Below are 57,077 nucleotides of genomic sequence, written 5' to 3' on the forward strand. Positions count from 1 at the left end.
CGCGCAGCGACGCGAGCCGCTGTCGCGCCTCGGTGAGCAGCGCGAAAATGTCGACCTGCATGCTGGAGAAGCGGAGCTGCATCTCCTCGGTGATGATCTTTCGCAAGGGGATGATCTCGCGCTGATAGTGGCTGGCGATGTCGTAGCCGGAGCGATAGATCCGGTAAGCATCGCGCGCCTCGGAGCGTACATTCACGGCGCGTTCGGTCAGCCGGTTGAAGGCGAAATTGTAGGTCTCCGCCGCCTGCCGCACCCGCACCTCGCCGCCGTCGAAGATGGGGATCTGAAACTGCACGTCGAAGCCGCGCTCGCGGAACGGCGCGCCTTCCGGATCCCGGGTGCGGCGGGAGATGCCGGCGAGATCGAGCAGTGTCACGAAGCGCGTCGCCTCGGTGAGGTTCAGCGACTTCGCCAGCGCCGTCAGCTCAAGCCGCGCGATCTGCAGGTCGATGCGATGGGCGACCGCGTCGGCTTCAATCGACGGCAAAGCCTGCGGCCGGCGCGGCAGCGGCGGCAGTTGATTGGGCAGCCGGAAGTCGAGGCCGCCGTCCCACAGCCCCATCAGGCGCGCCAGCTTTTCGCGCGCGCTCGTCGCCGTCTGTCGCGCGGTGGCGAGGTCGGCGGTGGTTTCGGCGTAAAACACCTGTTCACGGGCCTGATCGAGCTTGTTGATCGAGCCGGTTTCGCCGAGCTTGACCGCGAGCTGTGCGGTCGATTCCGCCGTCGCCTTCGCATCCGTCAGCAACGCCACCATCTCGTTGCCGCCAACGGCGCGCCAATAGACGCGGCGGACATCGGCGGCAAGCCGCAACGTCGCGAGGCTAGCTCGCAATTGCGCCTGGCGGAAACGGTCGCGGGCGATCTCCGAGCGGAACGGCAGGCTGGCGAGCGCGAGGATGTCGCCGACAATTTGACGTTCGATTTCGCTGGCGCCATTGCCCGAGATCCGCGAGACCGAGAACACGGGGTTGGGCGGCAGGCTCTGCTCGACGAGATCGGTCTCGGCCAGCGCGAGCTCGTTATAGGCGGCTTGAAGCCCCTTGTTGTTGAGCAGTGCGATCTGCACGGCGGTCTCGACGCTGAGTGTTCGGGACAGCAGCTGGCGAACGCGCGCGTCGACCGCGCCGGCTCCCTCGGCCGTTCGCACGAAGGCGACATCCTTGTTGATGGTCTGGCTCGTCAGCTCCGAGACGGCATTCATGCCGCTGTCGGGCGAGAAGGCCGCACAGCCCGACAAGCCGAGCGAGGCAAGAACGAGCAGGCTTGGCGCGAGACGGTGTGTCATGGCGCGCTCCTACCGGTCTTGTTTGGGTTGCGGCGCGACGCTCTCGTTGCGCTCGCGCCAGGGTGCCGGCGTCGCGGGCCGCAGGCTGGTGTAGGGCGCAATCGTCGAACGATAGCCGGCGCGCGCGACCTTGGCCGTGGGATCGGCAGGATCAGCGCCGGCGACTTGTGTCGTTGCCGGCATGCAGCCGGATACCGCCAATGCAGTCGCGGCCAGCAGCGGCCAATTGAATCGAAAGTGTCGTCCCCGCGCCGCGAATGCAGCGGCGGACTTCGCCCCGGAAAGCGTAAGCATGAGTCATCCCTGATCTGTCTGGAGACCACAGGCTCGCGCGCGCGGATGCGCGCTCGGCCTGACGTCGTCGCGTGTCAGATCAGGCGATGGGAGGGCGGTAGTGCAGGGGCGCCGCCGCGCTGTGCAGGCTGGCCACGATCTCGGGCGAGCAGGCGGAAACCGGCTGAAGCGGCTTTGCGACGCTGGGCAGGTCGGCCGGCAACGCGCTCACGCACATCATCGCGCAGCACGGTCCCGCCGTACCCTTGCCGCCGTGATGATGAGGGGCCGGGGGCGCGTCCTGCGCGGCGGCCTGGTGATGCGCATGCGGCCCGGCGTGGTCATGCGAGGCGCCGTCATGCGTGTGGCCGGCCTGCATCTGGTGATGCACCGGCACGCGGTCGGCGACAAGCGCATCGTCGAGGCACGGTGCTGGAGCGCTACCCCAGGCGAGGCTTGCGGCCGGCGCGAGCACGCAGAACAGATAGGCGAGGGCAATGAAGCGCCCCACCTTGATCCGCATCGATCGTGTCAATCGCAGCAACATTCCGCCGACATGCTCTCCGCGCCGCCATGTTGCATGCGCTCATTTGCAAAATAATGGCAAAACGCGCGTTCGCCAAGCTCCATCTTACCGCAGTGCACCGTGCATGCCCAATATCGCGCCACAATGGTTGACCCTGTGGTGATCCGCGGGCCATGGTCCCGCCCGTGCACGCGCCAAATCAATCAGGACAAACACCCGAAGCATTCACCCCTGATTCGCGTCAGGCCTGGGTGCGCCTCGTCATTGCGCTTCTGATCGGCTCGATCGGCGGCGTCGGCATGTGGGCGATCGTCGTCATGATTCCTGCGGTGCAGGCCGAATTCTCCGCGACGCGCGGTGCGGTGTCGCTGGCTTTCACCCTGATGATGTTCGGCTTCGGGCTTGGCGGCGTCATCGCCGGCAGGATCACCGACCGGTTCGGCATCGTGGCGGCGATGGCGATCAGCATCGCCTTCCTCGGGGTCGCCAATGTGCTGGCGGGTCTGTCCACCCAGCTCTGGCAGTTCGTGGCGGCGTATTTCCTGATCGGGCTCGGCACCTCCGCGACCTTCGCGCCGCTGATGGCGGAGGCCTCGCACTGGTTCGAGCGCTATCGCGGCCTGGCCGTGACCATCGTCGCGAGCGGCAATTATGTCGCCGGCACGATGTGGCCGCCGCTCGTGAGCACGGGCATGCAGACGATCGGCTGGCGCTTCACTCATATCGGCATCGGCCTCGTCTGCGTCAGCCTGATGACCATCCTGGTGCTGGTCCTGCGCGCGCAGATGGGCCACGACAAGGTCAACGATCATGCCAATGCAGCGCCGCCGCGGGTCGACCTCAAGCTCTCGACCAACACGCTGACGGTGCTGCTCTCGATCGCCAGCATTTCCTGTTGCGTCGCCATGGCAATGCCGCAAGTGCATATCGTCGCCTATTGCGGCGATCTCGGATATGGCGTGGCGCGCGGCGCCGAGATGCTGTCGCTGATGATGGCCTGCGGCATCGTCAGCCGGATCGGCTCGGGCTATCTCGCCGACAAGATCGGCGGCATCCCGACGCTTCTGATCGGTGCGCTGGCGCAGGGCTTCGCGCTCGTATTCTACCTGTTCTTTGACAGCCTGACCTCGCTCTATCTGATCTCCGCGATGTTCGGCCTGTTCCAGGGCGGCATCGTGCCGAGCTATGCCATCATCGTGCGCGAGGCGATGCCTGCAAGCGAGGCCGCAACCCGAGTCGGCATCGTGATCTTCGCGTCCGTGTTCGGCATGTCGTTCGGCGGCTGGGTCTCGGGCGTCATCTTCGACGCCACGGGCTCCTACGCAGCGGCGTTCACCAACGGCGTGGCGTGGAACGCACTCAATATCGGCATCGTGTTGACGCTGCTGATCCGCTCGCGGATGAATGCCGTCAGGACCGGCCCGGGTTTTGCGACCTAGACTGCCTGTCCCGCCTTCAGCAGCGAACAACCCGTGATCTTGTAGCTGCCGTCCGCCTGCTGCTCGAGCGTGTAGAGCGCTTCCCAGGCTTCGCCATTGGCATCGATGATATGGACGTGCTGGGCAATGCGGCTGCCCTCGCTCTTGCTGTCGCCAAATTCAAAGCTCTTGTGCCGATAGACCGACGGGTAGCCGTTTTGCACCATGGACATGAAGATGTCGGGCGCGGGGAAGATCTCCCGGATCGCCGGCGCGGCGTAGGAATAGGCCGCGCGCGCGTCGTCGCGGCCGAATGCCTGCTCCTGGGCGCGGATGATATCCTGTGCCGTCGCGACATCGTCGGCGCGTGCGGAGATGGGACCGAAGGCGACACTAAGAAAGGCCAGCAAGGCGGCGATGCGCATGACAGGCTCCGCGTTGAAATCCCGGCGCCGCCGATCCTAGCACATCTCGCCGGCTATCGGTTCCGCTTTGCAGCCGGCTTCGCGGGTTTTGCGGCCGCGCGGACCTTAGCCTTCACGACAGGCTGCACCCGCAAGCCGTCGACGAACACGTCGAGCATCCGCAGCACCGAGGATTGCCAGCCGGGCTGGTCGTGCATGTAGCACATGCCGAAGAACGCGCGCAGCAAGTCCTCGGGACTTATGTCTGCGCGCATCGCGCCGGCCGCGGCTGCGCGATCGAGCAGCGAGCCGATCGCCTTGGTCAGGCGCTCAAAGGAAAAGGCATGCAACTCCGACCCGCTCTGCACCGCCAGTGCCAAGGCTGCGACCATGCCCTTCTTGGTGGCAACGAACTCGACGCCTGAGTGCAGCCAGCGCCTGAGCGCATCGACCGGGTCCCCGTTCTTCAACTGCTCGGCGAGCTCGCTGAGCTGTTCGACCTCGCGCCGGTACACCGCCTCGAACAAATCCTCGCGCGTCGGGAAATGCCGATAGAGCGTGCCGATGCCGACGCCGGCACGTTTTGCCACCGCCTCCAGGCTCGCCTCGGGACCACCCGCGTTGAACACGGCCTTTGCCGCCTCAAGCACGCGCTCGCGATTGCGCACGGCATCGGCGCGGGGCTTCCGGGTCTGGTCGGTGGTGTGGTCGTCCATCCACGCAATGTAGATCACGAATTGGTTAGATTGAACCCTTACGGGGCTGCATCGCGTTGATGCGCACGGGCTTTTGACGAATTCCAAATATTTCCCGCCGGCCCTTGTTAAGCGGAGGCTGCCTCCGTATCTTCGCTGAAGTCGTTGCCGATGTTCGGAGCGCATGTCGACGGCGGCCACGGCGGTGGCGCGCTGCGCGATCACTCATGTCCATATCTGATCGGAGCCTTATATGAACCACTCCATCAGCCTCACCGTGAACGGTGCGCGGCGCGACTTCGTCCTCGACGATCCGCGCGTCACGCTGCTCGATCTCCTGCGTGAGCGCCTCCATCTGACCGGAACCAAGAAGGGATGCGACCGCGGCCAATGCGGCGCCTGCACCATTCTCGTCGACGGCAAGCGCATCAACTCCTGCCTCGCGCTCGCGATCAGTCATGACGGCGCCGACATCCTCACAATCGAAGGCATCGCGCGCGGCGACCAACTTCACCCCGTGCAGGCCGCCTTCATCGCCCATGACGGATTTCAGTGCGGCTTCTGCACGCCCGGCCAGATCATGAGCGCGATCGGCATGATGAGCGAGGCGCAGGCCGGCAACGATCCCGAGCGCATTCGCGAATGCATGAGCGGCAATCTGTGCCGCTGCGGCGCCTATGCCGGCATCGTCGATGCCGTGCTCGACGCGCAGGCCCGCATGGACGAATCCAACCAGAGGCGCTCCGCATGAAGCAGTTTGATTACGTCAGGCCGGCCACGGTCGCCGAGGCCGTCGCCGCCGCCGCGCAGCCGGGCGCCGCCTATCTCGCAGCCGGCACTAATCTGCTCGATCTGATGAAGGGCGGCGTCAGCCGTCCGGATCGTCTGGTTGACGTCACCCATCTCGACGGCCTCGATCGGATCGAGCGTCTCGCCGACGGTGGTATGCGTATCGGCGCACTGGTGAGCAACGCCGATCTTGCGCATGACGCCGACTTCGCAAAGTCCTATCCGGCCGTCGCCGAAGCGCTGCTCTCCGGCGCATCGGCGCAATTGCGCAATGCCGCGACCGTCGGCGGCAATTTGCTGCAACGGACCCGCTGCGCGTATTTCTATGACACCGCCAGCCGCTGCAACAAGCGCGAGGCCGGCAGCGGTTGCGACGCGCGTGACGGCGAGAACCGCACCCACGCCGTGCTCGGCTGGAGCGAAAACTGCATCGCAACGCACCCATCCGACTTCTGCGTACCCTTGGTCGCGCTTGACGCCATCGTCGAGATCGAAGGCAGGAGCGGGCGGCGCGAGATCGCGCTCGACGAACTTCATCGCTTGCCCGGAGATACGCCCGAGCGTGAATCGGCGCTTGAACCGGGGGATCTGATCGTGGCGGTGCGTCTGCCGCCCGCTGCGCGGGGCTTTGCCGCGCATGTGCGCTATCTCAAGGTCCGCGATCGAACGTCCTACGCGTTTGCTGTCGTCTCGGCTGCGGCCGCGCTGCGGATCGAGAACGGCAAGATCGCGGAGGCGCGGCTTGCGCTCGGCGGTGTCGCCGCAAAGCCCTGGCGCGCCCGCGCTGGGGAGGACGTGCTCAGAAACGTCGCGCCCACGGTGGACGCTTTCCAGGAAGCCGCCTCGCGCGCGCTCGCCGACGCAAAACCGTCCGGCGACAACGCCTTCAAGATCGAGCTCGCGCGCCGCATCATCGTGCGCGCGCTGAGCCTCGCTGCCGCCGGTACGCCCGTGCGCATCCCCGCGCTGCCGGCCTCTCCCGTTGCCTCGACGTCCGGAGCCATTCATGCCCGAACTTAATCTCACCAGCGCGCCCGCTCATCTGCGTCACGGCTCGAACATCGGCCAGCCGTTGACCCGCCGCGACGGGGTCCTCAAGGTCAAGGGCCAGGCGACCTATGCCGCCGACAATCATCCGCCCGGCATGCTGTTTGGGGTAATGGCCGTCGCCAGCATTTCGCGCGGCCGCGTGACCTCGCTCGATGTCAGCGCTGCCAAGCGCCACCCCGGCGTCGTCGATGTCATGACGTCAGACCACAAGCCTGAGCTCGCGATCGACCCCGAGATCAAGACCAATCCATTCGTATTCCGGATGGAGGTCCTGCAAAGCAACGAGGTCCGCTACGCCAACCAGCCGATCGCGGTCGTGATTGCCGAAACGCTCGAGGCGGCCACGGAAGGCGCCGCGCTGCTGGCGCCGCGCTACGAGACGCTGCCTGCGCTCATTGGGCTCGATGCGGGTGAAAGCTTCGTGCCGCCGGTCGTCGGCGTCGGCAACCCCACGGAAAATCATCGCGGCGATGTGGAGGCGGGACTTGCGTCGGCCGAGAAGCGTATCGACGCGGTCTACGAAACGCAGCCGCAGTATCACAATGCAATGGAGCCGCATGCGATCGTGGCTGCCTGGGATGGCGACAATCTGCAGATCGACATGCCGACGCAGGGTCTCATGCTGTCGCTGGCGCGTGTTGCCGAATTGTTCGGCATCGCGCACGACAAGATCCACATCCGCAGCCCGTTCCTCGGCGGCGGGTTTGGCTCGAAGGGACTCATGGCCGGCCCGCCGGTCCTCGGCATCATGGCGGCAAAGCTCGTCGGCAAACCGGTCAAGCTGGTGCTGCGCCGTGAGCAGATGTACGGCCCGGTCGGCCATCGCGCGCCGACGCGGCAGCGGCTGCGCATCGGCACCGATGGCGAGGGGCGCCTGACAGCGCTGGATCACCACGCGCGCACCGTGTCGAGCACGTTCGACGATTTCTACGAGCCCGCGGCCGATGCCTCGCACACGCTCTATGCGGCACCTGCGATCCGCACCTCGCATAATGCCGTGCGCGTCAACACGGGTACGCCTTTGTTCATGCGCGCGCCCGGCGAGGCGACCGGCTCGATCGCTCTGGAAAGCGCGATCGACGAGATGGCCTGGGCCTGCGGCCTCGATCCGCTCGCCTTTCGTCTGAAGAACTATGCCGAGGTCGAGCCCATCACCGGCAAACCGTTCTCGTCCAAGGCATTGCGCGCCTGCTACGAGCAGGGCGCGGCCCGCTTCGGCTGGTCGAAGCGACCGCTCCAGCCGCGGCAGATGCGCGACGATAATGGTCTTCTGGTCGGCTGGGGCATGGGTACCGCGACGTTCCCGGCGCTGATGTTCCAGGCCGAGGCCCGTGCGGTGCTTCGCCGCGACGGCTCCGGTGCCATGGAAATCGGCGCGCATGACATGGGGCAGGGCGCCTGGACGGCGCTTGCGCAGATTGCGGCCGACGAACTCGGGCTTGATATCGACCGCGTCGAGTTCAAGGCGGGGACGTCCGACCTGCCCGATGCCGGCATTGCCGGCGGCTCCGCCCACACGGCAACCGCGGGTGCCGCGATCCACAGCGCAGGCGCGGCCGTGATTGCGAAACTCGCCGATCTCGCCACCAGCGATGAGCGCTCGCCGCTGTTCGGCGCCGGCAACGCCGGCGTGATCGCGCGCGATGGCAGGTTGATCCGGCGCGACGACGAGAGCCGCGGCGAAAGCTATTCCGAAATTCTGGCGCGCGCCGGCGTCGCCGAGGTCGAGGCGCGTGGCACCGGCGCGCCGAATCCGGCGGCGATGGAGGAGTATGCGATGCACGCCCATGGCGCGGTGTTCGCGGAGGTGAAGGTCGATCCCGAACTCGGCCAGGTCCGCGTCACCCGCATGGTCGGCGCTTTCGCCGCGGGACGGATCGTCAACCCGCGCATGGTGCAGAGCCAGCTGTTCGGTGGCATGATCTGGGGCCTGTCCTTCGCCTTGCACGAGGAAGCCATCACCGACCGCCGCACCGGCCGGATCATGAACGCCAATCTCGGCGAGTACCATATCCCGGTGAATGCCGACGTGCCGCCGCTCGACGTGATCACGGTCGATGAGCACGATCCGCACGTGAACGCGCTCGGCATCAAGGGTGTCGGCGAGATCGGCATCACCGGCAGTGCAGGGGCAGTCGCTAACGCCGTCTGGCATGCGACGGGCGTGCGTGTCCGCCGCTTCCCGATCCGGATCGAGGAGTTGCTGACGTAGCCTTCAAGCAGCGGCGGGCGGGCCCGTCCCTCCCCGCCTGCTAGTGCAGCTTCTTGCGAAGAGCCTTGAGCGCCTCTCGCTGCGACTCGATGTAATTCGCGATGGTCTTGCGCAGCTCCTCCGAATGGAGCTTGTCGCTGTCGCGCTGCACTTCATCGAGTGCGGCCTCTGCATTTGCGACCGTGATCTTCATAGCGAGCCCTGTTACGAAGCGGCTCCGGAAAGCGGAGGCTGCTTGGCTATGGCTCGAAACATATAGAGGATCAGGCTGCGGAAATTGAGATGGCTCAACCTCCGTAAGATACCGGTGGCTCCGTAGGATTGCGGACAACTTCAAAACGTCGGCGGTGTGCAGGCCGAGATCACCTCGCACGGCTTGCCGCCGACGCAGCGGAAGCGATGCGGACGCCGGCTCTCGAAGTAGTAGGCATCCCCGGGATTGAGAATGCGGCGCTCGTCCTCGACGGTGACTTCGAGCTTCCCTGAAATCACGATGCCGCCTTCCTCGCCGTCATGGACGAGGTGAACGCGCCCGGTGTCGCTGCCGGGCTCATAGCGCTCCTTCAGGATCTGCAAGCTGCGACCGAACAGATTGTCGCCGACTTGCCGATAGGAGATCGGCTTCTTGCCGACCTCGGTCAGCTCTTCGCCGCGGTAGAAGATCTTGCGCCGGCTCTCCGGCTCCAGCGCGAAGAATTCGGCGAGCCCCATCGGAATGCCGTCGAGGATGCGCTTGAGTGCCCCCACCGACGGATTCATCTGGTTGGATTCGATCAGCGAAATCGTCGAATTGGTGACGCCGGCGCGTTTGGCGAGTTCGCGCTGCGAGAGCTTCTGGCGCGCCCGGATGAATCGCAGCCGTCCACCGATATCGACGCTCATGTCCCTGGCCCGTGTTGCAAGTGTTGCGGATCGCGCAAATATGGACCGGCGGGCCTAGTCAAATCAATGGCTTGCAGATCATCAGAAAAGGACTTGTTGCGCTTTTCAAGCCGTGCCTCTGCTAGCAAGTCAGCAAAGGAGCGTGGCCCGTGACCCTTCATCAGATTCCGAACACCATCAAGACCGACTCGTTCTGGATGCCGTTCACGGCCAACCGGCAGTTCAAGAAGGCGCCCCGCCTGTTCTCCTCGGCCGAAGGCATGCACTACACCACTGTCGACGGCCGCAAGGTGATCGACGCCTCCGCGGGCCTCTGGTGCGTCAATGCCGGCCACGGCCGCAAGCAGATCGCCGCCGCCGTCGAGCGCCAACTGATGACGCTGGATTTCGCACCGTCGTTCCAGATGGGCCATCCGCTCGCATTCGACTTCGCCGAGCGTCTGGCCGAGATCGCGCCGAAGGGCCTCGATCGCATCTTCTTCACCAATTCCGGCTCCGAGTCGGTCGACACCGCGCTGAAGATCGCGCTCGCCTATCATCGCGCCAACGGCCAGGCGAGCCGCACCCGCCTGATCGGCCGCGAGCGCGGCTATCACGGCGTCGGATTCGGCGGCACCTCGGTCGGCGGCATGGTCGCCAACCGCCGCGCCTTCGCCACCCTGCTGCCGGGCGTCGACCACATCCGCCACACCCATGATCTCACCCGCAACGCCTTCGCCAAGGATCAGCCCGAGCATGGCGCCGAGCTCGCCGATGATCTCGAGCGGCTGGTGGCCCTGCACGGCGCCGAGACCATTGCTGCCGTCATCGTCGAGCCGGTGCCGGGCTCGACTGCGGTGTTGCCGCCGCCAAAGGGCTATCTCCAGCGCCTGCGCGAGATCTGCGACAAGCACGGCATCCTCCTGATCTTCGACGAGGTCATCACCGGCTTCGGCCGGCTCGGGACGCCCTTCGCCGCCAACTTCTTCGGCGTCACGCCCGATATGATGACAACGGCCAAGGGCATCACCAACGGCACCATTCCCTGCGGCGCCGTGTTCGCAAGCCGCAAGGTTCACGACGGCCTGATGGTCGGCCCGGAGAACGCGATGGAGCTGTTCCACGGCTATACCTATTCGGCGCATCCGGTCGCCTGCGCCGCGGGCATCGCCACGCTCGACATCTACAAGGACGAAGGCCTGCTGACGCGCGGTGCGTCGATCTCCGAATACTGGCGCGATGCGCTGCATTCGCTGAAGGGCCTGCCCAATGTCGTCGATATCCGCAATTGCGGCCTGATGGGCGCGGTCGAGTTGTCGCCGCGTGACGGTACGGTTGGCGTGCGTGGCTACGACGTCATGGTCGACTGCTTCAATCGCGGGCTGTACTTCCGCATGAGCGGCGATAGCTTTGCGCTGTCGCCTCCGCTCATCGTCGAGAAGAGCCACATCGACGATATCGTGTCGATCCTCGGCGATGCCATCAAGCGGGTGGCCTGATAATTGCTCTCGCCGTTGCGGAGTTCCCTCTTGCAGCGGCGAGCGTGATGCCGCGGGAGTTTGACCAAGCGTGAAAGTTCTGATCCTCGGCAGCGGTGTCATCGGTGTCACCTCTGCCTACTACCTCGCGCGTGCCGGCCACGAGGTGACGGTCGTCGACCGTCAGCCCGAACCGGCGCTCGAGACCTCCTTTGCCAATGCCGGCGAGGTGTCGCCCGGCTATTCCTCGCCCTGGGCCGGTCCCGGCGTACCGGTGAAGGCGGTCAAATGGCTGCTGATGAAGCACGGCCCGCTGGTGATCCGGCCGAAGCTCGATCCCGTGATGTGGGTCTGGCTGCTCAAGATGCTGCGCAATTGCACCAGCGAACGCTACGCGATCAACAAGAGCCGGATGATCCCGATCGCGGAATATAGTCGCGATTGCCTGCGCGACCTGCGCCGCGACATCGGCATTCAATATGACGAGCGCTCGCAGGGCACGCTGCAGCTATTCCGCTACCAATCGCAGCTCGACGGCACCGGTGAGGACATCGCCGTGCTCAAGCAATACGGTGTGCCGTTCGAGGTGCTCAGCCGTGAGGGCTGCATCGCGGCCGAGCCGGCGCTGGCGGGCGTGAAGGAGAAGTTCGCGGGCGGACTGCGTTTGCCGCAGGACGAGACCGGCGACTGCCACATGTTCACGCAGGCGCTGGCCAAGCATGCCGAAGCGCTCGGCGTGCGCTTCATGTTCAACACCAGCATCGACCGCATCGTCACCGACGGCGGGCGCGTCAGCGGCGTCGTGACCAGCGCCGGTATGTTGCAGAACGACGCTTACGTGCTCGCGCTCGGAAGCTGGTCGTCGCGGCTGGTCGCGCCGCTCGATATTTCGCTGCCGGTCTATCCCGTGAAGGGCTATTCAATCACGGTGCCGATCAAGGACGCTTCCGGCGCGCCGGAATCGACCGTGATGGACGAGAGCTACAAGGTCGCCATCACGCGCCTCGGCAATCGCATCCGCGTCGGCGGCACCGCCGAAATCTCGGGCTTCTCGAGCCAGCTCTACGAGGCGCGGCGCGCCACGCTCGATCACTCGCTGACCGATCTGTTTCCGCGCGGCGGCGATCTCTCCAAGGCAACGTTCTGGAGCGGTCTGCGCCCGATGACGCCCGACGGCCCGCCCGTGATCGGCCCGACGCAATACGCCAACCTTCACCTCAACACCGGCCACGGCACGCTCGGCTGGACCATGTCCTGCGGCTCCGGCCGCGTGCTCGCCGACATGCTGTCGGGCAAGAAGCCGGACATTGATGTGAGTGCGCTGACGGTGGATCGGTACAAGTACCGGTTTGGCTAAGACTCTATCCTCCCGTCATTGCGAGGAGCTCTCGCGACGAAGCAATCCAGAGTGTCTCCGCGGTGAGAACCTGGATTGCTTCGCTTCGCTCGCAATGCGGAAAATTGGAGGAAGCCATCATGTCCCAACTGCCGCTACCCCGTCCCCGTCACGCAATTTACCCACAGCACCACCGCCTTGGCATCCTCGGCCGGATTTGAAAATCGGTGCGGCCTCCGGCTTGCAAACCGAAAACTGTCGCCCGTCTTCAGCGACCATGTCTCGCTGTCCACCGTCAGCATCATCTCGCCTTCGAGCACGAGGCCGGCTTCTTCGCCGTCATGGGTGTAGAGTTCGTCGCCGGTGGAGCCGCCGGGCTCCAGATGTACCAGGAATAGATTGAGCCGGTTGTCGGCGCTGGCCGGGCTCAGCAATTGCTTCGACACGCCGGTGCGCCAGAGCTTCAGTTCGGGCCGTTGCGGCCCGCGCGTGACGATTTGGTCGGATGCACCGTCGGCGTTCGGGCTCGCGCCGAACAGCGCGGCGATGCCGACGCCGAGCACGTCGGCGAGCGTGGCCAGCACGCGCAGCGACGGCGACGACAGGCCGCGCTCGATCTGGCTGAGGAAGCCGATCGAAAGCTCCGTGCGCGAGGCGACCGTCTCGAGCGAGAATTGCCTGATCCGCCTGAGATCGCGGATGCGGCGGCCGACCGCGACATCCATCGCCGGCTCGGCCGATTTGGCGAAAGCGCTGGTGCTGGCCTTGGCTTTCACCTTCACCTTTATCTGCACCTTCTTCGCCGGCTTTGCGCCGGCCGGCCTGCGCATTCTCTTGCCACCGCTCACGTCAAACCGCTTCCTTCATGTGTATGAAAACCGCTTGCAACGGCCGCGAAAGTGTGACCAAATTTTCATATTGGTGAAAATAGGCCGAAACGGCTTGGCCCGCAACGTCTGCGATGACGAGATCTGCGAGCGCCACCATCGGCCGGGCCCAAGGGGGATGCGATGAAGCGTTTTGGTCTGGCCGCGGTCGCGGCACTCGCGATTGCCGCAGCAGCGCCGGCTTCGGCGCAGCAAGTGCTGAAGGTCGGCTCGACGCCGACAGGCATTCCCTTCACCTTCCTCGACACCAAGACCAATAGCATTCAGGGCATCATGGTCGATCTCGTCACTGAAGTGGGCAAGGATGCCGGCTTCAACGTGCAGATCGAGCCGATGCAGTTCTCGGCGCTGATCCCGTCGCTGACATCGAGCAAGATCGACATCATTGCGGCCGCGATGTTCATCACGGCGCCGCGCAAGGAGGTCGTCGACTTCTCCGACCCGATCTACACCTATGGCGAAGGCCTCGTGGTCCCGAAGAGCGACACCAAGGCCTACGCCACCCAGGACGATCTGAAGGGTGAGACGGTCGGCGCCCAGGTCGGCACCGCCTTCGTCGACGCGCTCAAGAAGTCCGGCCTGTTCGCCGACGTCAAGGCCTACGACACCATCCCCGACATCCTGCGCGACGTGAACACCGGCCGCCTCAAGGCCGGTTACGCCGACTATCCGATCCTCGCCTACAATCTGAAGCAGGGCGGCTTCCCCGAGGTGCGCCTGGTCGACGGCTACAAGCCCGTCACCGTCGGCTCGGTCGGCATCGGCGTGCGCAAGGGCGAAGCCGCGCTGCTCGGCAAGATCAATGCCTCGCTCGCCAAGCTGAAGGCCAACGGCACCATCGACAAGATCCTTGATAAATGGGGTCTGAAAGCACAGGGTTGATCGCCAGCGGCCAATCGATGAAGGCTGATCGATGAAAGGCTTCTGGCACGACGCGGCCGAATTCTTCCCGATCCTGATGAGCGGCGTCGTGCTGACGATCGTCGTCACCATCGGCTCGCTGCTGCTCTCGACGGTGCTTGGCCTCGTCTGGGCGATGATGCGGGTCTCCGGCATCCGCGTCCTGTCGCTGCTCAGCGCCAGCCTGATCAACGTGATCCGCGGCATTCCGATCATCGTGCTGTTGTTCTACCTCTACTTCGTGATGCCTGATCTCGGCGTCACGCTGTCCGCGTTGCAGGCCGCGATCCTCGGGCTTGGCATCGCCTACTCGGCCTATCAGGCGGAAAATTTCCGCGCCGGCATCGAGGCCATCGACAAGGGGCAGATCGAGGCGGCGCAATCGATCGGCATGGGCTGGTGGCTGACCATGCGCCGGGTCGTGCTGCCGCAGGCGGTGCGCATCGTGCTGCCGCCCTACGGCAACGTCATGATCATGATGCTGAAGGATTCCTCGCAGGCCTCGACCATCACGGTCGCCGAGCTCGCCCTTCAGGGCAAGCTGATCGCGTCCTCGACCTTCAAGAACACCAACGTGTTTACGATGGTTGCGCTGATGTATCTCACCATGAGCATTCCGCTGATCCTGCTGGTCCGTCACTTCGAGAAGCGGGCCGGCAAGAAATGATCGAGCTGACCGACGTCCACAAGAGCTTTGGCGAGAACGAGGTGCTCAAGGGCATCACGGCGTCCGTCCAGAAGGGCGAGGTGGTCTGCATCGTCGGCCCCTCCGGCTCCGGCAAGTCCACCATCTTGCGCTGTATCAACGGTCTCGAAAGCTACGACCGCGGCGAGATCAGCGTCGAGGGATTGAAGGTCGACCGCGACGCGCCGTCGATCGTGCAAGTCCGTACCCAGGTCTCGATGGTGTTCCAGCGCTTCAACCTGTTTCCGCATCGGACCGTGCTGGAAAACGTGGTCGAAGGTCCGCTCTATGTGAAGAAGGAGCCGCGCGCTGCCGCATTCGAGCGTGGCCGCGCGCTGCTCGCCCAGGTGGGCCTTGCCGAGAAAGCCAACGAACATCCGCCGCAGCTCTCCGGCGGCCAGCAGCAACGCGTCGCGATCGCGCGCGCGCTGGCGATGCAGCCCAAGGCCATCCTGTTCGACGAACCCACCTCGGCGCTCGATCCTGAATTGGTCGGCGACGTTCTCGGCGTGATGCGCAAGCTCGCCGACGACGGCATGACCATGGTCGTCGTCACCCACGAGATGGGCTTTGCCCGCGATGTCGCCGACCGCGTGCTGTTCATCGACGGCGGTGTCATCGTCGAGCAGGGGTCGGCGAAATCGGTGCTCAACCAACCGCAGCATGCGCGGACGCAGGATTTTCTGCGCCGCGTGCTGCATCCGCTCTGATTGGTCTTCGCCATGACCACGCGCCTGCCTCTGCCGCCGTCTCTCTATGCCGACACCGCCGTTGCGCCGGTGGCCGCGCCACCGCTCGAAATCGATAAGACGGTCTCGGTCGCCATCATCGGCGGCGGCTACACCGGCCTGTCCACCGCGTTGCATCTTGCGGAGCAGGGTGTCGAGGCACTGGTGCTGGAGGCGCAGGAGCCGGGCTGGGGCGCATCCGGCAACAATGGCGGTCACACCAATCCGGGACTGAAGCACGACCCCGATCAGATCGAGGCCGATTTCGGCGCAGAGCTCGGCCGCCGCATGGTCGCGTTCTCCTACGGCACGACGAACTTCACCCACGATTTGATCCGCCGCTACCAGATCCCGTGCGAAGCACGGCAGAACGGCACGCTGCGCGCGGCCTATAACGAGGCGAGCGCCGCCGCGATCGAGACAACCGCACAGCAGTGCATCGCCCGTGGCATGCCGGTGTCCTACCTCAATCGCGAGCAATTGCGCGAGATGACGGGCACGGATCGCTACATCGGCGCCATGCTCGATACCCGCGGCGGCGATCTGCATCCGCTCAGCTATGCCCGCGGCCTCGCGCGCGCCGCGATCTCCGCGGGCGCGAAGGTGTATGGCGAAACACCCGCACTATCACTCCGTCGCGAAGGCAGCCGCTGGCGCATCGAGACGCCGCGCGCGGTGGTGCATGCCGACAAGGTGCTGCTCGCGACCAACGGTTTTACCGACGATCTCTGGCCGGCGCTTCGCCGCACCATCGTGCCGGTGTTTTCCTCGATCGCGGCCACGGCCCCGCTGTCTGACGACGTGGCCCGTTCGATCATGCCGACGCGTCCCGTCCTTTACGAGAGCGGCCACATCACCGTCTATTACCGCATCGATCAGCAGAACCGCCTCTTGATGGGCGGCCGCGGGCCGATGCGCTGGATCAGTTCGCCGCGCGACGTCGCCTATCTCATGCGATACGCCGAGCGGCTATGGCCGCAGCTCAAGGGCGTTGCCTGGACCCATGGCTGGAACAGCCGGCTCGCCATCACCAAAGATCATTACCCGCATGTGCACGAGCCCGCGGACAACATCCTGATCTCACTCGGCTGCAACGGCCGCGGCGTCGCGCTCTCGACGGCGATGGGCGCGCAGCTCGCGCGACGTCTGATCGGCGGCGCCAAGGCCGAGATCGACATGCCCGTCACCGGCATCAAGCCGATCCCGATGCATGCCTTCTGGCCGGTCGGCGTGACGACGGCAGTGATCGCTGGTCGCGTGCGCGACCGGCTGGGGATCTAGGCTCAGCCCTCCGCCACCGCGTCGGCCCAGGGCTGGAAGATCTCGACCGCGCCGGAATTGGTGTCGCCGTCGCGCATCACGACGCTCGGGCAGGCGAACTTCTGCGGCAAGGACTGCACCCGCGCTTCCTCATAGTCGAATCGCGCCGCGAGCGTCTCGCGTGTGTCCGCCGGCAACCTGGTATCGCCGATCACGATCGCGCCTTCGCTGGCGTCGATGCGCGGTTGGTGGATCGCGGCATCGAGATCCATGCCGAAATCCATTGCAAACGACACGATCTGCATCACCGACGGCAGGATGCGGCGACCGCCGGAGGCGCCGACCGCGAGCCGTCTGCCGTCCTTGGCCTCGGCGATGACAGGCGTGTAGTTGGTGAGACAGCGCTTGGCTGGGGCGAGCGAGTTGGTGGTGCCCGGCATCGTGTCGAACCACATGATGCCGTTGTTCATGGCGATGCCGGTGTGCGGCGTGACGTATTTCGAGCCGAAGGATGACAGCAGCGTCTGCGTCACCGCCGCGATGTTGCCGTGGCGGTCGACCACGGAGAAATGCGTGGTGCAGGCGGGCGCCAGATAGTCCGCGCCGAGCGAGCGCTTGCCATCGGCATCGCCCATGTCCTTGAGCCGCTCGCGATAGGCCGATTGCAACGCGGCGGCATATTCGGCGTAGGCGGCTGCATCGGGCGCGCTTCCCGGCTTCAGGTTCTGCTGCAACAGGCGCAGCGCATGCGCCATGGTCGGTCCGGCCGTCAGCTCCGGCGTCGCAAACACCTTGCCGCCGCGATAGGGGATCGCCAGCGGATCGCGCAGATGGGCTCGGAACGCGGCGAGGTCCTCCACCGATAGCGCGCCGCCGTCGGCCTTGATGTCGGACGCGATGCTTCTGGCGAGGTCGCCCTGGTAGAAATCGCGCGGACCGGCGTCGGCGAGGTGCGCCAGTGTCGCCTTCAGCGCGTCCAGCGGCAGCCGCGTCTCGGACTTGACACCCCATGGCGCGCTCGGAGGCAGGCCGTCCTTCAGGAACGTGGCCGCGCTTCCCGGATAGCGCCGAAGATCGGCCGCCGATGCCGCGATCGTCAGCGTGGTCCACCAGTCGACCAGCAGGCCTTCACCGGCGAGGGCGACGGCCGGCGCGACGAGATCTTTCCATGGCAGCCTGGCGTGGCGGCGATGCGCCTCTTCCATGCCGGCGACGACCCCGGGCACGGCGATGGAGCCGGGGCCGTGGATGTTGTGGTCGCCCTTGACCCGCTGCCAGGGAAACAGATCGGAAGCCGCGCCTTCGCCGCTGAGCGGATAGTCGGCGGTGCGCAGGCTTTGCGGCGCGCACATGCCGTAGTCGATCACCTCATAGCGATTTTCCGCGGCACGGTAGAGCACCATCGCGCCGCCGCCGCCCATGCCGCTGTTCCAGGGCTCCAGCACGTTGAGCGCGAAGGTGGTCGCGACGATCGCATCCACGCAGTCGCCGCCCGCCGCCAGCACTTGCGCCCCCACTTCGGCCGCCCGCCGCGATTGTGCGGCGACGATGCCGCCTTTGGATGTGATGGCGGGCTTGCGGACGGTTTGGGCGTGGCTGAACTGGTGAGGCATGATGATGTCTGTGTGCTGTCTTCGGTTTGGCTTCGTTGCGCTGAGCTCCGCATTCGGCGGAACGCGCGAAGAATGGCACATCGCCCCCACCGAGAACATCGAAAGGGCGGCGTGGCATGGCTGGTGTGAAACAGGCGGGGGAGGCGCAGTCGGCAAGACGTAGATGCCAAGACGAGAATGCCCGGGACAGGCCCGGGCATGACGCATTGAGAGACCGATCAGTGGGAAGCAGGAGCCGCAGGGCTCAGCGCGCGCGATCCAGCCGGCTGGCCTGATACTTGGCGTGCCATTTCGGGCCAGGCCCGCGCATGTAGTGAAGCTCGGGGCGGTAGGGATTGCCCGCGACCCGCATCAGCGTCTGCCATTTGCTGGCGACGAAGTTCAGGGGCTGGCGGAGCAGGGTCATTGACGCGAGCAACATGGCATCACCTCAGTGCGGCTTGCCGAGCATGGCAGTGAAGGGGAGATCGAAGATCTCCTCGCCATCGGAGCCGCTGACATGGATCACCCAGTCGCGCCAATCCTCAGCGCCGGGCGTCAGGATCATCGCGTTCATGATCTGGGCGGCACGGTCGCGCGCCTCGGTCAGGTTGGTCACGGCTGTGCCGCTGCGATCGATCAGCGTGCCGTCCAAGTTGGAGCAGTGAAAATAGACCTGGACCATATGCGTCTCCTATTGGGAGCGATTGGGACGGCAAACCGATACCATTCCAAGCCTTCGCGAAACATTCGGGTCGAGCCCGGTAAGGGAATCTACGGAGATTGGTCGGCGCCAAGCCCCCTGCCGGTTTGATCACAAGCGGGTGTTGATCAACTGGACGGCATTCCCGCGGCATGGAACAACCCTGGACGGAAAGTCCGGGAGGCGCCGTGAACCACCTCACATTCTGGCGTGAAAGCCGAAGCCTGCGCGCATGCGCGGGCGCCTTGGTGGTCCTCCTGACCCTCACCTCGGTAGGCTCATCAGAACCGGTCCGCAAGAGCGGCTATGCGATCGGCACGGAGACCTGTGGCAGTGTCGATCTGGCTTTTCCAAAAATCCAGATCGACATGAAGGCGGGATTTTGCGCCGGCCTCGTCGCCAGCGAGGAGGATCGGCTGAAATTCCCGCGCTCGATCGTCCAGCTGCCCGGTCGTGACCTGTTCGTGGTCGCCGACATGGCGGGCTGGGGCCATACCGATGGTCGGCTGCTGTTGCTCGACCCGCGCGCGCCCCAGGGACAGCGGTTCAAGGAGCTGCTGACTGCAATCGAATATCCGTTCGGTCTGGTGATCGGCCCGGACAAGAAGCTCTATGCCTCGAGCGCGGAGACGATCTTCCGGTTCGATCCGCTCGCCGACAATCCGCGCGACACGGTCGAGACCATCGTCCGTCACATGCCGGGCCGCCGGATCACGCTGCCCGATGGCACAAAGCTCGACGAGAGCGCGCATCCACTCAAGCAGTTTGTCTTTGATAAGAACGGCCGGCTGTTCGTCAATGTCGGCTCGCACAGCGACGACTGCATCACGCCGGCGCCGATCACGAGACCTTGCGCGGCGGCCGAGGGCTCTTCCGCGATGGCATCGATCTGGCTGTTCACGCCGCCCCCGAGCGGTATCTTTCCGGCGTTGAAGCCTGGCGAGACCGACCCGCCGCACAGCGTCTATGCGCGCGGCCTGCGCAACTCGATGGCGCTGGCACTGCATCCGAACTTCCCCGATGCGGGCTATGCTTTCCTGCAAGGCGAGAACGGCCGCGACCTGCCCGATATTTTCAAGCCGAACGAGGAGATCAACGCGATCGAGCCGGGCAGGCATTACGGCTGGCCTTATTGCTACGATCTGTCGACGCCCAGTCCCGAATTCAGGATCGTGTTGCAGTCGGGGGTCTACAAAGAGCTGTGCACCGCCAACGCTCTCTACAAGGCGCCGTTCTCGCTGCTTCCACCGCACGGCGCGCCGCTCGCGATGCTCTATTATCACGGGGCGAAATTTCCGGAGCTCGAAGGCAAGCTGCTGGTTGGCCTGCATGGCTATCGCCCGACCGGCAGCCGCGTCATCGTCTATGACGTCGACGACCACGGCTTCCCGAAGCCCGTCCCGGCGCCCGTGTCTTATCATGTCAGCTGCGCGGCCGATCCGACCCACAGCTTTCAGACCGAGGGCGGCGACGTCGCCGCCGCGCCGTTCGAGGAGCTGATCGCAGGCTGGCACCGCGTCAACGGCGCCCGGCCGCAAGGCGCCCCGGTCGGCATGACGGTCGCGGAGGACGGCGCCATCTGGCTGGTCGAGGACAAGAACCAGACCGTGATCCGGATCGACCGCGCCGCGGGCGATGCGCCGTCGCCGTTGCCCTGCGACATGCGTAGCCAGGCGCTGATCGATCAATTGGCGGTCTTCGTGGCCAGGAACGCGCCGAACAGCGTTCGGCTCACCAATTTGCGCAGGGGCCTCGTCGAAAAGCACTGCGTCGGCTGTCACTCGGATTTCGGCCTGAAGCCGGGCCTATCGGACGCTCAGAAGGACGCGACGGTGCTTCGCTTCATGCTGGCGCAGGATGGCTGGATCTATCCTGGTGATCCCGACTCCGGCAAGTTGCGCACGCGGCTTCGTGGGTTAGGCGCGGAGAAGCTGATGCCGCCGGGTGGCGAAGGCCTGCCGAAGGCCGAGCCTGGTTACACGCGCCTGCTCGACACGGCGGATCTGCTGGTGTCAAAAATGGTTCCAGGCATCCGGATGCGGATCAGGTCCGGCCCGCCGCAGCGCAAGTTCTTTGGCAAAACCAACAAGGAATGCGGCGAAATACCGGCTGCCAAGGTCGTCGTCGTGACACAAAGGAACGCTGTAGACAAACCCGGCTTCAGCCGCTTCTTCCGGCCGGCCGATCCCTATCTGAATGGCGAGTGCAGCGACGGCGATGGCTATTACATCCGGCAGGAATTTCTGGTGCCTGTGCAGTAGCGTTGTTCTCGTCCTTGCGACGGCACCGGTCCGAGCGGAAACGAAACTGTTCGAAAGCGTGCAGGTGACGCCATCAGGCGAATACACGTTCGGCATCGAAGGCCCTGCCGCCGATCTCGACGGCAATCTCTTCGTCGTCAATTTCGGCAAGCCCGGCACCATCGGCAAGCTGCCTGTCGGCGGCGCGGTGTCCGAGCCGTTCACGGCGTTGCCCGAGGGCAGCGTCGGCAATGCCATCCGCTTCGCGCGCGATGGCACCATGTTCATCGCCGACTACAAGAAGCACAACATCTTCGCGATCCCGAAGGGATCGACCGAGCCCGCCATCTGGTTTCACTCCGACGAGATGAACCAGCCCAACGACATCACCATCGCCCGCGACGGCACGATCTACGCGAGCGATCCGAACTGGAAAGGTCGCGAAGGCCACATCTGGCGCATCGCGAAGGGTGCGGACGGAACGGTGCAGGGACAGCTCATGTCGGCGCCGCGCGCGATGGGCACGACCAACGGCATCGACCTCAGCCCTGATGACAAGACGCTCTATGTCGGGGAATCCAGCAGCGGCCAGATCTGGTCCTACACGGTCGGCGGCAACGAGCTCACCAGTCCAAAACTCGTCAAGGCGTTCCAGCCCGACACCGTCGACGGCCTGCGCACCGACATGGCCGGACGCCTCTATGTCGCGCGCATCCTCAAGGGCACGATCACGTTGATGAAGGCCAATGGCGCGGTCGAGCGGGAGATCGCGGTGAGGGGGAAGGAGCCGACCAACCTTGCCTTCGGAGGCCACGACGGCAAGACGATCTTCGTCACACAGCGTCAGGGCGGCTTCGTCGAGGCCTTCCGCACCGACCAGCAGGGCCGCGAGCACTGCCTTCAGCGTGGGCGCTGCTGAGCTTCACGAGCGATCGGCTTCCGGCGCAGGGCGGTGCGACAGGGGCGGCATTCTTCTTGCTTGCATCTCGCCGCCGCAGGGATTTAGACATCTGTGGCACTAGAGCGTTTTCGAGCGAAGTGGATACCGGTTCGCGTCGAGAAAACGCGTCAAAATAAGAACCCTGAGCGACCACGGAGTGTTCGAGTGAAAGCCGTCCATACCGAGCTGCATCGCAGCCACGATCCGCAATTCTTCCTGGTTCGCGGTGTGGTCAAGCGCACCACCGAGCAGCCCGAGCGTGCCGACCGCCTGCTCAAAGGACTCAAGGACGGCAAGCACCAACTGGTCGAGCCGACCACATTCGGGCAGGGGCCGCGCGCGCGCGTCCACAGTCCGGAATATCTGTCGTTCCTGAGCGAGGCCTGGGACGCCTGGACCGCGCTCGGCGATTCCGGTCCGGAAATGATCGGCAACATCCATCCGGTGCGCCATGCCGGGACGTATCCCACCCATATCATCGGCAAGCTCGGCTGGCACACCGCCGACACCGCCGCGCCAATCGGCCCCGGCACCTGGGCCGCGGCCTGCGCTGCGACCGATGTCGCGGTTACCGCGGCACAGATGGTGATGGACGGCGAGGATGCGACCTACGCGCTCTGCCGGCCGCCCGGCCATCACGCCTATCGCGACATGGCCGGCGGCTTCTGCTTCCTCAACAACAGCGCCATCGCCGCGGCGCATCTGCGGCAGAGGCACGAGCGTGTCGTGATCCTCGACGTCGACGTCCATCACGGCAACGGCACGCAAGGCATCTTCTACGCGCGGCCCGATGTCTACACGGTCTCGATCCATGCCGATCCCGTAGCGTACTATCCTTACGTGTGGGGCTACGCGCATGAGCGCGGCGAAGGTCCCGGCCTCGGCACCAACCTCAACATCCCTCTGGCGATCGGCACGGGGGATGACGGCTACATCCAGGCGATGGACGTCGCACGCAAGGCGATCGAGTCCTTTGCGCCCGGAGCCCTCGTCATCGCGCTCGGCCTCGACGCCTCCGAGCACGATCCGCTGAAGGGTCTCGCCGTCACCACGCCCGGCTTCCGCCGCATCGGCCAGGCTATCGCGAAGATGGGCCTGCCGACCGTGTTCGTGCAGGAGGGCGGTTATCTCTCGGACATCCTCGGCGCGAACCTGACCTCGGTGCTGGCGGGATTCGAAGAGGCGCGGTGAGCTTCGCTGAGTAGCCCGTCATTCTCCGTCATTGCGAGCGAAGCGAAGCAATCTGTCATTGCGAGCGAAGCGAAGCAATCCAACTATTTCCGCGGCACGGATTCTGGATTGCCTTGCCGCGGAGGGCGGTCTGGATTGCTTCGTCGCAAAAGCTCCTGTTGTTCCCTATGCTCGCAATGACGATGTGGATGGTTAGGTCGACTTCATCAACAACTCAAAACATCCCGCTCGCCGCGAGCGCCTTGCAGACGTGCTGCATCTCGGTCTCGTCCGCGACCATGTCGAGCATGATCGTGGTCAGCCCCTTCGCGGCAAACTCCCTCAGCTTCGCGCCGATCTCGGCGTAGCTGCCGACGAGGTAGGGGCAGTCGGCCTGGAAGGTCAGGAACGGCAGCAGCCAGTAGCCATTGTCCGCGAGCTCGCCGCTCTGGCCCTCGTAGAGGCGCCGCTTCCACACCGAGTCGCTGTTTTCCACGGTGAGCGCGAGCAGCTCGCGATCGTCGGCATTGTCGCGGAAACGCGCCTTTGCCGCTTGCCGTGCCTCGTCGCGTCTCTCGCGGGCAAAAATACCGAAATTCATTCCTGGTGCGTCGAGGCCGCGGTCGAGATCGGGCGGCAGCATCTGCATCTTGATGCAGCCGGTCTCCTTCGCCACGCGCTGTGCCGCCTCGGACTGACCCGCGACCAGAAATTCCGGCATCAGCTCCGGCGGCAGGCGCGGCCGCAGTTGCAGATTGCTGGCACGGTAGAACCGGCCCTCGAAAGTCGCCGGCCGCGGGCTTGCCAGCAGCTGGCGCATCAGCGCGACGAATTCGCCGAGCCGGACATAGCGGTCGGCATGCGACTGCTGGTCGCCCAGACCGTGCAAATCGCTGACCGCCGTCCCCGTGATCATGTTGAGATAGACCTTGCGGCCGTGGAGCTGCGCAAAGGACGAGACGAATTTTGCCGCCGTGAACGGGTGCATGTAGACCGGATTGACGGCGATCAGCGGCGAGGACCTCATCGTCTCGCCGATGATGTGCTGGGCCATCGCCCAAGGCTCGACGAACACGTCGTTGCCTTCGAACAGCAGGATGCCTTCGAAGCCGTTGCGGTCGGCGAACTGCGCCACTCGCATCAGCTCGCCGACATATTTCTTGGGATCGCGGTTGCGCGAAATCGCGGGAAAGACGCGCAGCCGCGGCAGTGTCATTCAGCCGCCTCCTGCAGCGGCCATGCATTGCGGGTGATGGGAAGGCCGCCGGTGGCGCGGGAGCCGTCGGCGATCGCGAGACGATGCGAGGGCGACGGCGAGATCAGCTGGAATCGCCAGCCTTCCGGATCGTCGGCGATATCGGGCTTGAAGCTGATCTCGATGGCCTCGCGCGATACCTGCATCGCGAAGGCGTCGAGCGGCAGATTGAGGCCGAAACCCCTGGCCTTCAGATAGGCTTCCTTCAGCGTCCAGTAGTCGAAGAAGCGCTCGGTCGCGGCGGGCTCCGGCAGCCCGCGCAACGCTTCGACCTCTTCCGGCGCGAAGAACCGAAGCGCGGTCGACAGCGGTGCTACCCGACGCGACACGGTCTCGACGTCGACGCCGACGGTCTCATGCCCTGACACGACGCAGGCGACGCAGCCGTCGGCGTGCGACAGGCTGAAATGCAGCGTGCTCGAGGTCTTGGGCGATGCGACAAACGGCCGCCCGTAACGCCCGGCCGCAAATGACCAGTCGGTGGGGGCGACATCAGGTGCGGCGTGCGAGAGCGCGAGGCGCAACATCGCGTGCGCGAAAATATATTGCCGCTGGTGCCGCTCGAACATGAAGCGGTCGGCTCGTACCCGTTCGTCGACCGAGAGCAAGCGCCGGCACGCATCAACCCCATCCGGCGCGTCAAAAGTCTCGATCAGTCCGACAAACAGTTCAATTCTGTCGTCTGCCATCAATTGGGCCCATGGCGTCAGGCCGGGGCCAAATCCCCTGCCATGACGGAAGAATCAACTGAGCAAGAATCAGGTGAGCGGACCGCTTCTAGCGGTCCACTCGGGCGAATCCTTGTCGATTGCTGGCCGGTTTACGGGCGCAAGCTTGTGCGAGACCCCAACTCGACACGCGAGCGGCCAAATCTGAAAACTGAAGCCCGAAAACTGAAGCCTGAAGGCTCGTGCGGCGTCCCGGCCGACGAGTCTTACGTCTTCTTCTTCTTGGACTTCTTGGAGCCGCCCAGCATCGAAATGCTGGCGTCGACGTCCTTCAGCGCGGACTGCAGCTTCTTCTTCTCGGCGCCGAGCAACTTCTGCAGGGCCTTGCGGTCCTTGTCGCTCAGGGAGGTGCCTTTGGTAAATTTGATGAAACCCATAACGAACTCCCCGGTTGAAAATAATCGTCCAAATCAAAACGCGAGAATAATCTTGCGCGATGGCGCCAAATAATCAAGATGCAACTTGGTCATTCACAGCTTTGACGAGTGACCCCGTATTCGCCCGTGCTCTGCGGTCGGTCATGCCGCCCTGCGATTGAGCAGCCGGCCGAGTGGCGCATTGGGTTGGACGAGAGCAGCCCCGAGCAGCGCGACGAGATCCTCCATCCACTGGCCGACCGTAGCGCCGTCGAGCAGCTCGCTCTTGTAATTGCATGAACCGGTGATTCCCGTCGGCCGCTCCTTGAGCATTAGCGACAGCCAGGTCTGGTCGATCGGCAGCACCGGCTGGCCTTCGCGGGCGATGTTGCCGATCGATCCTGTCGTGAGATCAGGCAGATCGAGCGGTTGGCGCAGCGGATTTTGCAGGGTGAAATAGACCTGGAGCAGCGAGGCTGGATTGTCCCCCTCCTGCTCCAGATGGTCGGCCAGGATGTTGAACGGCAGCTCCTGGCGCGCATGCGCGTCAAGCACGCTCTGGCGGACCAGGGCCACGGCCTGCGCGAACGACAGCTCCGGCGTGATTTTGGTGCGAACGATCACTGTGTTCTCGAACGGGCCGACGATCCGGTCGGTGTCCGGCTGGGCGCGATTGGCCATGGCAGTGGCGATCGAGATGTCGTGGCGGCCGGTCCGCGCCAGCAGCAGGGCTTTCAAGCCGGTCAGCAGGCACATGAACAGCGTGCAATTGTGCTGGCCGGCGAAGGCCGCGAGCCGGCCGATCAGCTCACGCTCGAAACTGACCGGATGGTGCCCCCTGGACGGGCCCGGCCTTGATTCGCCCTCGAAGAGGGGAGCCGCCCCGCGCAAATTCTCCGTCCATTCAGCGGCCTGACGGCGGGCGGCATCGGTCCCGCACCACCAGCGCTGCCAGCGCGCCACGTCCGAAAAGGCCGGCGGCTGTTTCGGCAGCGGCACCGACGGATAGCCAGCCAGCGTGGCATAGCGGTTGGACAATTCCTCGAACAGCACGCCGATCGACCAGCCGTCGACGACGGCGTGGTGCAAAGTCAGCAGCAACACGTGATCGTCATCGTGGAGCCGCAACAGCCGGGCGCGCAGCAGCGGCGCGCGCGTGGTGTCGATCGGGGCATAGGTCTCCTGTTCGATCAGGAGATTGATCTTGCGGAGCTCCAGCGCCTTGCGCCGCTTGTTGTTGTGGGGCTGACCGTCGCCGATCGTCTCGATGGTCAGGACACGGCCGAGGGCGCCGGGCGCGGCGACGTGGCTGACGGGCTCCCCGCCGCTCCAGCCGAAATGGGTCCGCAGCGATTCGTGTCGACGCACGATGTCGTCGATCGCCTGCGCCAGAGCGACCAGATTCAGCGGCCCCTGAAGACGGAAGGCGAAAGGCAGGTTGAACAGCGGCAGTCTGGGAAGATTCTGCTCGATCCGCAGCATCTGGTCCTGCGCGATCGAGAGCGTGGGAGGGCTGCCTTCGGCTAGGCTCGCTCCAGCCAACCTAGCCAAACTTGCGGCCGGCTTGCGCGGCTTTGCCGCCACGGCCTCGTCGACCCGCCGGGCAAGCTCGTCGATCGTCGGTGCCTCGAAGATGGTCTTGATCGGCAGCGATACGCCAAGCGCCCGGGCGACGCGCGCCATCACCTGGCCCGCCAGCAGCGAGTGGCCGCCGAGGTCGAAGAAATTGTCGGTGACGCCGAGGCTCTCGACCTTCAGCAGGTCGATCCAGATGTCGGACAGCACCTTTTCGGTGAAGCGCCGCGCCGGCACAGTCGCATCCGGTCCGGAGGTTTCCTGCTGCGCCGGCGCCAGCAGCGCGCTCCGGTCGATTTTGCCATGGGCATTGAGCGGCACCTGATCCATGAACAGGAACGCGGACGGGATGGCATGGCCCGGCAGCCGGCTCTTCAGGAAGTCGCGCAGCTCGCTGGCGCTGCTCCGGCTGCCGGATCTCGCGACGATGTGGGCAATCAGCCTGACATCGCCGCTCGCTTCGCGGCGCGGTTCGACGATGCCGGCGTGCACATCCGGATGGTCGGCAAGCGCGTTCTCGATCTCCTTGAGCTCGATCCGGTAGCCGCGGACCTTGACCTGATGGTCGGCGCGACCGAGGCATTCGATCGTGCCGTCGGCACGGCGGCGGGCGAGGTCGCCGGTCCGGTACAGCCGGCTGCTTGCTTTGCGCGGGAACGGATGGGGCAGGAAGCGCTGCCGGTTCTGCGCGGGATCGTTGACATAGCCGCGGCCGACACCGGCGCCGCCGATGCAGAGCTCGCCGGTCACGCCGACCGGCTGCGGCTGCAGGCTTGCGTCGAGCACGTAGAGCTGCATGTTCGGCAGCGGCGCGCCGACCGGGACGTTGTTTGTCATGGTCGCCGGCGCCTTGGTCAGGCGATGCAGCGAGACGTCGTCGGAACATTCCGACGCACCATAGGCGTTGATCAGCGGCACTTTCGGGCAGCGCGCGAACCAGGCGTTGCAGAGATCGACCGGCAGTGGCTCGCCCGTCGAGATCAGAAGGCGCAGCCTCGCAAAGCCGCGTCGGACCTGTGCCTCGTCCATGCGATCGAGGATCACGCGCAGAAGCGACGGGACGATCTCAAGCACTGTGATGCCCTTGCGCTCGATCTCGCGCGCGAGCAAAATCGGGTCCTGCACGATCGCGGTACCGCAGACATGGACGCGCGCGCCGACCATGGGCCCTGCGAGGAACTGCCATACCGAGATGACAAAACTCTGCGGCGCGGTCTGCGCGATCACGTCCCGGCGCGAGAGGTTCAGCTCGGAGATGAGCGAGGCGAGATGGTTCGAAAGCCCGCGCTGCTCGATCATGACGCCCTTCGGCGCGCCGGAGGAGCCGGAGGTGTAGATGAGATAGGCAAGGCTCGAAGCCGCGCGCCGCGCCGCGCGGGCCGGCTTGGTCGACGCTGGCGCGATCGCATCCTCGAGCCCGGCCATTGGAATGCGCTCGACCAGCGGTTCGAGCAGCGCCTCCGCCATGGACGACTGCGCCCGTCCGGTCAGCAGCATGCGGGCGCCGCTCGATCCGACGATGGTTGCGAGCCGTGCCGGCGGCTGGTCGGGATCGAGATTGAGGAAGGCAGCGCCCACGCGTTGCACGGCGATCATCGCCGCGAGCAGGTCGGGCCCGCGCTCCGCAAGCAAGGCGACCACGGCCTCGGCGCCGACGCCTTCGCGGGCCAGCCAGCGCGCGGCCGCCTGGCTGCGGCGCGCCAGCTCGCGGTAGCTCACGGATGTGCGGCCGTCCGACACGGCGATCGCGTTCGGCGTCTTCTTGACCTGGCAGTCGAAACGTTCGCTCGGACTGCCGCGCGTGGCGAAATTGGCCGGCACGCCCCGGCCCTGCGCCACCAGCTGCCGGCGTTCGGTCTCGGTCAGGAGTGCCAAGTGAGAGATGCGCTGCTCGGGATCGGCGATGACGGATTTGAGCAGGGTTTTGAACTGAGCGGCCATGCCCTCGATCGTCGCTGCGTCGAACAGATCGGTGGCGTATTCGAAGAAGCCGGTGAAACGGCCGTCGGCCTCGACCAGTTCGAGCGTGATGTCGAATCGCGCCACTTTTGGATCGATCTCGATCCGCCGCGTCGACAGACCGGGGAAAGACGCCGCCTCGATCGAGGCGTTCTGGAGGATGAACATGATCCGGAACAGCGGATTGCCGTCGCTCCTTCGCGCGATCTGAAGCGCGCGAAGGACCTCTTCGATCGGGAGGTCCTGGTTGCGATAGGCATCGAGCGTGACCTGCCGGACCCGGCGCAACATGTCGCCGAAGCTCGGATCGCCGCCAAAATCATTGCGCAGGATCAGGGTGTTGGCGAACAATCCGATCAGGCGCTCGCTCTCGATCTGGTTGCGGTTGGCGATCAGCGATCCGGTCGCGACATCCTCGTGTCCGGTGTGGCGGAACAGCAGGCACTGGAACACTGCGAGCAAGGTCATGAACGGCGTGACGCCCTGGTTCTGGCTCAGCGCCCGCAGGTCGGCCGACAGAGTTTTGGAGAATTCGAGATAGTGACGGGCACCATGGCCGCTCCAGACCTCCGGCCTTGGTCGGTCGGTCCGCAGCGGCAGCGTGGTGACGCCGTCGAGCTGCGTCCGCCAGTAATCGAGCTGCTCCTTGGCCGCCGGCGTCTGCGCCCAGCTCTGCTGCCAGAGCGCAAAGTCGCGGTACTGGAAGGCTGGCGAAAGCAGTGCCGCCACGTCCTTCTTGCGCGCTGCCGAATAATGGGCGGCGAGTTCTTCCCAGAACAGCCGCTGCGACCAGCCGTCGGTGACGAGATGATGGACGTTGACCACGAGCGCGTGGCTGCTCTTGTCGAACGAGAGCAACGTGACCTTCAGCGGCGCCTCGTGCGCGAGGTCGAACGGATGTTGCGCGAGCCGGAGCGCTTCGCGCCTGACCACAGCGGCCCGCTTGTCCGCAGGGCAGGCCTTGAGCTTGATCCGCTCGAACTGCGGCGGCGATTGCAGCACAAGCTGCACCGGCTCGCCCTCACGTTCGACGATGACCGACCGCAACGCCTCATGGCGCGCCGACACCGCAGCGAGGCCAGTAGAAAGTGCGGCGACGTCGAGCCCACCCTTGAGGAGCGCGACTTCGACGACGTTATAATTGTAGCGCGTGGGGTCCAGTCGCGAGAGCACGTACATCCGCTGCTGCTGGAACGACAGCGGCGCGTCTGCTTTCATGGCCTGGCGCCAGGCCGGCAACATCGTTTCGCGATGAATTGCGGCGGTCTCGATCCGGGCCGCAAGCGCGGCGGCCGTGGCGCAATCAAAAACGTCCTCGAACGAGAAATCGACGTTGAAGCGTTCGCGCAGGCGCGAGCGCATCTGCGTCACCGCGAGCGAGTCGGCGCCGAGCGCGAAGACGTCCTGATCGCTCCCGACCTGCGGCAGCTCCAGCAAATCGGCCCAGATCCCGGCGAGCTCGGTCTCCAGTGCGTTGCGCGGCAGACGCGCCTCCTCCTCGCCACCGCCAATCGTTGCGATCAGCTCGGCCAGCGCATTGCGCTTGACCTTGCCGCTGGCGCCTTTCGGCAGCGTCGCCACGCTGCGGATCAGGCTCGGCACCTTGTAGGCCGCGAGCCGTTTCCGGGCGAACTGGCGCAACTGGTCCGAGGTCGCCTCGGAATTCGGCCGCAGCACCACGATTGCGGCGACGTTCTCGCCGAGCTTCGGGTGCGGGACGGCGAACACGCCGGCCTCCAGCACCGCCGGATGGCTGAGCAGGACATCTTCCACCTCCAGAGGCGAGATCTTCTGTCCGCCGCGGTTGATGCGGTCCTTGATACGGCCGACGATGAAGAGATAGCCGTCGGCGTCGAGATAGCCGAGATCGCCGGTCCGGAACCAGCCGTTGCGGAAGGCAGCCTGCGTCGCCGCCTCGTCATTGTAGTAGCCGCGGCTCATATTGGGTCCGCGCAGCATGATCTCGCCGTGCTCGCCGCTGGCGAGCGCGCGGCCCGTCTCGTCCATGATGGCGATCTCAGCGCCCGCGGCGCGGCCGACCGATCCGACCTTGCGCAGCTCGAACGGATTGGCCGCGATCTGCGAAGCCGCCTCCGTCATGCCGTAGGTTTCGAGCACGGGAACGCCGAACGTCGCCTCCAGGCCGTCGAGGATCGCAGGCGCAAGCGAGGCCGAGGCGGAGCGGATCACGCGCAGCGACGACGATCGGGCAAGATCCGGGTTCGCTTCCGCCGCCGTCAGCAGCGCGCGATGGATGGTCGGCACTGCCGTGTACCAGGTCGGTTGCAGCTGCCGCATCCAGCCGAAGAAGGAGGCTGCGTCGAAACTTTCCGTACAGATCACGCTGGAGCCTGCGGCCAGCGCCGTCAGCAGGCCGGAAATCAAACCATGAGCGTGAAACAGCGGCAGGACGTCAAGCAGACGATCGTGGGACGCGAGCGACAGCACGCGGCCAGCGTTGTAGGCGGAGAGGCACACATTGCGATGCGTCAGCGGCACCATCTTCGGTCGCGCCGCCGTGCCCGAGGTCAGCAGGATGAACGCGTCGTCGTCGCCGCGCGAGGCGCCGCTGCTGCTCGCCGGTCCAAGCGCCGGCCCGACGAACGTGCAGCCGCCGAGATCGTCTTGCGACCCCGGCACGAAATCGATCACGGCAATATTGAGCGCCTTGGCGACATCGCGGGCCGCCGAGTTCGTGTCGGCCCGGGTGACGAGCGCGCTCAGCTTCAATTCGCTGAAATAGCGTTGCAGCTCGTCCGCCGTCAGATCGGGATTGACGGGCACGCAAGCGCAGCTTGAGGCGACCGTGATCAACGCCAGTGCGCTGTCGGCACCGCGCGGCAGCGCAACCGCAATACGGTCGGCAGGGGTAATGCCAAGCCCGCGCAGCGTGCGGACGAGATCCTGCGTCCGCGCGCCAATCCCGCCGTAGTTGAGGACCGGCCGGCCGGGGGCGAGGAGGGCGGGGGCTGCCGGCCTCTTGCGGGCATGGAAATCAAGAAGGCCGCCGATATCCGCGAATATCTTCGTTTCGGCCGTCGCGCTGGCCAATTCCTGCGGCGTTGGGCGTGTGACGTCCGACAATTCCGTTCCCTTTTGATCCGATTGGGCTATTCTTCCAAGAAGTTAGGGAACGCGTCCAGTCTGAGGTGAAGTTTTGGCCCCAAAATCTGTGGTTGCGGGGCCCTGAGCCCTTCGACGGAGTGATTGGTCGGGCGGAATCACCATGCTGGAGAATGAGCCGGGCACGGGAACGGAAGGCGGGCTGAAGCGCTGGCTCGATGGTATCGGTCTTAGCCATTATACCGATCTCTTCGCGCAGCACCGTCTCGATCTCGATGTCATGGGAGACCTGACCGAATCCGATCTGGTCGAGCTCGGATTGCCACTCGGCGATCGGAAGCGGCTCCAGCGGGCCATGACCGCGTTGTTCCGGGCCGAAACCGCGGAGAAGCCCGACGGGACGGCGCGCCCGCAAATCCGGACGGAGGTCGGCGCCGAGCGGCGTCAGCTCACCACCATGTTCTGCGACATGGTGGATTCCACCTCGCTCTCGGTGCAGTTCGATCCGGAAGACGTGCGCGACATGATCGCGAGCTTCCGCGAAACCTGTGTCCGCGTGGTGAAGCATTACGAAGGTTTTGCCGCCCGCTTCGTCGGGGACGGCATTTTGGTCTATTTCGGCTATCCGACCGCGCATGAGGACGACGCCGAGCGCGCCGTGCGAGCGGGGCTGGAAATCGTCCGGGTGCTGTCGACCGCCCGCGCGATCGAGCCGCGTGGTGCGCTCAGCCACTCACCCGCCGTCCGCATCGGCATCGCGACCGGTCTCGTCGTGGTTGGCGACCTCGTCGGACAGGGCACCGAAGAGCGCGACTCCGCGGTCGGAGAAACCGTCAATCTCGCCGCGCGCCTGCAAGGCCTGGCGCCACCCAACGGTGTGGTGATTTCCACGTCGACCCAGTCGCTGCTGAAGGGGAAGTTCGACTACCGCGATCTCGGCGTCCACGCGCTCAAGGGCATCTCGGAGAAAGCCCAGGCCTGGCATGTGATGCGCGCCTCGCGGGTGGAGACCCGCTTCGCCGCCGCGATGGGCACGCGGCTAACCCCGCTCGTCAACCGCGAGGAGGAGATTGCGCTGCTGATGGGGCGCTGGCAGCAGGCCAAGGACGGCGAGGGCCAGGTCGTGGTCAAGTTCGGCGAGCCCGGCATCGGCAAGTCGCGCATCATCCAGGAAATCTTCGAGCGGATCGCGGGCGACCGCCACGGGCAGGTCTCGTTCCAGTGCTCGCCCTATTACACCTCCACGGCGTTCTATCCGTTCGCCGAGCAGCTCAAATTCTCTCTCGGTCTCGATCGCGAGGATGCGTCCGTGCAGTCGCTGGCGAGCCTGGAGACCGCGATCGCTGCCGCTCATGGCGACATCGAGCAGGTTGCTCCGCTGCTTGCCGCGCTGTTGTCCATTCCGACCGGTGACCACTATCCGCCGCTGGAGCTGTCGCCGCAGCAGCAAAAGGATGCGACCGTCGCGGCGCTGGTCAATCATTTCCTCGGCCTTGCGCGCGAGCAGCCGCTGGTGATCGCATTCGAGGATCTGCACTGGATCGACCCGACGTCCCGTGAGGTGATCGATCTCCTGGTCGACCGGGCACAGAACCGGGCGATCCTGGTCATCATCACCGCGCGGACCGAATTCCAGCCGAGCTGGAACGCCCATTCGCATATCACGACCCTGGTCCTGAGCCGGTTGAGCCGGCAGTTGCGCGCGACGCTGGTCGAGCGCGTGGCGGGACGCGAGCTTCCCAAGGAAGTCATCGAGGAAATCATCGTCAAGACCGACGGCGTGCCGCTGTTCCTGGAGGAGCTGACCAAGACGGTGCTCGAATCCAACCTCCTGACCGAACGGCACGGGCGCTACGTGCTGTCGGGCCCGTGGCGGCAGCTCGCGATCCCGGCGACGCTGACGGACTCGCTGATGGCGCGGCTGGACCGGATGGGGCCGTTCAAGCGGATCGCGCAGATCGGCGCCACCATCGGCCGCGAATTCTCCTACGAGACTCTGCACGCGGTCGCCAACACGCCCGCCGAACAGATCGAGGCCGCGCTCAATCACCTGGAGGAGGCCGGGCTGATCATGCGCCGCGGCCACCCGCCCGACGCGCTCTACTCCTTCAAGCACGTGATGATCCAGAACGCAGCGCATGCGAGCTTGCTGCACAGCGAGCGACGCAAGCTGCATTCCCGGATCGCCCAGGTGCTCGCCGAGATGTATCCCGAGAAGACCGAGCGCGAACCGGAGCTGCTTGCCCATCATTTGACCGAATCCGGCCAGAGCGAGGGCGCTGCCAGCTTCTGGCTCAAGGCCGGCAAGCAGGCGGCCAAGAGCGGCGCCAATCTGGAGGCGATTGGCCATCTGCGCCGCGGCCTCAGCGTCGTGCAGGCCAATGCGCGCATGCAGGGCGCCGACGAGATGGAGCTGGAGCTGCGCATCGCGCTCGGCAACGCGCTGATCGCCGCCAAGGGCTATGCCGTGCAGGAGGTCGAGGAGAACTACGTCCGCGCCCTCGAGCTCGGCCAGCAGCTCGACGACGACGAAAAGGCCTTCGCCGCCACGCGCGGGCTCTGGGTCTGTCATTTCATCCGCGCCGATCTGACCCGCGCGCACGATCTCAGCGTCGAGCTGTTGAAGTTCGCCAAGCGCGAGCGGCTGAACGAGGGAACGCTGCCGGCACAGCAGACCGGCTATCTGATCGAGGCGCATCGCTCGATCGCGATGACCATGCTCTATCGCGGGCGCTTTGCTGTGTCCCAGCACCATCTGCATCGCTGCATCAACCTCTACAGCCCCGATCTGCACTCCGATCTGATGGAGCGGCACGGCACCGATCCCGGCGTCGTCTCGCTGTCCTATCTCGGCTACCTCTTGTGGTTCCTCGGCCGGCCCGACGCGGCGCGGCAGCACAGCGAGCAGGCGATCGCGAACGCCGAGAAGATCCGCCACCCCTTCACGCTCGCCTTCGCGCTCGTGTTCGGCGCCTATCTCTGTCAGCATTTGCGCGATGTCGAGGGCACGCGCGACCACGCCAACCGCGCCATGATCATCGCCACCGAGCACAATTTCCTGCACTGGAAGCAGCAGGCCGCGATCCTGCGCGGCTGGGCGCTGGCGCAGCTCGGCGAGGCCGACGAAGGCCTCAGTCAGATGCGGTTCGGTCTCGACGAATACGAAGCGATGGATTCCTGGCTCGCCGGCTGCTGGTTCCGCTGCCTGCTCGCGGAGGCCTACGCCAAGGTCGGGATGCGCGATGCCGCCTTGCGCGCGCTGGACGGTGCGCTCGCGACCGCAAGACGGACCGGCGATCACTCCTACCTCGCCGAAGTCTACCGCCTGCAAGGCGAGATCACGCTCTTGGACGGGGATCCGGCCTCGGTGCAGGAGGCCGAGGACCTGTTCCACCTGTCGCTGGAGATCGCGCGCAAGCAGGGCGCGCTGTCGTGGGAGCTTCGCACCGCCGTCAGCCTCGCGCGCCTGTCGCACCAAGCCGGCAAGCGCGAGCACGCTCGTCTCCTGCTCGTACCGATCGTCGGCAGGTTCAGCGAGGGCTTTTCCACGCCGGACCTGAAACAGGCGATGCAACTGATCGACGAGCTCGGCGCGGACGCGCCTGTTCGTGCAGTCGATCCCGTGAAATGAGTGATCTTGCTGCCGCGCGTGCGCGTTACGTGGAGCTGATCGCAAAGCGCGAGCAGATCTCCTCAATGCGCCTGCTAGAAGCCCTCGCCACCGTTCCGCGCGAAAAGTTTCTGGCGAAGGGACCCTGGCGCATCAAGAGCGAGGCGGCGCGCTTCTATCGGCTGACGCCGGATGCCGATCCCGTTCATCTCCAGGACAATGTGCTGGTCGCGATCGATGCGCGCCGCAAGCTCGACACCGGACTGCCGAGCCTGTGGGCGCACTTCATCGATTTGCTCGACGTCGGGGAAAAAGACCGTGTGGTCCAGATCGGCTGCGGGCTCGGCTATTTCTCGGCCGTGCTGTCGAAGATCGTGGGCCCCAAGGGCAGGGTGCAGGCAATCGAATGCGACGAGCGGCTTGCGGCGCGCGCCGCGACCTATCTTGGCGCCTATAGCAACGTCGCGGTCGTCCATGGCGACGGATGCGAGGACATCGGCGGACCCGCCGACGTGATCATCGTTCATGCCGGCTTCTCGCAGCCACATCCGCTCTGGCTTCGGTCGCTTCGTCCGCGCGGCCGGCTTCTGGTGCCGCTGACCCAACGGGACCGCGAAGGGGCCGCGCTCAAGATCACCCGCAAGGGCAAGGGGTTCGAAGCCGAGGCGGTGCAGCAGATCCGGATATTCCCCGGTCAGGGTCGAGGCGTGACCGCGCTCGACGACCGCGTCGCCGACTGGTGGCAGCGCGCCTCCGCGCTGGCGCCGCTGCGCTTTCGCGGCATCGAGCAGGGGCTGCCGTCGGATGGCTAATGCTTCGTTTCATTTTACCTTGATTGCGAATGTAAGTATTCAACGCGCCTCGGCGCCGCTATGAGTACGGCCTGATCGCCATACGAGCGCGCGCCATGCATTCCGTTGCCCTGCTGACCGCCAGCTACGCCAAGGATATCGAGCGTTTTTCGCTGCTCAGCGAGAGCATCGACACCTGGTTGACGGGCTACACGCGGCATTATGTTCTCGTTAACGATGAGGATCTGCCGCTGTTCGCGCGGTTCGCTTCCGACAAGCGTGTCATCGTTCCGGCCTCGCGCTACTTGCCGAAATGGCTGTGGGCGCTGCCGCCGGCTCTGCAGTTCATCAGCAAACGGCGCGTCTGGCTGTCGCTGCTGTCGTCACCCGTTCATGGCTGGCACATCCAGCAGATCCTCAAGATCGCCGGCGTCCTCAACGCGCCCGAGCAGCGCGTCTGCATCCTGGATTCGGACAATCTGTTCTTCCGCGAATTCGACGTCGGCCAGTATGCCGGCGGCGAGAAGACGCCGCTGTTCGTCACGCGCAACGGGATCGACGCCGCCCACCCCTTGCATGTCCTGTGGCTCCGCACCGTCGATCAGCTCCTTGGCATCAAGGAAAGGTCCTTCCCCGCGGACGACTATGTCGGCAACGCACTGGTGTGGGACAAGGACACCGCGCGCGCGATGACCGACGCGATCAAGTCGGCGACGGGGTTGAACTGGGTTCTGGCGCTGTGCCGGAAAAAGAAGTTCTCGGAATATCTCATGTACGGCCATTTCGTCGCGAACGCGCCCGCGCATCTGGCCACTCATCGGGTCACCGAGGATAGCATCGCGGTCTCGCATTGGGATGACACGCGCCTCGACCGCCCGGCCATCGAAGCGATGATGCGCGCCGCTTCGCCCGACCAGGTTGCGCTCTGCATCCAGTCCTATTCGTCGACCTCGATCGACGACATCCGCGACGTGTTCCGCCTCAGCTCGCGCGACCGTCGTAGTCCGAGCCTTTCGCCCGATCACATGGGCGATGCGGTTGAGTTCGAAGCACCGACGAAGACGCGCTAGGGCATGATCCGGAAAAGTGTGCAGCGGTTTTCCGAAAAGATCATGCTCAAAATAAAGCCGCTTAAGCGTCTCTCGTGAACTTGCCGATCACGTTCATGAACGGCTTCGGCTTGAACTCGCCGTCGAGCGGCAGAGGACGGTTCGGCTGCTTGTCGGCGCGGGCAAAGGTGCCGTTGATCCAGCTGTAGCGGTCCGAGAGGCCCCAGGTCAGGATCGAGCGCACCGGTCCGCTGGTCGAGATCGCGGTCAAGAGATCATCGACGCGCTTGGCGACGATGGCATCGCGTTCTGCCGGCGTCCCCGTCAGCTTCTGGTCGTCGACATCGAGCTCGGTGACATACACCTCGAGGCCCCAGGCGCGCAGCTCGGTGACGAATTCGGCGAGCCCATGGGTGTCGATCTCGAGCTCGGCATGCAGATGCGATTGCAGTCCCACGGCGTGCAGCGGCACGCCCTGGTCGAGCAGCTCCATGATGAGTTGGCGGTAGGCCGCGCGCTTCGCAATGAACGTGTCCTTGGCCGACTCGATGTCATATTCGTTGATCGCGAGCTTGACGAAGGGGTCGGCCGCGGCCGCCGTGCGAAACGCCAGCGGAATCCAGCGATTGCCCAGATGCTGCGTCCAGAACGAGTCGCGCCGGTCTTTTGGACTGCGCGGATTGTCGGGGATCGGCTCGTTGACGACGTCCCACGACGTCAGCTTGTCCCTGTAATAGGAGACGACCGTGCCGATGTGGTCGACATAGGCGCGCTCGACGCCCTTGGCATCCTTGATCTGCTTGGTCCAGTCCGGAATATCGTGATACCAGGCGAGCGCGTGCCCGCGCATCGTCAGGTCGTTCTGCCGGGCGAAATCCAGTATCGCGTCGGCGCGTTCAAAGGCAAAGGTGTGCGCGTCCGGACGCAGCATCGGCCATTTCAGCTCGAGCACCGGAACCACCTGCGTGCAATACGTGCTGATGGCTTCGCCGAGCCTGGGATCGGCTTGCAGATCCCAGAGCGTGGCCGCGGCACCAAATCCCTGATGGCGCTGGGCGAGTTTCGATGCCGGCGCTGCGGACGCCGATGCGCCCGCCGCAAGTGCGGCGGCGCTGCCGAGGAGAAATTCGCGTCTGTGGAGCCTGGTCACGGCATTCCTTAATCGGAGCCAACGCGCCATCGTACCAAGCGACGCCTTGCAACGCCGGGGTTTTCCCCTCGTTGGGTTAACTTTGCCATCTGCGAAATCACGGTTCCTTTCGATGGCCACGCCCCGTCAGGGAAGGGCAAATTTAACGCTAACCCGCGAAAGCGGCCTCAAAGCCGCATTCGCCGCCCGATCTCCAAACTTATGTGACACTCTTGAGGGATGCTGCGGCGCAATTCGTTCGCCCCGCCATGGTCCAATTGATGAACGGCCGTCACACTCGCAACAACGTTGCCGGTCCCGTGCTCGCATGCTGAACCGCCATTTCTCGATTTATCTCGTCGCCTACATCCTGCCTGCGGCGGTGGGCTTCTTCGCCGTCACGGCCTACACGCGGCTGCTGACGCCGGCGGAGTACGGCGTCTATGTCGTCGGCATCAGCCTGGCCGGCATTCTGGGCGCGATCTTCTTCGCCTGGATCAAGCTCTCGGTGTCCCGCTATCAGGCGATGTCGGCCGAGGTGGATTTTCGCGGCACGGCGATGGTCGCCTTCGCGCTTACCGTCGCCGTCCTCTGCGCCACCACGCCGCTGGTCTTCCTGTTCCGCAGTGATCTCAGCGTCGGGCTGCTGCTTGCCAGCATGTTCGTCGCGATCATGGCGAATGCCGTCGATGTCGGCCAGGAGTTCGAGCGCGCAAAATTGCGCCCTTACAGATTCGCGGCGATCTCGATCGTGCGCAGCGTGTCGAGCGTCGGTTTCGGCCTGCTCGGCATCTGGCTCGGCTGGGGTGGACTGGGACTGCTCGCCGCATTCGGCCTGGGTTCGCTTGCCGGGATTATCCTGAACCTCGTCGGTGACCGCACCAGGATCGCGCGTTTTCAGCGCAGCCAGTTCGTGCAGCTCGCGCGCTACGGCCTGCCGCTGACGCTGGCCGGATTGTCCGTCGCGGTCTACTCGGCCTGCGACCGCCTCATCGTGGCATATTTGCTCGGCAAGGACGCCGCCGGCATCTTTGGCGTCGCTGCCGATCTGCCGCGACAGTTCATGGTCATGATCGCCTCCAGCGTCGCTGCGGCAACAGTGCCGCTGGTGTTCCGGTCATTGTCGGAAAAAAACAACGAGACGACGCGGGAGCGGCTGACCGAGAGCCTCGAACTTCTGCTCGTCGTGGTCGCGCCCGTCGCCGTCTGGCTCGCGCTCGCAGCCGACCAGGTCGCCGGCACACTCGTCGGCGTCGACTTCCGCGCCGGCGTATCGGCGCTGCTGCCGACCCTGGTGCTCGCCCGGTTGTTCGGCATCGCCAATCAATTCTACGTGCAGATCAGCTTCCAGCTTGCCGAGCGGCCGTTCATGCTGGCGGCGCAGTCGTTCCTGACGCTGGTCGTCAGCGTGGCGTTGATGTTCGTGCTGGTGGCCGGCCATGGCCTCTACGGCGCGGCGCTGGCAACGCTTGCGACCGAGGCGATCGGCTTCCTCGTTGCCGTCGCCCTGATGCATCGCGCCCATCCGGTTCCGTTCGACCTCCACCGCCTCGCCGGCGTTGCCGTCTCCGCCGCGGCGATGGCGGTTGCGATTCTCGTTGCACGATCCCAGGTCAATGGCATCGGCCTCGTCCCGCTCATGGTTGTGAGCCTTGCGGGCGGCCTCGCTTATGCCGCCGCAGCGTGGTTGCTGAACGTCGCAAATGTCCGGACGCTGTCGTTGCGTTTCCTGCGAACCTTCAATCGGAAGGCGTTAGGCGTTTAGCCGCGGCGTCTGACGAGGCTCGTCCTCACCGTCTGAAGCCCTGAAAGGGCCGCTTGACTTGGCGATGGCTCGGTTTCGGCCGGAAGCTGTCCATGTGGTGGGCGATTTTGTTGCATCCTTGGCCATAACCGTGCTTCTTGGGCCGCATGTCGGGAGCAGAGCAGACTATGACCCAAGGAATACCGGAAATCCGCGCATCGGCGCAGTTGCTCGCCCGCTATCGCGAGCCCGACAATGCGCGGGGTGTCCTCGAACTGGCGATTACGGCGATACCATTCGTTGTCATCTGGGCTCTGATCTGGGCCGCTCTGGACCAGGGCTATTGGTTTGCCCTGCTGCTTGAGGTGCCCGCGGCGGGTTTGCTGGTCCGCCTCTTCATGATCCAACATGATTGCGGACACGGCTCGTTCTTCCGCGGCCGCGTTGCCAACGATTGGGTCGGCCGTGCCCTCGGCGTGATGACACTGACGCCATACGGCTACTGGCGGCGTAACCATGCAGGCCATCATGCGAACTCCGGCAATCTCGATCAAAGGGGCTTGGGCGACATCGATACCCTGACCACGCGTGAATTTCTCGGGCGGTCCCGATGGCGTCGGACGCTGTATCGCTTGTATCGACATCCCCTGGTGATGTTTGGCGTCGGCCCCTCGTATTTGTTCATCTTGAAGCACCGATTGCCGGTCGGGATGATGCGTCGCGGCTGGAAACCCTGGCTGAGCACGATGGGCACGAACATGGCCCTCGCGGTTCTCGTCGTCACGATGATCCAGCTGGTCGGCTATGGGCCGTTCCTGCTCGTGCATCTGCCGATCATTGTTCTGGCGGCGTCGATCGGCGTCTGGCTGTTCTACGTCCAGCATCAGTTCGAGCACACGCACTGGGCCCACGACGAGACCTGGAATTTTCACGACGCTGCGCTGCACGGCAGCTCTCACTATCAACTGCCGGCTGTCTTGAGATGGTTCACGGCCAATATCGGCGTCCACCACATCCATCATTTGTCCAGTCGAATTCCCTACTATCGCTTGCAGGACGTGTTGCGCGACAATCCGCAGTTCGCTGGTGTCGGGCGGATTACGCTGCTCCAGAGTTTGCGGACCGTGCGGCTGACCTTGTGGGACGAGGAGCGGCAGCGGCTCGTCTCCTTTGGAGAGGCGGCCTTGTTTGGAAAGGGAGCCAAGCTTGTTTGAAAAGGCGGCCTTGGCCCCAGCGGTTTCGCTTACACCGCCCCCGCGCGGCCGCCGAATGGCGTGAATCCGCGCGATCGGAAGGCGATGGGCGTTCTGCGCCCGTTCAAGGTGGCCTCGCCGTCCGACGTGAGGCGCTGGCAGCCGTGTCACCGACCCTCGGTCATTCTGTCGCAGCGATAGAGCGCGAGCTTCGGCCGCGCGCCGCCCTTCCGCCTGCGTCAACCGTCGTATATGAGATTTATCGCCGGAACGTGCCGAATGTCGCCACAGACGGAACGTAAGGCGGCTGCGATTTCTTAATTCAATGATCGCAATCTGATCAATGACCGGCGGATTGGCATTTCGACCGAGGATGGCATGAGAAACCTGATGACAACGGCGCAATCCACCGTGGCGATGCGGCGTTGGGGGCCTCCCGGAATTGTGACCTTGGCGGCGATGCTCGCCTTTGCGGCCGTGGGCCCGGCGACCGCGGCCAAGCAGGCGCGTCAGCCGGCCGAGGCGGTGGCGCCCCGCGAGGCCGGCGAGCCGATCATGGCGATCGTCTCGATCAAGAGCCAGCAGGTCACCTTCTATGACGCCGAGGGCTGGATTTTTCGCGCGCCGGTGTCCACCGGCACGACGGGACGCGAGACGCCGGCCGGCGTTTTCGCCATCGTCGAGAAGGACAAGGACCACCACTCGACCATGTATGACGACGCCTGGATGCCGAACATGCAGCGCATCACCTGGAACGGCATCGCGCTGCATGGCGGGCCGCTGCCCGGCTACGCCGCTTCCCATGGCTGCGTGCGGATGCCGTTCGGCTTCGCGGAGGGCCTGTTCGACAAGACCAACATCGGGATGCGCGTGATCATCTCGCCGAACGACGCGGCCCCGATCGACATCGTTCATCCCGCATTGTTCATGCCGAAGCGGGACGCCATTGCGGCGGCGCCGGGCCAGATCGGCAAGCTCTCCGGCGAGGCCGAGGAGGCCACAAGGGCTGCCGACGAGGCCAAGAAGGCCGCGACTTTGGCCGCGAAAGAGGCGGCCTCGCTGCCGGCCTCGCTGCGCAAGCTGGAACAGCAGAAGACCCGCGCCGACGCCGAGCTCGCCTTCGCCGACAAGCAGCTCGCGACCGCCAAGACCGATCAGGCCCGCGCCAAGGCCGAGGAGCTGAAGCAGAAGGCCGCCACCAAGGCCGCCGACGCGGCGACGCAGCTCGATGCCGCCAAGGCCGCCGCACAGCCGAAGCGCGATGCGGTCGCTGCCACGAAAGAGGCGGCCAAGGCGGCAGCGGCCAGGAAGGCCGACGCCGTGAAGGCTGCGACCGACGCAAAGCTCGCGCTCGAACCGGTCTCGGTCTACATCAGCCGCGCGACGCAGAAGCTCTATGTGCGGCGGAACACGCACAAGCCGGCACCGGACGGCGGCGGCGAGGTGTTCGACACCAGCATCGAGGTTCCCGTCACGATCCGCAATCCGGATCAACCGCTCGGCACGCATATCTTCACGGCGATGGCGAAGAACGACACCGGCCTGCGCTGGAGCGTGGTCACGATCGAAGACGGCGACAACGCCAGGAACGCGCTCGATCGCATCACCATCCCGCAGGAGGTGCTCGATCGCATCGCCCCGACCGCGTTGCCGCGGTCCTCGATCATCATCTCGGACGAGCCGCTGAGCAGCGAGACCAACTACCGCACCGAGTTCGTCGCGGTGCTGAGCAACCAGCCCCAGGGCGGTTTCATCACGCGCAAGCCGACCGCGCCTCCGATGGCCATGGCGAGCGACGACGGCTGGGACAATGGCGGCAACGGTTTCGGCTTCTTCTTCCAGCGCGATCCGAACCCGCAGCCCGTCAATCCGCGCCGGCGTGGCCAGTATCAATACTATCAGCCGGCACAGCCGATGCAGCGGGGCTTCTGGTAGGAGGCGGACAGATCGAAGTCCGCCACTATCGCCGCGCCTCGATCACGATAGCCTGGATCTTGCCCTCGATCGGTCCGGACCCATGGCGCGTTCGGATCGCCTCGGCGACGATGTCGGTCGCAGCCTGAAGCTTGCTGGCATCGCGTGCCTCGATCTCGCTGCGCAGCGGCGTGCCCTGGCAGAGCGCGATCGCGACGTGCTCGGGCGACGGCGCGCGGCTTATTTCAGCTCGCGTTTCGATCGATATGTCACGGAAGCCTGCGCGTTCGAGGTCGGTTCTGATGACCGCCTTGTCGTGATAGCCGTGCGGCGTCCGGGCCATGAAACGGGGCGGGTCGTCGGGAAACAGCTTTTCGAGTGCGACGGTTGCTTCATGCGTCAGCACATTGTCCTCGATGCGATCCCAGACGTTGAACACGAACGTGCCGCCATCCTTCAGGACGCGCTTCACTTCGCCGAAAGCCTTGACGCGATCCGGAAAGAACATGGCGCCGAATTGGCAGCAGACCACGTCGAAGGCGGCATCGTCGAAGGGCAGGGCCGATCCGTCGGCCTGGCGCCACGAAATGCGATCGTCGTCTGCCTGACGCTGCGCCGCGACGGCGAGCATCGGCTCGTTGAGGTCGGTGGCGACATAACGGACGCCGCGCGGCAGCGCCGCCGCCACCGCGCGCGTCACGGCGCCGGTGCCTGCCGCGATCTCGAGCAGCACGGAAGGAGATCGGGCCGCGACACGTCTTGCGATGTCGTCGGCGTAGACGGCGAAGATCATCGGCACCAGATATTCGTCGTAAAGTTTCGGGATCGAGCCGGCGAAAACCTTGTCAGTGTTGGACATGCTTGCCTCGCTGAAGGTTCGGACACGAAGCTCATGTTATCATGGATTGCCGTCTACCGCGCCAGCAGCGCGGTGAACCCGGCCGGTTCCTGCATCGCCTTGCGGGCTGGCGTCATCGCCCCCCACCGACCTCGCGGATCGGCCGCGTGCCGTCCCAGCTCAAAGCAGCCTGCCGGACCTTGTCGAAGAACGGCCCCTTGGTGCCGCTGATGTCGGAGATCTCGATCACGGTGCCCGGATGGGCCTGGGTGTCGAAATAGGCAAAGCGCCCCTTGTCGCCGCCGATCTGGCCCTCGTGGCCGATCCTGTAGCCGAGCCCGAGCGCCCTGTCGTAGAGCGCCTGGTAGTCGTGGCTCCAGTAGGACATGTGCTGAAGGCCTTCGTGGCCGGACTCGAGGAACTCCCTGTACAGCGAGGGCGCGTCGTTGCGCTGCTGGATCAGCTCGATCTGGAGATCGCCGGAATTGGCCAGCGCGATGCTCATCTCGACGGCAGAGTTTTCGCCGCGATGGCGAAACCAGTCGGTCTTGACGCGGTCCATGTAGTACCACGGACCGACGCCCATCACCTCGATCCAGTGCTTCATCGCGGCGTGGATGTCCCGCACCACATATCCGTTCTGGCGCACCGCGCCGAAGATGCGGCTCATATCGGCGCCCCCGTTGTCACCTCGTTCACCTGATCTCGATTCACTTCACTTCAATGCCCGCGTCCTTGGCAACCTGCTTCCAGGCCGCGATGTCGCGCGCGTTGATGTCACGCTGCTCGTCGCCCGGCACGAATTGCGGCGTGATGCCGAGCCCCAGCAGCTTCTGCTTCACCTCGCCATCGGCGAGCGCGTCCTTCAGTGCCGCTGACAGCTTTCTTGCGATCGGCTCGGCAAGTCCCGCAGGCGCATACATCGCCCAGGACAGGCTGCGGTCGAACGGCACGCCTTGTTCCTTGTAGCTGGCGACATCCGGCAGGCTCGGCGAACGCTCGCCGCAGGCGGCCAGCGCCTTGATCGAACCGTCCTTCACCAGCGGCGTCGCGGTCGCCATGTCGAGTGTCGCCAGCGAGATGTGGCCGCCGAGCAGATCGCCGGCCAGTTTGGCGATGCCGTTGAACGGCACGTGGTCCATCTTGATTCCGGTCTGCTGCATCAGGATTTCCGCGCAGAATTGTCCGGTCGAGCCCACGCCCCAGCTTCCGTACTGGATCGGCTCGCCCTTCTTGGCCAGCGCGATCAGGCCCTTGATGTCGTTGGCCGCAAAATCCTTGGTCGCCACCAGCATGATCGAGGACGTGCCGATGCGCCCGATCGTGGTGAAATCCTTGATCGAATCGTAGGGCAGTTTCGGATAGATCGCCGGCGCCAGCACATGGGTGGTCATGCCGCCGACGGTGATGGTGTAGCCGTCGTTCGCCGACGCCGCGACCATCTGGGTGCCGAGCGTGCCGGCAGCCCCGGTGTGGTTCTCGATATAGACGCTCTGTCCGAGCGTCTTGCCCATCCTGTCGCCGAGCAGCCGCCCGATCACGTCGCCGCCGCCACCGGCCGCATAAGGCAACAGCATCCTGATCTTGTGGGTGGGATAGGCGGCTGGGTCCTCGGCCCGCGCAGGCAGCATTGCCGAGGACGTTACGACCAATGACAATGTTGCGGCGCGCAGCAGACAAAAATGGACGAAGCGCGCCATGACCTAGTCTCCCCAGATTGCTCTCCGCTTCTTTGACAGCGGAGTTGAAACGAACGATCGTTCGTACGATTGACTAGCGAACGATCGTTCGTTAGTCAAGTTGCATGGCTGTCCACACCACCAGCGCGGCGGAAGCGGCTGCGCCCACGACCCGCGCGCGTATCCTCGCCGAGGCGCTCGATCTGTTCGCGCAGAGCGGCTATGGCGGCGCCTCGATGCGCGAGCTCGCGCGTCGCGTCGGCATTCGCGAGAGCAGCCTCTACAATCACTTCGCCGGCAAGGCCGCGATCCTCGAGGCCATCGTCAGCGAGCACGGTCCGGCCAGTTCGGCGAGCCGGCTGGAGGAGCCGCGCTACAAGCAGCTCGCGCGCCAGCCCGCCGCGTTCTGCCGGCAGTTTGCATTGGACCTCGTCGAGCAATGGTCCGATCCGCGCGAGCACCAGTTCCAGAAAGTCATCACCGCCGAGCGCAACCGCGTGCCCGGCATCCGCGCCAAATTCGCCGATCATTTTTATGCGCGCGAGCAGAGCATGATGACGGATTATTTCCGCGGCTTTGCGCTCGCCGGCCTGGTCTCGACGCCGGACCCGCGCGAGACCGCGCGGCTGTTCGCCGCCGGGCTGATCTACATCCGTCTCGAGCATTACGTGATGGGCGCGGCACCGTCGCCGCGGCCGAAGGTGATCGAGGCGATCGACCGCTATCTCGCCTTCTTCCTGTCGCTGATCGCGGCGGATGGCGGGACGCGGGACAACAAGAAACGAAAAGCCAAGGGAGAGAATCGTGGCAAGGCTGCCCCTGATTGATCCGGAGACCACCAGCGGCGATATCCGCGCCTCGTTCGACCGCATGCCGGTCAAGCTGAATATTTTCCGCATGATGGCGCACGCCGAGGCCAACATGATCCCGGCGACGCGGCTCGGCAATTCGATCCTGCACAAGCAGAAGCTCAGTGCGGTAAATCGCGAGCTCCTGATCCTCCAGGCAGCCCAGCTCGAAGGCGGCGCCTATGAATGGCGCCAGCACGTGCCGATCGCGCTCGGCGTAGGCTGCACGCAAGCGCAGATCGACGCGGTCGAGCGCGCCGATTACGATGCCGCCGGCTTGAGCGAGGCCGAGTGCGCGCTGCTGAAATTCGGCCGCGAAGTGGTCGAGAACGTCCGCGTTCCCGAGGCGATCTTCGCCGCCATGCGCGAACATTTCAGCGACCAGGAGATCGTCGAATCCATCGTCGCCCTCGGCTTCTATATGATGATGGCGCGCGTCACCGAGGCGACCGAAACCGATCTCGATCCCGCGGCAGGGATGGCGGTCTATGACGGCGGCAAGAAGCCGGGCGCCTGAGATGACGGATACCGATAGCAAGCGGGACCGTTACGTCCGCCCGCCGAGTGCGGAGTCGCTGGGCGAAGCGCCGGGGAGGGGACGCCTTAGGGGCCGCCGCATCCTGATCGTCGGCGGTGGCCAGCGCGTGTTCGACGCCGCCACCGATCCGATCGGCAACGGCCGCGCCATGAGCATTCTGTGCGCGCGTGAGGGCGCCAAGGTCGCGGTCGCCGACCTCAACCGAACCTCGGCCGAGCACACCGTCAAGCGCATCACCGACGAAGGCGGCGAAGCCTTTGCGATTGCCGCCGACGTCACGTCGGAGGCCGACGTCCTGCGCATGATCGACGAGGCGCATCGCGCCATGGGCGGGCTCGACGGCATGGTGCTCAACATCGGCACCTTCGGCAAGGTCGGGCTCGATGCCGTCAGCCCCGAGGAGTGGAATGCGATCTACGACGTCAACGTTCGCGGCCCGATGCTGTGCTGCCGCGCAGGCCTGCCGAAATTCGACAGCGGCGGATCGATCGTCTTCATCTCCTCCATCGCCGCGCTGAAAGCCGGCTCGCAGATGGCGGTGTATGATTCCTCGAAAGCCGCGCTCGGCGGCCTCATGCGCAACATCGCCCATTTCGGCTCGCGCCGCGGCATCCGCGCCAACCTGGTCTATCCCGGCCTCGTCGACACCCCGAACGGCCGCGAGGCCGGCGCCGGCCGACCCAACCGTGGCAAGGGCCATGTCCCGTTCGGCCGCCAGGCCACCGCCTGGGAGATCGCCTATGCCGTGCTGTTCTTCCTCTCGGACGAGAGTGTCTACGTCACCGCGCAGACGCTCGCGGTCGATAGCGGCCTGAGCGGGATGTGAGAGGCCTCGCGCCTATGGCCCGGGGGCGCGCGCTCGGCAGATCAGGTGGTCCAGCGAGACGCGTCCCGGCCCGTAGGCCATGATGCCGAGCGCCATCGCCGCCCAGGTGATGTGGATCGGCCAGCCGTCAGGCACGGTCAGCTCGACGATGATAGTCATGAACAGCAGTCCGAGCGCCGCAAACCGCGTGCCGAGGCCGAGCAGGAGGAGGATCGGGAACATGATTTCCCCGCATCCGGAGAGAAAGGCCATGACGGTCGGCGCCGGATAGTGATAGGGCCCGCCCGGCAGATGCAGCATGAACTCGTCGCTGAACAACGTCACCGCGGTGTCGTTGAGCCTGAGGAAGCCTGCCCATTTGAGCATGCCGGAACGCCAGAACGGCACCGCCAGCGCGATGCGGAGCACGAGCTGAACGACTGACGGCGAGGCGATGGTCTGCACGAGATGATTGGCCTTATCGACGAGGAGTCCGAGTGAGGGCAGGCCGCCGCCCGCCTGCATGCGTTGGTCCGTGATCATCAGACGTCTCCGAAAGCGAATGAGGTGAAGGCGCCCGCCTCGATCAGGCCGGTGATGTTCGAAGCGATGTCGAAGTCGGCCGCCGCGTCCAGCGCGCGTGCGGCGGCCTCGCCGAGCGGCCGACCCGACATCAGGCTGCTCGCGAATACTGCTCCGCCCGGCGGCAGGTGCCGGACCACGACATCGAATTCGGCGCGCGTGACCAACGCGTCTTCCGGTGTCGCAGCGTCGATGCGCCCGACCGGCGACGTGTCGCGGTTGGCGGCGAATATCGTCACCGCCGCGAATTGCGACCGCACGATTCTCGTCGCCGGGTGCGGTAGGAGAACGAGATCGCCCAGCCGATCCGGCGCAACAGCGGCAAGCTGCGCCGGCGACAGCGGTGCGGCGTCGGCGGCGTGATAGGCATCGAGCCAGGCTCGCTCGATGCGTGCGACATCTGCGAGCCATGGCATCATCTGCGCATGTTCATATTGCGCGATGAAGGCGGGGAAGTCGCGGCCGTAGTCGAACAGCAGGGGTGAGATCGGTGGCGTCAGGCGAACGTGGAAGCGCGCCATGGCACGGAAGAAGCCGGCGCCGGTGATGCGCTGCACCGCCGGATAGATCGCGGCGAGCGCGTCGATCAGGCTGACCGTGACGTTGTTGCGGTAGACGTCGTAGCGCTTGCCATTGGCCTTGCCGTTCGGGCCGGTCACGATCTCGGGCGCAGGGCGCACCGGGTCCAGCAGCGCCGGTGCAAAGGCTGCGGCAAAGCAAAGGTCAGGCTCAGGCGGCATGACGATCTCCCGTCAGCCCGACCGGGCGGCAACGGTCGAGGATCGCCTGCGCGGCGGCGGCTTCCGCTTGCAGGACCGCCCAATCCGGGATCTTGCTGTCCCACTCGATCAGCGTCGGCACGCCGCCGCGGCGCCGGACGGCGATCTCGTACAGCTTCCACACGGCGTCCGCGACCGGGCTGTCATGGCTGTCGATCAGCAGCAGATCGCCTTCGTCGTCGGCCTGCTCGGCATGGCCGGCGAGATGGATCTCTTCGACGCGCGGCAGCGGAAAGTCCGCGAGGTAGTCGAGTGCCGAGAAGCCGTGATTGGTCGCTGATACGAATACATTGTTGATGTCGAGCAGCAGCCCGCAGCCGGTCCGCTCGGCAACAGTGCGGATGAAATCGGTCTCGCTCATCGACGATTCGCGAAAGGCGACATAGGTCGACGGGTTTTCCAGCAGCAGCGGGCGGCGGATCGCGTCCTGTACCTGATCGATGTGATCGCAGACGTTCCGGAGCGTTGCCGCGGTGTAGGGTAGCGGCAACAGATCGTTGAAGAAGCTGGTCTCATGCGTCGACCAGGCGAGATGCTCGGATACCAGCGCGGGCTGGTAACGTGCCACCAGTCCGCGAAAGCGGGCCAGATGCGCCTTGTCGAGCGGCTGTGGTCCGCCGATCGACATGCACACGCCATGCAGTGAGATGGGATGGTCGCGGCGGATCGCTTCCAGCGCGCGGTGCGGCGGTCCGCCTGCGCCCATGTAGTTCTCGGCGTGGACCTCGAAGAAGCCGCGTTGTGGTTTCGCGCCCAGGATCGCCTGAAGATGTTCAGGCTTGAAGCTGGTCCCGGCGACGCCGCCGATGGGCGCGGAATAGCGGAGGGGCACCGCAGACATGTCAGGCGCGATTGCCGTCGTCATGGTCTCTCTCCGCTCTTCCGTGTTGTGATGGTCGCGACGCAGCGCGTCAGACCGGCTTGAGCGAGCCCTTCTTGCCACCCGGCAGCTCGATGCTGGTGCAGGTGCCGCCCTGGACGAATTTCCATGCATTGCCCTGGAAGTCGGCGGTCGAGGTGCCTTGGCAGGTCGTGCCCGGTCCGGCCGCGCAATCGTTCTGGCCCTTCAGCGCGACGCCGAAGCATTTTTCCTTCTTGGCGGCGACGGCCGCGTCGCCCTCGGCCTTGGTCAGCGGAGCAGCAGTGGCCAGCGTGGCAAGTGCGGTCGACATGGCGCCGGCGAGAACGAGCGTGGTCACGGCAAGTTTGGCAGACATCGAAGTTTCTCCTGTTCGAGATGGCATCGCCTGGCAGGCGAAGAGCGCCTTGTTCGGTTCGCCCCGCAGCCGCTCGCGTTACCGATCGAGCAGGTCACGAGTTCGTGAGGCCGTTAGATGGGCGCACGGGCTCTGCGCTTGGATCGGATTAGCGGGTGACGGGCCGGTCAATCCAATGCCTAGTCTCTATCGAGACCTTAGCCGGAGAGCATTGGCGGCGACGCGCGGCGCCTGCCACAGGTAACGAATGCACGCGTGCCACGTAGAGCGGTAATAGGAGATGGTCGGTCGCCGCTTTGCCGGAGAACGGAAACAGCTATGAATGTTGATCCCGGACGGCACCTGCGCGCGATCGCGAAGCTGACGGTCAGCATCCGCCTCGCCGTCTCGGCGCTGGTCCTGACCGCGATCCTTTTGACCGCCGCCCTCTCCAGCCTGTTGTGGTGGCGCACGGCGGAGGCGGCGAGCCGGCAGCTCGCATCGACCATCAACGAGCAGATCGTGGCCGCTGTCCGCAAGGAGGTCGCCGCGATTGTGGACGAGGCGCGTGCGGCCCACACCGCCATTCGAACGCTGTTCTTGCAGAACGTGCTCGACACCCGCGAGGCCGACAAGCGCGAATTCGTGTTCCTGTCGCAACTGCAGTCGCAGGCGACGATCTCCTGGGTCGCCTTTGGCTGGCCCGACGGGACCTTCTTCGCCGCGCACAAGCTCGGCGACCGCCGCCTGGAGATGATGGAGATCTCGCTGGCCGATCATGCCGGCCAGCGCCGCATCGACGAATACGAGGTGGTGCCCGGCGATATCGAATTCGCCAATCGCCGTTTCGAGCCGACCGATTTTCGCGTCGCCGATCGCGCCTGGTTCAAGACCGGGCTGGCGGCCGGGGAGCCGCAGTGGTTCAAGGTCATGGACCATCCGACCGGCGAGCGGCCATCGATTGCCTTTGCCGGTCCGATCGATGTCTACCAGGAGCGGCAAGGCGTCCTCGCCATCGTCATCGAATACACCAGGCTCGCGCGCTTCCTGTCGCAGCTCGAGGTGGGGCGCACCGGAACGGCTTTCATCATCGACGGCAGCGGCGAGCTGATCGCGGCGCCTGACAAGGACGCCGACGAGCTGCACGCTGCGAAGGGCGATACGACGCTGCTACCGCTGGCGCGGATGGCACTCGTGAAGGCCGGCGAGGATGGCCGCAAGGCAGCCTGGCGAAGTCGGCTGACATCGGCTGGCGGCGCTTACGAAGTGGCGCTCACGCCGCTGCCGTTTCCCGGCTGGTCGCTCGCAACCGTGATCCCCGAGGCCGAGTTCCTCGGTCCGGTCGAGACGACATTGCGCCGCCTGATCATCGGCCTTGGCATCGGCGCCGTGCTCGCAGCGTTGGCCTCGGCGATGCTGGCGCGTTCCGTCATCGCCGCACCGCTGTCGCGCGTCGTCGGCGAGCTCCGCCATGTCGAAGCCTTCGCACTGGAGCAGGTCCGCCGCCATCCGTCGCGGCTCAAGGAGATCGCGAGCCTGTCCGGCGCGATCGCCGAGATGGCGGCCGGCCTGTCCGCGTTTCGCAAGTTCATCCCGGCCGATCTGGTCCGCTCGCTGTTGCGCCAGGGCGTCGAGGCAAGGCCAGGTGGCAGCATTCAGGAGCTCAGCGTGATGTTCGTCGACATCGCCGGCTTCACCGGGCTGTCCGAGCGGCTGGGCGATCGCGTGGTGCCGTTGTTGTCGCGCTATCTCGACCTCGCCTCCGAGGCCGTCGTCGCCAATGGCGGCACCATCGACAAGTTCATCGGCGACGCCGTCATGGCGTTCTGGGGCGCGCCGCAGCCGCAGGCCGACCACGCGCTGCGCTGCTGCCGTGCGGCGCTCGGCTGTTGCAGGGCGATCGCGGCGTCGGGCCTTGCCGACGATCTTGGCCAGCCGCTCCAGATCCGGATCGGCATCAATTCCGGCCGCATGCTGGTCGGCAATATCGGTTCCGAGCTGCGCCTGAACTATACCGTGATCGGCGATGCCGTGAACGTCGCGAGCCGCCTCGAGGGCGCCAACAAATCCTACGGCACGCAAATCCTCATTGGCGAAGCGACCGAACGTCTCGCACGCGGCGCCATCGTCACGCGCGAGATCGACAGTATCGCCGTGTATGGACGTGAGGAGGGCTTTGCGGTCTACGAATTGATCGGACTTGCCGGGGAGAGCGGCGGGGAGAGGCTTGATTGGATCGTACGCTATGAACAGGGCCTCGCTAACTACCGCGGGCGCCATTTTGCGGCTGCACTCGCTGATTTCGAAGCCGTGCTGAATATGCGCGGCCCGGATCGCCCTGCTGAACTGATGCGCGACCGCTGCCGGCAGTTGGTTGAGAGCGCGCCTGATGTTGCGTGGCGCCCGGTCGCGGCACTGACGACGAAGTAATCAATAGACCCGGAACAGGTTGCGGCACCACGGGGTGGACGGGGCAGTTCTCCGCATCCCGTTCGGCCTTCGCCGTCACGAGATTCAGATTGCGCGTGATGAAGCAAGCTGGGACCAGAACGGCGACGTTGACCGCGCCAGATTCCTCGCCGAGATCGGCGACGGCAAGCAGAAGATCGTCGAGACGCTGCCGAAGCTGAAGGCGGCAAGGGGGTGAAGGGCGCCTGAAGGGACCGGCTGGCCGCTCGCCGAAGCAAATGTCCGCTGGTCAAGTGCGCGCAGCCTTGAACTTGCCCGTTCCGTAGCCGCTGGTGCTTTGCTTCATATCAGGCGACAAATTCTGCGCATCCTCGCGGCGTGGCCGGGGGCCGCCCACTGCCTCGAGGTTCGAAGCCTCTTGCGCGTATTGCCAAATTTGTGCATCCTGAGGTGGTGGCGGGCGAGTGTTGTCCGGAATGATTATTTGAGCGCAATGCCTTTTCCGGAGTTGATCCATGGCGACCCTAGACAACTTTCTGGTGCTGGCTTCGCTCGTATCTGCGACCTTTGACGTGACGCCTGCCGAGGCGCGGACAGTTTATGACGTGAGATCGGATGCAATCTCGTTCGTCAAGCCAGGTGTGCCGATGGCCGTTCAATCGATCGACGAAGCGCCTCCACATCCCGAGGCCATGCCTGCTGCTCTTAAATTGAGTGGCGCCTTTGATTTCCTGTTTGTCCGGCCCAATCAGCCGGCGGCTCCGCCGCCGCGCGAGCCGCCGCTACGCGACGTGCAGCTTCCCCTGCCGCCGCCGCCACGCGAGCCGCCGCCGCCTCCTGCTCCGCCGCCGCGTGAACCGCCGGCACGCACGCAACCGTCAGCTCCGACGATGCCTGCGATCAGGGAGCCGCCGCCGCCTCCGATGGCTCCTCCGCGCGAGCCTCCGCCCTCGCCTCCGCGATGACGGCCGGCGATGTCGAAAACACATGACGTAGAAGCGGCAGCGACGGAGAGGAAGGAGCCGGCAGCAATTTTTCAACCTGCCGAGCCTGATCTGACCTGGAGCGTATTCGGCCTTCGCATCGGTCGTAAGACCGAGATCATTGCGTTGGTGGCATTCATGCTCTCGCTCGGCGGTGTCCTCTGGCAGTTACTCAATTTTGCCCGGGGAGCGGTGATCCGACTGTTCCCGTCCGACCAGATTGTCCTGACGACGGTCGATAAGCTCGGAAAAAACTATCCTGGGCAGGACAATAATCTCGCTCTCATCGCGAACATGGCCTATTCGAACGAGGGGGACGTCGGGCACAACGCAATCATCCGTCGCGAATACATAACGCTTGCGATGGGTGATCGAAAGATCGAGCACCGGTGGTACGAGTTTGGGAGTTCCGGACTCAAGGACGGAACATTGGAATTCAAGCGGGAAAGCGAAGCGCGACCATTTCCGGTCAGCGCCGGCTCGGCCGTAAGCCACGAAACACTGTTTGCCGCCTGGGAGGTGGAGTGCCCGGACAGAGACAAGAGCTGCAACTCCCGTGGAAATTTCGTCAAGTGGGATGATTTCCTGGCAGCGGTGAAAGCCGATAGTCGGCTCGTCATCATGACGAGAGCCACAATCTATCCGTCGAAAAATGTAACAACCTCCTGTGAGATAAGGCTGCGTTCATGGGAGATCGACCTGCTGCAAAAAGAGCAATGGCTGTCTGCCGCTTGCACCGAATCCAGCTCGGAGAATCGAGTAGAGCGTAAGCCCCCCTTGCTGCCGCCAACTCTGACGGAGTAAGTGACAGCGGGTGTCTGGCGCTCCCTGGGACCGCTGCTCAAACGAGTGCGTCGCAGGCACCAGGCAATGCATTTAAGCGGTTGGCAAAGCCGGTCCATCCCGCGCATGATGCACGGGCGATATCGCCCCGTACGCCTTGCTCGGACCACTTCAACGCATGGAAACCACACTGCTGAAATCCGAAGACTACACCCGCTCGCCCTGGAAGAACGGCGGCGGCATTTTCACCGATATCGCGGACGCGCATCGCGCCGATGCCCAAGTGAAGGATTGGGATAGCCTGCTGTGGCGATTCGCCGCCACGCCAATCGTGGCGCCCGGGCCGTTCTCCCATATGCCCGGCATCGACCGTTTGCAAATGGTGGTCGGCGGCCGCGGGCTGGTGCTGAAATCGCCCACCCAGGAATTCGACGAGCGCGAGCCGTTCACGACGGTGCGATTCACCGGCGAACTCGAGATCGTGACCAGGCTCGAAGAAGGGCCAGTCGAGGTGGTGAATTTGATGGGCCGGCGCGGTGCGGTGGCGCTTGAGCTCGAAGCGCTTAAGGCGCCCGGTGAGCGGCGATTGTCCGCCGGCACGCATCTGATCTATGCGGCGCGCGGCGACTGCGGCATCCGTCTCGACGGCACGGATTTTTCGATTTCGCACGAAAACACGTTGAAGGTCGAACTGACGGGGGCGTCGACGCTTGCGCTTGTGTCGGGGCTGGCCGTGCTGAGCTCTATTCAGATCGTCGGCTGAACCGCGTCCCGCCGCCGGAGCGGTGCGCACAATCCGTGCAACTGGCTAGGTTGACGCCGTCGCGCCGGAGCACGATATCTGCCCTGATGCAGCCGCTGCCCAGAGCACGATATGGGCAGCCACGATATGAACGGGCAGATATGACCGCGCGAGACAAGAACGCCACGCTATCCGACGGTGTCGTCGATTGGCTGATCAACGGCACGCGCGACGAGCGCTTCATCGACAAGATCTTTGCCGAGATGTGCATCCGGCTTCAGCAGGCCGGCATTCCGCTGGCGCGGTCGACGGTTCACGTGCTGATCCAGCATCCGCAATGGCTGGGCGCCCGCTTCATGTGGGCCGACGGCATGCGCGAGGCGGAGATTGCGCGGGTCGACTACGACGTCCGCGAGCGGTCCGAATACATCGGCAGTCCCGCCAACGAAATGTTCGACGGCGCAACCGAGGTGCGCGAGAATCTCGAGCAGGACCCAGCGCTCGGCCGCAAGCACGCGCTCTATCGCGAGATGCGCGCGCAGGGCCTGACCGACTATGTGGCCTGGCCGCTCTATCATACGCTCGGCAAGCGCCATCTCGTCACCTTCGCGACCGACAGGCCCGGCGGTTTCGATGACGCCCATGTCGCCGCCCTGAAGAATATATTGCCTGTGCTGGCGCTGGTCAGCGAGATTCGCATCAAGAACCGGCTGGCGCGAACGCTGCTCGAGACCTATGTTGGCTCCCACGCCGGCGAGCTCATCCTGGCCGGCGCCACGCGGCGCGGCACCGGCACGACGGTGCGCGCCGCGATCATGATCTGCGATCTGCGCGAGTTCACCAAGATTTCCGACAATTGGCCGCGCGACGACGTCATCGATCTGCTCAACGACTATTTCGACGCGATGTCGGAGCCGATCGCGCGGCATGGCGGCGAGATCCTGAAATTCATCGGTGACGGCCTGCTCGCCATCTTTCCGCTGAGCGAGCCCGAGGCCGGCGCAAACCTGCTGCATGCCGTGACCGAAGCCCGTCAGGCCATGATCGCGTTGAACGCGCGCAACGACGGCACCGGCCGCGCGCCGCTGAACTACGGC

General features: G+C 65.1%; 50 protein-coding genes (1 of these 50 only partly in view). 27 read left to right on the top strand and 23 right to left on the bottom strand.

The genetic code is table 11. From position 1 onward, the window contains the following. The 3 genes from IVB47_RS34730 to IVB47_RS34740 all read right to left on the bottom strand — a co-directional run. Positions 1 to 1,285 (bottom strand): TolC family protein (locus tag IVB47_RS34730; protein WP_247468400.1); only part of this gene is annotated, 1,285 nt, incomplete at its 3' end. 9 nt (positions 1,286 to 1,294) lie between these two features. After that, a complete protein-coding gene (locus IVB47_RS34735; RefSeq protein WP_247468403.1) occupies positions 1,295 to 1,579 on the bottom strand; it encodes a hypothetical protein in 285 nt (94 codons plus the stop codon). A gap of 79 nt (positions 1,580 to 1,658) precedes the next feature. Further along, positions 1,659 to 2,081 carry a hypothetical protein gene (locus IVB47_RS34740; protein ID WP_245287812.1) on the bottom strand — a complete coding sequence of 141 codons (423 nt, stop codon included), beginning with the start codon at positions 2,079 to 2,081 and terminating at the stop codon, positions 1,659 to 1,661. Between the two features lie 176 nt (positions 2,082 to 2,257). Between IVB47_RS34740 and IVB47_RS34745 the strand changes: the two genes are divergently transcribed. Next, entirely contained in the window at positions 2,258 to 3,523 is a 1,266-nt protein-coding gene (locus IVB47_RS34745; RefSeq protein ID WP_027568191.1) for an MFS transporter, read from the top strand. Here the strand turns inward: IVB47_RS34745 and IVB47_RS34750 are convergent. Continuing rightward, the gene (locus IVB47_RS34750; RefSeq protein ID WP_247468406.1) at positions 3,520 to 3,927 is read right to left on the bottom strand and encodes a DUF4864 domain-containing protein; all 408 of its coding nucleotides are present in this window, start codon (positions 3,925 to 3,927) and stop codon (positions 3,520 to 3,522) included. The genes IVB47_RS34745 and IVB47_RS34750 overlap by 4 nt on opposite strands. Before the next feature lie 53 nt (positions 3,928 to 3,980). Beyond that, complete coding sequence (locus IVB47_RS34755; protein WP_247357266.1) at positions 3,981 to 4,622, bottom strand: TetR/AcrR family transcriptional regulator; 642 nt, start codon at positions 4,620 to 4,622, stop codon at positions 3,981 to 3,983. A gap of 232 nt (positions 4,623 to 4,854) precedes the next feature. On the opposite strand from IVB47_RS34755, the gene IVB47_RS34760 reads away from it, so the two are divergent. The 3 genes from IVB47_RS34760 to IVB47_RS34770 are packed head-to-tail and all read left to right on the top strand — an operon-like array spanning position 4,855 to position 8,652. After that, entirely contained in the window at positions 4,855 to 5,352 is a 498-nt protein-coding gene (locus tag IVB47_RS34760; protein WP_247468409.1) for a (2Fe-2S)-binding protein, read from the top strand. Next, positions 5,349 to 6,410: a xanthine dehydrogenase family protein subunit M gene (locus IVB47_RS34765; protein WP_247468412.1), complete on the top strand. Its 1,062-nt coding sequence runs from the start codon at positions 5,349 to 5,351 to the stop codon at positions 6,408 to 6,410. Before IVB47_RS34760 ends, IVB47_RS34765 begins: the two co-directional genes overlap by 4 nt. Beyond that, entirely contained in the window at positions 6,397 to 8,652 is a 2,256-nt protein-coding gene (locus IVB47_RS34770) for a xanthine dehydrogenase family protein molybdopterin-binding subunit (RefSeq protein WP_247468415.1), read from the top strand. The genes IVB47_RS34765 and IVB47_RS34770 overlap by 14 nt, the downstream gene beginning before the upstream one ends. Before the next feature lie 40 nt (positions 8,653 to 8,692). Here IVB47_RS34770 and IVB47_RS34775 read toward each other — a convergent pair whose 3' ends face one another. Together IVB47_RS34775 and IVB47_RS34780 are read right to left on the bottom strand one after the other, a co-directional pair. Continuing rightward, positions 8,693 to 8,845: an Atg1 family protein gene (locus tag IVB47_RS34775; protein ID WP_247468419.1), complete on the bottom strand. Its 153-nt coding sequence runs from the start codon at positions 8,843 to 8,845 to the stop codon at positions 8,693 to 8,695. 140 nt (positions 8,846 to 8,985) lie between these two features. Next, entirely contained in the window at positions 8,986 to 9,534 is a 549-nt protein-coding gene (locus tag IVB47_RS34780; RefSeq protein ID WP_007606338.1) for a cupin domain-containing protein, read from the bottom strand. Between the two features lie 149 nt (positions 9,535 to 9,683). On the opposite strand from IVB47_RS34780, the gene IVB47_RS34785 reads away from it, so the two are divergent. Together IVB47_RS34785 and IVB47_RS34790 are read left to right on the top strand one after the other, a co-directional pair. Beyond that, positions 9,684 to 11,012 (top strand): aspartate aminotransferase family protein, encoded by a 1,329-nt coding sequence (locus tag IVB47_RS34785; RefSeq protein WP_007600575.1) that lies wholly within the window; start codon positions 9,684 to 9,686, stop codon positions 11,010 to 11,012. 70 nt (positions 11,013 to 11,082) lie between these two features. Beyond that, positions 11,083 to 12,348, top strand: coding sequence for a D-amino acid dehydrogenase (locus IVB47_RS34790; RefSeq protein WP_247468424.1), 1,266 nt, complete (start codon positions 11,083 to 11,085; stop codon positions 12,346 to 12,348). A gap of 134 nt (positions 12,349 to 12,482) precedes the next feature. Here IVB47_RS34790 and IVB47_RS34795 read toward each other — a convergent pair whose 3' ends face one another. After that, positions 12,483 to 13,157 (bottom strand): XRE family transcriptional regulator, encoded by a 675-nt coding sequence (locus tag IVB47_RS34795; protein WP_247435960.1) that lies wholly within the window; start codon positions 13,155 to 13,157, stop codon positions 12,483 to 12,485. A 180-nt stretch (positions 13,158 to 13,337) separates the two neighbouring features. Here IVB47_RS34795 and IVB47_RS34800 point away from each other — a divergent pair, with 180 nt between their 5' ends. From IVB47_RS34800 to IVB47_RS34815, 4 genes are read left to right on the top strand one after another with little or no spacing between them, the layout of a single operon-like run. After that, positions 13,338 to 14,096, top strand: a complete 759-nt coding sequence (locus IVB47_RS34800; RefSeq protein WP_247282586.1) for an ABC transporter substrate-binding protein — start codon at positions 13,338 to 13,340, stop codon at positions 14,094 to 14,096. 31 nt (positions 14,097 to 14,127) lie between these two features. After that, entirely contained in the window at positions 14,128 to 14,781 is a 654-nt protein-coding gene (locus IVB47_RS34805) for an amino acid ABC transporter permease (protein ID WP_007600584.1), read from the top strand. After that, positions 14,778 to 15,509, top strand: a complete 732-nt coding sequence (locus tag IVB47_RS34810) for an amino acid ABC transporter ATP-binding protein (protein WP_247468427.1) — start codon at positions 14,778 to 14,780, stop codon at positions 15,507 to 15,509. The genes IVB47_RS34805 and IVB47_RS34810 overlap by 4 nt, the downstream gene beginning before the upstream one ends. A gap of 12 nt (positions 15,510 to 15,521) precedes the next feature. Next, positions 15,522 to 16,808: an FAD-binding oxidoreductase gene (locus tag IVB47_RS34815; protein WP_247468429.1), complete on the top strand. Its 1,287-nt coding sequence runs from the start codon at positions 15,522 to 15,524 to the stop codon at positions 16,806 to 16,808. 2 nt (positions 16,809 to 16,810) lie between these two features. Here IVB47_RS34815 and IVB47_RS34820 read toward each other — a convergent pair whose 3' ends face one another. The 3 genes from IVB47_RS34820 to IVB47_RS34830 all read right to left on the bottom strand — a co-directional run bounded on the left by IVB47_RS34820 (position 16,811) and on the right by IVB47_RS34830 (position 19,064). Continuing rightward, positions 16,811 to 18,400 carry a gamma-glutamyltransferase gene (locus IVB47_RS34820; RefSeq protein ID WP_247468432.1) on the bottom strand — a complete coding sequence of 530 codons (1,590 nt, stop codon included), beginning with the start codon at positions 18,398 to 18,400 and terminating at the stop codon, positions 16,811 to 16,813. Between the two features lie 244 nt (positions 18,401 to 18,644). Further along, the gene (locus IVB47_RS34825) at positions 18,645 to 18,821 is read right to left on the bottom strand and encodes a hypothetical protein (RefSeq protein WP_247468435.1); all 177 of its coding nucleotides are present in this window, start codon (positions 18,819 to 18,821) and stop codon (positions 18,645 to 18,647) included. A gap of 9 nt (positions 18,822 to 18,830) precedes the next feature. After that, entirely contained in the window at positions 18,831 to 19,064 is a 234-nt protein-coding gene (locus IVB47_RS34830; protein WP_007606355.1) for a hypothetical protein, read from the bottom strand. 206 nt (positions 19,065 to 19,270) lie between these two features. Between IVB47_RS34830 and IVB47_RS34835 the strand changes: the two genes are divergently transcribed. From IVB47_RS34835 to IVB47_RS34845, 3 genes are all read left to right on the top strand, one after another. Further along, a complete protein-coding gene (locus IVB47_RS34835; protein ID WP_247468438.1) occupies positions 19,271 to 21,343 on the top strand; it encodes a PQQ-dependent sugar dehydrogenase in 2,073 nt (690 codons plus the stop codon). Then, entirely contained in the window at positions 21,300 to 22,241 is a 942-nt protein-coding gene (locus IVB47_RS34840) for an SMP-30/gluconolactonase/LRE family protein (protein ID WP_247468440.1), read from the top strand. The genes IVB47_RS34835 and IVB47_RS34840 overlap by 44 nt, the downstream gene beginning before the upstream one ends. Positions 22,242 to 22,427: 186 nt before the next feature. Then, a complete protein-coding gene (locus tag IVB47_RS34845; protein ID WP_247468443.1) occupies positions 22,428 to 23,453 on the top strand; it encodes a histone deacetylase family protein in 1,026 nt (341 codons plus the stop codon). A 214-nt stretch (positions 23,454 to 23,667) separates the two neighbouring features. Here IVB47_RS34845 and IVB47_RS34850 read toward each other — a convergent pair whose 3' ends face one another. The 4 genes from IVB47_RS34850 to IVB47_RS34865 all read right to left on the bottom strand — a co-directional run bounded on the left by IVB47_RS34850 (position 23,668) and on the right by IVB47_RS34865 (position 32,389). Further along, on the bottom strand, positions 23,668 to 24,648 hold the full coding sequence (locus IVB47_RS34850; protein ID WP_247468446.1) for an LLM class flavin-dependent oxidoreductase: 981 nt from the start codon (positions 24,646 to 24,648) through the stop codon (positions 23,668 to 23,670). After that, positions 24,645 to 25,376, bottom strand: a complete 732-nt coding sequence (locus IVB47_RS34855; RefSeq protein WP_247468450.1) for a 4'-phosphopantetheinyl transferase superfamily protein — start codon at positions 25,374 to 25,376, stop codon at positions 24,645 to 24,647. The genes IVB47_RS34850 and IVB47_RS34855 overlap by 4 nt, the downstream gene beginning before the upstream one ends. A 245-nt stretch (positions 25,377 to 25,621) precedes the next feature. Continuing rightward, the gene (locus IVB47_RS34860; protein ID WP_162847227.1) at positions 25,622 to 25,792 is read right to left on the bottom strand and encodes a hypothetical protein; all 171 of its coding nucleotides are present in this window, start codon (positions 25,790 to 25,792) and stop codon (positions 25,622 to 25,624) included. Positions 25,793 to 25,933: 141 nt separating this feature from the next. Beyond that, on the bottom strand, positions 25,934 to 32,389 hold the full coding sequence (locus IVB47_RS34865) for a non-ribosomal peptide synthetase (RefSeq protein ID WP_247468453.1): 6,456 nt from the start codon (positions 32,387 to 32,389) through the stop codon (positions 25,934 to 25,936). A gap of 142 nt (positions 32,390 to 32,531) precedes the next feature. On the opposite strand from IVB47_RS34865, the gene IVB47_RS34870 reads away from it, so the two are divergent. The 3 genes from IVB47_RS34870 to IVB47_RS34880 all read left to right on the top strand — a co-directional run bounded on the left by IVB47_RS34870 (position 32,532) and on the right by IVB47_RS34880 (position 37,839). Continuing rightward, entirely contained in the window at positions 32,532 to 35,999 is a 3,468-nt protein-coding gene (locus IVB47_RS34870) for an AAA family ATPase (RefSeq protein ID WP_247468456.1), read from the top strand. Further along, entirely contained in the window at positions 35,996 to 36,790 is a 795-nt protein-coding gene (locus IVB47_RS34875; protein ID WP_247468459.1) for an rRNA adenine N-6-methyltransferase family protein, read from the top strand. Before IVB47_RS34870 ends, IVB47_RS34875 begins: the two co-directional genes overlap by 4 nt. A 95-nt stretch (positions 36,791 to 36,885) precedes the next feature. Continuing rightward, positions 36,886 to 37,839: a DUF6492 family protein gene (locus IVB47_RS34880; RefSeq protein WP_027568169.1), complete on the top strand. Its 954-nt coding sequence runs from the start codon at positions 36,886 to 36,888 to the stop codon at positions 37,837 to 37,839. A 61-nt stretch (positions 37,840 to 37,900) separates the two neighbouring features. Here the strand turns inward: IVB47_RS34880 and IVB47_RS34885 are convergent, their stop codons facing one another. Further along, the gene (locus IVB47_RS34885) at positions 37,901 to 38,968 is read right to left on the bottom strand and encodes an endo-1,4-beta-xylanase (protein WP_247468462.1); all 1,068 of its coding nucleotides are present in this window, start codon (positions 38,966 to 38,968) and stop codon (positions 37,901 to 37,903) included. A gap of 307 nt (positions 38,969 to 39,275) precedes the next feature. On the opposite strand from IVB47_RS34885, the gene IVB47_RS34890 reads away from it, so the two are divergent. From IVB47_RS34890 to IVB47_RS34900, 3 genes are all read left to right on the top strand, one after another. Continuing rightward, entirely contained in the window at positions 39,276 to 40,712 is a 1,437-nt protein-coding gene (locus tag IVB47_RS34890; protein ID WP_247468464.1) for an oligosaccharide flippase family protein, read from the top strand. Positions 40,713 to 40,879: 167 nt separating this feature from the next. After that, positions 40,880 to 41,905, top strand: coding sequence for a fatty acid desaturase (locus IVB47_RS34895; RefSeq protein ID WP_247357265.1), 1,026 nt, complete (start codon positions 40,880 to 40,882; stop codon positions 41,903 to 41,905). Positions 41,906 to 42,262: 357 nt separating this feature from the next. After that, positions 42,263 to 43,819: a L,D-transpeptidase gene (locus tag IVB47_RS34900; protein WP_247357218.1), complete on the top strand. Its 1,557-nt coding sequence runs from the start codon at positions 42,263 to 42,265 to the stop codon at positions 43,817 to 43,819. 25 nt (positions 43,820 to 43,844) lie between these two features. Here IVB47_RS34900 and IVB47_RS34905 read toward each other — a convergent pair whose 3' ends face one another. From IVB47_RS34905 to IVB47_RS34915, 3 genes are all read right to left on the bottom strand, one after another. Continuing rightward, complete coding sequence (locus IVB47_RS34905) at positions 43,845 to 44,657, bottom strand: class I SAM-dependent methyltransferase (RefSeq protein WP_247357217.1); 813 nt, start codon at positions 44,655 to 44,657, stop codon at positions 43,845 to 43,847. 112 nt (positions 44,658 to 44,769) lie between these two features. Further along, on the bottom strand, positions 44,770 to 45,306 hold the full coding sequence (locus tag IVB47_RS34910) for a VOC family protein (protein WP_247468467.1): 537 nt from the start codon (positions 45,304 to 45,306) through the stop codon (positions 44,770 to 44,772). A gap of 40 nt (positions 45,307 to 45,346) precedes the next feature. Next, the gene (locus IVB47_RS34915; RefSeq protein WP_247468470.1) at positions 45,347 to 46,336 is read right to left on the bottom strand and encodes a tripartite tricarboxylate transporter substrate binding protein; all 990 of its coding nucleotides are present in this window, start codon (positions 46,334 to 46,336) and stop codon (positions 45,347 to 45,349) included. Between the two features lie 104 nt (positions 46,337 to 46,440). Between IVB47_RS34915 and IVB47_RS34920 the strand changes: the two genes are divergently transcribed. From IVB47_RS34920 to IVB47_RS34930, 3 genes are read left to right on the top strand one after another with little or no spacing between them, the layout of a single operon-like run. After that, entirely contained in the window at positions 46,441 to 47,142 is a 702-nt protein-coding gene (locus tag IVB47_RS34920) for a TetR/AcrR family transcriptional regulator (protein WP_027520510.1), read from the top strand. Then, entirely contained in the window at positions 47,120 to 47,680 is a 561-nt protein-coding gene (locus tag IVB47_RS34925; RefSeq protein WP_247468473.1) for a carboxymuconolactone decarboxylase family protein, read from the top strand. The genes IVB47_RS34920 and IVB47_RS34925 overlap by 23 nt, the downstream gene beginning before the upstream one ends. Position 47,681: 1 nt before the next feature. Beyond that, positions 47,682 to 48,527, top strand: a complete 846-nt coding sequence (locus IVB47_RS34930; protein ID WP_247468477.1) for an SDR family oxidoreductase — start codon at positions 47,682 to 47,684, stop codon at positions 48,525 to 48,527. 12 nt (positions 48,528 to 48,539) lie between these two features. Here the strand turns inward: IVB47_RS34930 and IVB47_RS34935 are convergent, their stop codons facing one another. Genes IVB47_RS34935 through IVB47_RS34950 form a run of 4 tightly spaced genes read right to left on the bottom strand, consistent with a single transcriptional unit; the run spans position 48,540 to position 51,084 of the window. Continuing rightward, a complete protein-coding gene (locus tag IVB47_RS34935; RefSeq protein WP_247357212.1) occupies positions 48,540 to 49,049 on the bottom strand; it encodes a DoxX family protein in 510 nt (169 codons plus the stop codon). Continuing rightward, entirely contained in the window at positions 49,049 to 49,828 is a 780-nt protein-coding gene (locus tag IVB47_RS34940; RefSeq protein ID WP_247398766.1) for a DNA-binding domain-containing protein, read from the bottom strand. The genes IVB47_RS34935 and IVB47_RS34940 overlap by 1 nt, the downstream gene beginning before the upstream one ends. Continuing rightward, entirely contained in the window at positions 49,818 to 50,732 is a 915-nt protein-coding gene (locus IVB47_RS34945; RefSeq protein WP_247468479.1) for a DUF692 domain-containing protein, read from the bottom strand. Before IVB47_RS34945 ends, IVB47_RS34940 begins: the two co-directional genes overlap by 11 nt. Before the next feature lie 46 nt (positions 50,733 to 50,778). Continuing rightward, on the bottom strand, positions 50,779 to 51,084 hold the full coding sequence (locus tag IVB47_RS34950; RefSeq protein ID WP_007600627.1) for a DUF2282 domain-containing protein: 306 nt from the start codon (positions 51,082 to 51,084) through the stop codon (positions 50,779 to 50,781). A gap of 318 nt (positions 51,085 to 51,402) precedes the next feature. On the opposite strand from IVB47_RS34950, the gene IVB47_RS34955 reads away from it, so the two are divergent. From IVB47_RS34955 to IVB47_RS34980, 5 genes are all read left to right on the top strand, one after another. Then, on the top strand, positions 51,403 to 53,493 hold the full coding sequence (locus IVB47_RS34955) for an adenylate/guanylate cyclase domain-containing protein (protein WP_247468481.1): 2,091 nt from the start codon (positions 51,403 to 51,405) through the stop codon (positions 53,491 to 53,493). 34 nt (positions 53,494 to 53,527) lie between these two features. Further along, a complete protein-coding gene (locus IVB47_RS34960; protein ID WP_247468483.1) occupies positions 53,528 to 53,710 on the top strand; it encodes a hypothetical protein in 183 nt (60 codons plus the stop codon). A 736-nt stretch (positions 53,711 to 54,446) separates the two neighbouring features. Further along, a complete protein-coding gene (locus IVB47_RS34970; RefSeq protein WP_247468485.1) occupies positions 54,447 to 55,259 on the top strand; it encodes a hypothetical protein in 813 nt (270 codons plus the stop codon). Positions 55,260 to 55,416: 157 nt separating this feature from the next. Further along, entirely contained in the window at positions 55,417 to 56,001 is a 585-nt protein-coding gene (locus tag IVB47_RS34975) for a HutD family protein (RefSeq protein ID WP_247468487.1), read from the top strand. Positions 56,002 to 56,141: 140 nt separating this feature from the next. After that, positions 56,142 to 57,077, top strand: the 5' portion of a protein-coding gene (locus IVB47_RS34980) for an adenylate/guanylate cyclase domain-containing protein (protein WP_247468489.1). It continues 252 nt past the right edge of the window; the window shows 936 of its 1,188 coding nt (coding positions 1-936); the start codon lies at positions 56,142 to 56,144; its stop codon lies off the right edge, out of view.

The organism is Bradyrhizobium sp. 62 (genome assembly GCF_023073035.1).
Taxonomy (GTDB): domain Bacteria; phylum Pseudomonadota; class Alphaproteobacteria; order Rhizobiales; family Xanthobacteraceae; genus Bradyrhizobium.

Coding starts and splice junctions, on each gene's coding strand:
- IVB47_RS34735 (WP_247468403.1), bottom strand. CDS start 1,579: ATGCTTACGCTTTCCGGGGCGAAGTCCGCCGCTGCATTCGCGGCGCGG.
- IVB47_RS34740 (WP_245287812.1), bottom strand. CDS start 2,081: ATGCGGATCAAGGTGGGGCGCTTCATTGCCCTCGCCTATCTGTTCTGC.
- IVB47_RS34745 (WP_027568191.1), top strand. CDS start 2,258: ATGGTCCCGCCCGTGCACGCGCCAAATCAATCAGGACAAACACCCGAA.
- IVB47_RS34750 (WP_247468406.1), bottom strand. CDS start 3,927: ATGCGCATCGCCGCCTTGCTGGCCTTTCTTAGTGTCGCCTTCGGTCCC.
- IVB47_RS34755 (WP_247357266.1), bottom strand. CDS start 4,622: ATGGACGACCACACCACCGACCAGACCCGGAAGCCCCGCGCCGATGCC.
- IVB47_RS34760 (WP_247468409.1), top strand. CDS start 4,855: ATGAACCACTCCATCAGCCTCACCGTGAACGGTGCGCGGCGCGACTTC.
- IVB47_RS34765 (WP_247468412.1), top strand. CDS start 5,349: ATGAAGCAGTTTGATTACGTCAGGCCGGCCACGGTCGCCGAGGCCGTC.
- IVB47_RS34770 (WP_247468415.1), top strand. CDS start 6,397: ATGCCCGAACTTAATCTCACCAGCGCGCCCGCTCATCTGCGTCACGGC.
- IVB47_RS34775 (WP_247468419.1), bottom strand. CDS start 8,845: ATGAAGATCACGGTCGCAAATGCAGAGGCCGCACTCGATGAAGTGCAG.
- IVB47_RS34780 (WP_007606338.1), bottom strand. CDS start 9,534: ATGAGCGTCGATATCGGTGGACGGCTGCGATTCATCCGGGCGCGCCAG.
- IVB47_RS34795 (WP_247435960.1), bottom strand. CDS start 13,157: ATGCGCAGGCCGGCCGGCGCAAAGCCGGCGAAGAAGGTGCAGATAAAG.
- IVB47_RS34800 (WP_247282586.1), top strand. CDS start 13,338: ATGAAGCGTTTTGGTCTGGCCGCGGTCGCGGCACTCGCGATTGCCGCA.
- IVB47_RS34805 (WP_007600584.1), top strand. CDS start 14,128: ATGAAAGGCTTCTGGCACGACGCGGCCGAATTCTTCCCGATCCTGATG.
- IVB47_RS34810 (WP_247468427.1), top strand. CDS start 14,778: ATGATCGAGCTGACCGACGTCCACAAGAGCTTTGGCGAGAACGAGGTG.
- IVB47_RS34815 (WP_247468429.1), top strand. CDS start 15,522: ATGACCACGCGCCTGCCTCTGCCGCCGTCTCTCTATGCCGACACCGCC.
- IVB47_RS34820 (WP_247468432.1), bottom strand. CDS start 18,400: ATGCCTCACCAGTTCAGCCACGCCCAAACCGTCCGCAAGCCCGCCATC.
- IVB47_RS34825 (WP_247468435.1), bottom strand. CDS start 18,821: ATGTTGCTCGCGTCAATGACCCTGCTCCGCCAGCCCCTGAACTTCGTC.
- IVB47_RS34830 (WP_007606355.1), bottom strand. CDS start 19,064: ATGGTCCAGGTCTATTTTCACTGCTCCAACTTGGACGGCACGCTGATC.
- IVB47_RS34840 (WP_247468440.1), top strand. CDS start 21,300: ATGGCTATTACATCCGGCAGGAATTTCTGGTGCCTGTGCAGTAGCGTT.
- IVB47_RS34850 (WP_247468446.1), bottom strand. CDS start 24,648: ATGACACTGCCGCGGCTGCGCGTCTTTCCCGCGATTTCGCGCAACCGC.
- IVB47_RS34855 (WP_247468450.1), bottom strand. CDS start 25,376: ATGGCAGACGACAGAATTGAACTGTTTGTCGGACTGATCGAGACTTTT.
- IVB47_RS34860 (WP_162847227.1), bottom strand. CDS start 25,792: ATGGGTTTCATCAAATTTACCAAAGGCACCTCCCTGAGCGACAAGGAC.
- IVB47_RS34870 (WP_247468456.1), top strand. CDS start 32,532: ATGCTGGAGAATGAGCCGGGCACGGGAACGGAAGGCGGGCTGAAGCGC.
- IVB47_RS34875 (WP_247468459.1), top strand. CDS start 35,996: ATGAGTGATCTTGCTGCCGCGCGTGCGCGTTACGTGGAGCTGATCGCA.
- IVB47_RS34880 (WP_027568169.1), top strand. CDS start 36,886: ATGCATTCCGTTGCCCTGCTGACCGCCAGCTACGCCAAGGATATCGAG.
- IVB47_RS34890 (WP_247468464.1), top strand. CDS start 39,276: ATGCTGAACCGCCATTTCTCGATTTATCTCGTCGCCTACATCCTGCCT.
- IVB47_RS34895 (WP_247357265.1), top strand. CDS start 40,880: ATGACCCAAGGAATACCGGAAATCCGCGCATCGGCGCAGTTGCTCGCC.
- IVB47_RS34900 (WP_247357218.1), top strand. CDS start 42,263: ATGAGAAACCTGATGACAACGGCGCAATCCACCGTGGCGATGCGGCGT.
- IVB47_RS34905 (WP_247357217.1), bottom strand. CDS start 44,657: ATGTCCAACACTGACAAGGTTTTCGCCGGCTCGATCCCGAAACTTTAC.
- IVB47_RS34910 (WP_247468467.1), bottom strand. CDS start 45,306: ATGAGCCGCATCTTCGGCGCGGTGCGCCAGAACGGATATGTGGTGCGG.
- IVB47_RS34915 (WP_247468470.1), bottom strand. CDS start 46,336: ATGGCGCGCTTCGTCCATTTTTGTCTGCTGCGCGCCGCAACATTGTCA.
- IVB47_RS34920 (WP_027520510.1), top strand. CDS start 46,441: ATGGCTGTCCACACCACCAGCGCGGCGGAAGCGGCTGCGCCCACGACC.
- IVB47_RS34930 (WP_247468477.1), top strand. CDS start 47,682: ATGACGGATACCGATAGCAAGCGGGACCGTTACGTCCGCCCGCCGAGT.
- IVB47_RS34935 (WP_247357212.1), bottom strand. CDS start 49,049: ATGATCACGGACCAACGCATGCAGGCGGGCGGCGGCCTGCCCTCACTC.
- IVB47_RS34940 (WP_247398766.1), bottom strand. CDS start 49,828: ATGCCGCCTGAGCCTGACCTTTGCTTTGCCGCAGCCTTTGCACCGGCG.
- IVB47_RS34945 (WP_247468479.1), bottom strand. CDS start 50,732: ATGACGACGGCAATCGCGCCTGACATGTCTGCGGTGCCCCTCCGCTAT.
- IVB47_RS34950 (WP_007600627.1), bottom strand. CDS start 51,084: ATGTCTGCCAAACTTGCCGTGACCACGCTCGTTCTCGCCGGCGCCATG.
- IVB47_RS34955 (WP_247468481.1), top strand. CDS start 51,403: ATGAATGTTGATCCCGGACGGCACCTGCGCGCGATCGCGAAGCTGACG.
- IVB47_RS34970 (WP_247468485.1), top strand. CDS start 54,447: ATGTCGAAAACACATGACGTAGAAGCGGCAGCGACGGAGAGGAAGGAG.
- IVB47_RS34975 (WP_247468487.1), top strand. CDS start 55,417: ATGGAAACCACACTGCTGAAATCCGAAGACTACACCCGCTCGCCCTGG.